Genomic DNA, 45,662 nt, shown 5'->3' with positions numbered 1-45,662 from the left:
GGCCAGAGGGTTGTCGCCTCGTCGAGTGTCTCGGCATCTTCGGCGGGGTGCTGTACGGAGACAAACAGCGTCGTGCCATCCGGGGAGAAGATTGGCCCGGTTGCCTCGGCGCCAGCGGGGCAGGTAAACAGCAACTTCGGCAGGCCGCGCGCCGGACCCTCGGTATCGATCCCGTAGATGCCATCCGGCAGGCCGAAATCATTGGCACCGTCGGTGGCAACCCAGAGCCGGCCCTGCGGATCGAAGGTGATGTTGTCGGGACAGACGAACCAGCCGCTGTCGGATGTTTCCGGGTGAAAGCTCGCCTTGATGGCGGGATCGGCAGGATTACCGGCCAGCACGAAGATATCCCAGTCGAAGACGTCGGCCGCATGATCGGCATCGCTTCCGCGTCCGCCCGGCGGGATCAGTTCGACAATGTGGCCCCAGAGATTTTCCGGCCGCGTGTTGGCGGGATTGATCTTGTCGGCGGCAAGCTTCTTGTTCTTCGTCATGACAGCATAGACGCGGCCAGTGACCGGGTTCGTCTCGAAGTCCTCGGGACGATCCATCGGCGTTGCGCCGAGGGCATCGGCCGCAAGTCGCGTCCGGATCAGGACGTCGGCCTGGGTTGCGAAACCGTTTTCAGCGGTCAGCGGCCCCTGCCCCTGCACAAGCGGCATCCAGGTGAGCTTGCCATCGGCTTCGAACTTGCCGACCGACAGGGTGCCTTCGTCCAGCAGGTCCTTGCCGGTTTCGGGTCTGGCCGGATCAAAGGTCCCGGCGGAAACGAAGCGGTAGACATATTCGAAATAGTCATCGTCGCCCATGTAGACCACCACGCGGCCGTCCTTGTTGAGCACAACGGTGGATGCCTCGTGCGACATGCGACCGAGCGCCGTGCGCTTGACCGGCACGGACTGCGGATCATAGGGGTCGATCTCGACGACCCAGTCGAAGCGGTTGGGTTCGTTGGGTTCCTTGCTGATATCGAAGCGGTCGTGGAAACGGGCCCGGCCGTAGAAATCGGAGCCGTCGAAGCCGTAGCGCTCGAGCACATTGGCAATGGACGAGGCCTCGATCTTGCCGCCGAAGGTATCTGATGCCCCCTCCTCGCAGGTTAGCACCGTGCCCCAGGGGGTGACGCCGCCGCCGCAGTTGTAGTTGGTGCCCTTGACCACAAGGCCCTCGGGATCGCCGCTGGTTTTCAGCAGGTCGTGGCCGGCGGCCGGACCGGACAGGCGCATCGGAGTTTCAAGCGTCAGGCGACGATTGAGCGGGCTGTCTGTGACAAGGCTCCAGCGTCCGTCGGCAAAGGCGATCTCGACGATGGAATGGCCCATGGCCGCCATGCCGAGATCGACCTGTTCACGGGTCATCTTCACGGCGGCTTCGTCCTCGGTCATGCCGGGGAACATAACATTCGGCGAGATGTATTCATTGTTGACGCAGAGCAGGCCGCGCGTCGATTCGGTAGAGCCCTTGGGCAGCGGCATGAAGGCTGTGTAGTCGCAATTGTAGCCGAAGCGGCTTTCCTGCTCGGCAGCGGTGATCGACGCGGCATCGAATTCGCCGAGACCGGCCTTCAGCGCATCACCCCACCGGGCCAGCACCTTGACACTGTAACCATCGGCAACAGCCGTGTCCTTCCCATAGGCGCGGGTCAGTTCGGTAAAGACGAGGCTGGATTGCGCAGCGGCGGCAAAGCTCTCGCCGGCAAAGAGCGAGCCGATGAAGCCGCTGCCTGCGGCGATGGCGCCGATCGAGGATGCGGCCTTGAGAAAGGTGCGCCGCGAGACGCGCTCGGCAATGACATCGCGAATGACGGGAGAAGAATTGGAAGGCAAGAGTGACATGGGATGCTCCGCTTCGGTTGAGACCGCCACCAGATATGGGGCGCGGAAGCGACGTTAGGGCGCAAGCATGACAGGCTGTTGACCGCCAGGTGCTGGCTTGCGCTGCGGCGGTACTGGCTTGCGCTGCGGCGGTACCTTTCGGTACATGTCCGCCCGCTATGCTCGGGCAAGCGCCTTCAGTGCCGCCTGGACGAAACCGTCGCGGGCAGATGACGGGGCCATGCCGCGCGGCTCGTAGACATGGCGATGCAGGAAATAGTCCGTGAGCCGGAAGGCCTGGGCCAAGGTTTCGAGGCTTGCCGCCTCGCTGCCGCCGGCAGCCAGGAAGGCAGGCAAAGCCAGCATCCTGTCGGCATAGGGGGCGCCGGCATCGCGGCTGACGGCCCGGCCGGATTTCGGCGAGACATAGACCAGGTCGTCCTTGGTGCCGGTCGCTGCACATTCGGCCAGATTGAGCCCGAAGCCGAGATCGTTGAGCACGGCAATCTCGAACCGCACGAACAATTCGCCGGCATCGCGGGGGTCGTGCAGGTTTTCGAGGATGACATCGAGCGATTCGTAGAGATGCGGATGCGGATCGCGCTCCGGCAGCAGCCGCAGCAAGGCACCCATCGCCTGGACGCCATAGACCGACGTCGCCGCCTCCATCAACCGCGCCGCACGCAGCCGCACCGGCTCGATCCGGAACTCCCCCAGATGCTCGTCGAGGCGCGCCCGCCACGTGACTTCGACCTCGTTTCCGGGCTGCAGCACCGGCTGCATCGCCCGCGAACGACCGGACCGCACAAGCCCCAGGTGCCGGCCGCGCAGGCGTGTCATGACCTCGACGACGACAGAGGTCTCGCCATGGCGCCGGACGCCGAGAATGATTGCCTGATCGGTCCACTGCATGTTCAGGTTCTACGCCGAGACGGCAAGCGGGGCAATCGCGCGCGGCTGGCGCATGGTGCCAGATCTGCGCGCCAACCTGACATATATTCACCAACGTCCGGATTCTTGGCTTTTGCCTGCACAGATTAGCGTCTAAGAGACATTCCCAGAAATTGGAGCGGTTTCAGACATGAAAATCACGATGATCGGTGCGGGCTATGTTGGCCTGGTTTCAGGCGTTTGTTTTGCTGATTTTGGCCATGACGTCATCTGCCTGGACAAGGACGAAAACAAGATCGAGGCGTTGCGCGCCGGGCGCATCCCGATCTTCGAGCCGGGCCTGCAACAGCTTGTCGCCGCCAATGCCGCCTCCGGCCGCCTGAGCTTCTCCACCGATCTTGCCAAATGTGTTCCGGACAGCGAAGTGATCTTCATCGCCGTCGGCACCCCGTCGCGACGCGGCGACGGCCATGCCGACCTCTCCTATGTCTATGACGCCGCTCGCGAGATTGCTGCCCATATCAGCGGCTTCACCGTCATTGTCACCAAGTCGACCGTTCCTGTCGGCACCGGCGACGAGGTCGAGCGGATCATGCGCGAAACCAATCCGGACGCCGATATCGCCGTCGTTTCCAATCCGGAATTTTTGCGCGAAGGCGCTGCCATCGACGACTTTAAGCGGCCCGACCGCATCGTCATCGGCATCGACGACGAGCGCGCCCGCGAGGTGATGACCGAGGTTTACCGCCCGCTCTATCTCAACCAGTCGCCGCTTCTGTTTACCACCCGCCGTACCTCCGAACTGATCAAATATGCCGGCAATGCCTTTCTTGCCATGAAGATCACCTTCATCAACGAGATGGCCGACCTTTGTGAAAAGGTGGGCGCCAATGTGCAAGAGGTCGCCCGCGGCATCGGTCTCGACGGCCGCATCGGCTCGAAATTCCTGCATGCAGGCCCCGGTTATGGCGGCTCCTGCTTCCCCAAGGATACGCTGGCGCTTGTCAAGACGGCGCAGGACCATGACAGCCCTGTCCGCCTGATCGAGACCGTGGTCTCCGTAAACGACAACCGCAAGCGCGCCATGGGCCGCAAGGTGATTGCGGCAGCCGGCGGCGACGTGCGCGGCAAGACGATCGCCGTGCTCGGACTGACCTTCAAGCCCAACACCGACGACATGCGCGACAGCCCGGCCATCGCCGTGATCCAGGCCCTGCAGGACGCCGGCGCGACGGTGAGGGGCTATGATCCAGAGGGCATGGACAATGCCGGGCACGTCATCGCCAACCTCATCTTTGCATCCGGCCCCTATGAGGCGGCGGATGGCGCCGACGCGCTTGTCATCGTCACCGAATGGAACCAGTTCCGGGCGCTCGACTTCGACCGCCTGAAGGCCGTCATGAAAAGCCCGGTGCTGGTCGACCTCAGAAACATCTACCGCAAGGACGATGTGACCAAACACGGGTTCACCTATACCAGCATCGGTCGGCCGGACTGATCCCGCCGCGCAGCCGCCACTATAAACGGCTGCGCGCGCCGGCCTATTTCCGCTTCATCGCCTCGGCCAGTGCCGCGCCAAAGGCGCCCTGCGAGGGGGCTTCAGGTTTTGGCTGGGGTACACGCCCCTGTCGCGGCTGATTGCTGACGCGGGGTTCGTTCCTTGACTCACGGGGAGCTGACTCTGCGCCACCGTCCTTGCGCATGGTGAGGGCGATGCGCTTGCGCGGCACGTCCACCTCTGTGACCCGCACCTTGACGACATCGCCGGCCTTGACCACCTCATGCGGATCCTTGACGAAACGGTCGGCCAGCTGCGAGACGTGCACGAGGCCATCCTGATGCACGCCGATATCGACGAATGCGCCGAAGGCAGCAACGTTTGTCACCGTGCCTTCGAGCAGCATGCCGGGTTTCAGGTCCTTGATGTCGTCAATGCCGTCGGCAAAGGTCGCGGTCTTGAAACTCGGGCGCGGGTCGCGGCCCGGCTTTTCCAGTTCGGCGAGGATGTCCTTGACGGTCGGCAGGCCGAAACGCTCGTCGACAAAGCTGCGCGGATCCAGCTGTTTCAAGGCGGCGCTGTCGCCCATGATGGCGCGCAGGTCCCGGCCGCAGGCGGCAACGATCTTCTTGGCGACACCATAGGCTTCCGGATGCACGGACGAGGCATCAAGCGGCTCCTTGCCACCGGTGATGCGCAGGAAGCCGGCGCATTGCTCGAAGGTGCGGGCACCGAGCCGCGGCACCTTCATCAGGTCCTTGCGGCTCTCGAAACGGCCCGTCGCATCGCGATGGGCAACGATCGCCTCCGCAGATGACTTGCCGAGGCCCGAGACACGCGCCAGAAGCGGCGCCGACGCGGTGTTCAGATCGACACCGACCGCATTCACCGCATCCTCGACCACGGCCTCGAGCGAGCGGCCGAGACGGGCTTGATCAACGTCATGCTGGTACTGTCCGACGCCGATCGATTTCGGCTCGATCTTGACGAGTTCCGCCAGCGGATCCTGCAGCCGGCGGGCGATCGAGACAGCGCCGCGCAGCGACACGTCGAGGCCGGGGAATTCGTCGGCCGCGGCCTGCGAAGCGGAATAGACCGAGGCTCCGGCTTCCGAGACGATGACCTTGGTGGGTTTCGGGCCGGCCGGCAATTGCGTGAGCATGTCGGCGACGAGCCGTTCGGTCTCGCGGCTGCCGGTGCCGTTGCCGATGGCAATCAGCTCGATCCGGTGTTTGCGCACCAGACTTGCCAGTTCGGCCTGCGTGCCGCGAATGTCGTTCTTCGGCGGGAAGGGATAGACCGTTGTCGTCTCCAGAAGCTTGCCGGTGCCATCGACGATCGCCACCTTGACGCCGGTGCGGATGCCCGGGTCCAGCCCCATCGTGGCGCGCGAACCGGCGGGGGCGGCAAGCAGCAGATCCTTGAGGTTGCGGGCAAAGACGTGGATTGCTTCTTCCTCGGCCCGCTCGCGCATTTCGCGCATCAGGTCGAGCGACAGCGACAGGGAAAGCTTGACGCGCCACGTCCAGCCGATCATCTCCATCAGCCACTTGTCGCCCGGCAGCGTACCGCCGACGTGGTAGGCGGCGGCGATGGTCCGCTCGACCGGTTTCATCGGCCCTGTGTCGTCGAGATCGACGGTGATGTCGACGGAGAGGAATTCCTCGTTCCAGCCGCGCAGCATGGCAAGCGCCCGGTGGCCCGGCACGGTCGACCATCGTTCGGTGTGGTCAAAATAGTCGGAGAACTTGGCGCCGGCTGCCTGTTTTCCGTCAACCACGCGCGCGCGCAACATGGCAACGCTGCGCATATGGGTGCGCAGGCGGCCAAGCAGATCGGCATTTTCGGTAAAACCTTCGGCAATGATATCGCGGGCGCCTTCCAGCGCCATCTTCACGTCCGTGACCTCACCCACCACATAGGCTGCGGCGCGGTCGGCAGGTGCAAGGGTGCGATCGGCCATGATGGCTTCGGCAAGCGGGCCCAGACCGCGTTCACGGGCGATTTCGGCCTTTGTCCGGCGCTTCGGCTTGTAGGGCAGATAGATGTCCTCAAGCTCGGCCTTGGTCGTCACCGCCGCGATCTTGCCCTCGAGTTCGGTCGTCAGCTTGTCCTGGCTGCGGATCGAATCGAGAATCGCAAGGCGGCGCGCCTCCAGTTCGCGCAGGTAGACCAGCCGCTCGGCGAGCGTGCGCAGCTGCGTGTCGTCCAGCCCGCCGGTGACTTCCTTGCGGTAGCGGGCGATGAAGGGCACGGTCGCGCCCTCGTCCAGAAGCTCGATCGCCGAGGTCGCCTGCGCAGGGGTCGCGTTGATCTCCCTGGCAATAAGAAGCGCTATCGATTTCGACGGGATGTGCTTGGACGGGTTGGACATGGCATTTCCGTGTGCTGATTCTGGTCGGGCGTGGACCATAGGTGCACATGCCATGAAGGCCAAGTAAAGGCGCATGCCCGCCCGTCCGGCATCCACAGGAGATCATTGCTGTCCTTTCGCGCGCGGCCCTCAGGCGATCGTCACGCCCTTGCCGGAAAGCCGCGCGCGGCCATGCGGCCGGTCGAAATCGAGCAACGGACCTGATGGCACGATGCCGGTGGGGTTGATGTGGGCGATCGAATAATAACCGCGCTTGATGTGTTCGATCCGCACCGTCTCGCGGATGCCGGGCCACTGGTAGATTTCCCGGGTATAGGCCGAGAGCGCCGGATAATCCTCCAGCCGGCGGAGATTGCACTTGAACGCGCCGTGATAGGCGGCATCGAAGCGGATCAACGTGACGAACAGCCGGATATCCGCCTCGGTGAAATGGCTGCCGGCGATATAGCGGTTGTCCTGCAGATGCGCCTCGACCGTATCGAGCGTTTCGAACAGATCGGCGACCGCGCTGTCATAGGCACCTTGCGTCCTGGCAAAGCCGGCCCGGTAGACACCGTTGTTGATCCGGTCGTAGATCGGCGCGTTCCAGCGATCGATTTCAGCGCGCAGGGCTGGCGGGGAGAAATCGAGGCGGTTGCCGGTCAGGTGGTTGAAGGCCGTGTTGAATATGCGCAGAATATCCGAGGATTCGTTGTTGACGATCCGTCCTTCCTTGCGATCCCACAGAGCCGGAACCGAAACCTTGCCGGTGTAGTGTCTATCGGAGGCTGTATAGAGTTCATGCTGATGGCGGATCGGCGCGATCGTCGGGCCGGCATCCTGCGGCTCGGCATAGGTCCAGCCGTCCTCGCCGAGTTCGGGCACCGACACCGAGAGCGAAATCACATTCTGGAGACCCTTGAGATTGCGCATCATCAGCGTGCGCGAGGCCCAGGGGCAGATATAGGCGACAAACAGCTGGTAGCGCCCGGCCTCGGCGGCAAGACCCGCCTGCCCGTCCGGGCCGGGCCCGCCATCGACCGTGATCCAGTTGCGGAAACTCGTCTGCTCGCGATGGAAGGCGCCCTGCTTCATTTCGCTCGCGGCAACATCGCCCTTTTCCCATTTCCCATCGACCAGTTGCGGCATCGTCATCTCTCCTGCGTCTGTGCAGTCCCAGACCCGGTCCTGCCCTGCCCTTGCATCCGAGTGGTCTCATGCGGGACGCGAGGCGGCAAGATTGCCAGGGCGCGACAGACTGTTCGAAAAAACACGACTGGAAACCAAACAAGAAACATCTTGATACGAGCAATATGTCGATATATACAGACATATGGACACAAAGACTATCGCCGTGGCTTTCTCGCGCGTGTTCCCTTTTTTGACCGGCAACTGTAAGTGCCGCTGGTGTGTGGAGAGCCCTCACCATCCGGCACGCCCGGACCATCGCCACCGGGGTACGATCCTGGCTATCCGCAGAGGATCCAACGGGGATCCGTGAAAATTCCACCTTTGGAGGACCATTGTTTTGCCTGACCTTCCCGCCGCTGATCTCAACCACCTTCAAGCGCCCGATCTCGACGCACTGCGCCCTGCCTTTTCGACACACAAGCCGCGCATTCTCGTTCTCTACGGCTCATTGCGAACGGTTTCCTACAGCCGGTTCCTGGCGCGGGAGGCTGCCCTTTTGCTCACGCATTTCGGCGCCGAGGTGCGTATTTTCGATCCGGACGGGCTGCCTCTGCCGGATGCAGCGCCGGCAAACCATCCGAAGGTGAAAGAGTTGCGCGACCTGTCCCAATGGTCCGAGGGGCAGGTCTGGGTGAGCCCGGAGCGTCACGGCGCCATGACCGGCGTCATGAAATCACAGATCGACTGGATCCCGCTCGCCGTCGGTTCGATCCGCCCGACGCAGGGACGAACGCTCGCCGTCATGCAGGTGTCCGGCGGTTCGCAAAGCTTCAATGCGGTCAACCAGATGCGCATTCTCGGGCGCTGGATGCGGATGATCACCATTCCCAACCAGTCCTCCGTCGCCAAGGCCTATCAGGAATTCGACGCAGATGGCCGCATGAAGCCCTCCGCCTATTATGATCGTGTGGTCGATGTGATGGAGGAACTGGTGAAATTCACGCTTCTGACCCGCGACGCCTCGGCCTATCTGAACGATCGTTACAGCGAGCGCCGCGAGGAAGCGGAAAAACTCGCGCAGCGGGTCGATATCAAGAACCTGTGAGCCTGACGAGGCCAAGCAGTGGACCGACTTCGGCCGATCCGAAGTCTGTTCCGCCCGCGATCCTTGAAGCACTGGGATTTCGAAACAGCAGCGTTGCCGCAAGTTTAGTTATCGAACATCGTGCACGGTCCGTTAGGGCAAAACCCGCAGATTGCCGGACGGTAAAACAGCTTGTACGATCATTGGCCAGGTTGAGAATTTTGCGACGGTCGATATCGGGACAAGCATCGCGCATGAGCAAAGTTGCCCCCCTTCTTCGTCTTGCCATTGAAGACAATATTGGCTGGTGCAGCGCGGTCTGCACCGCCCATGGATCGCGCGAGACAACATCAAGGGACGCGTGGGTCAATCGAGGTGCGTCGCCACCGTTTTATCCGAACATCATAAGCCGACAGATTGGTGTTCAAGACGAAATAGAAACGCTCATCGGCGAGGTTGCGATAGCCAACCAATCCAAACGCTGGGGCATCAAGGACAGTTTTTGCGAGCTTAACCTTTCCGACCTGGGATTTGAGCGGATTCAATCCGGCAGTTGGTACGGCGGAACGCTGGCAGCGAATGCCGAACCGACCGACTGGAACATCATCCGTTCGCCAGAGCATTTGCGATCATGGGAGAAGGCCTGGGGCGGTGGAGAGGATCGCATTTTCACCGAAAACCTGTTGTTGGACCACAGGATAAGCTTTTGGTTCAAAGGGGGAGACGACGCCATCGAAGCGGGCTTCATTTCCTTCGATTCGGGTCCGTCACTCGGGATTTCAAACTGGTTTTCTCAAGACGATCGTTCGCTTGTTCAAACAGGGGCCCTGCAGGCAGCGAATTCGGTTTCGCGGAGACGGCCAATCGTCTGCTGGTCGGCGGACGACGCCTTACGGGAAACCGGTTTGTCCGATCTTGGACCTCTCCAGGTCTGGATTTCCCCAACGGCGTAAACGCGGTAGGGAATTTCGCAAACAATCCCGAGATGCGCGCCGCTGCGTTTGATCTTGCGGACAAAAACCATTGCCACAAAAGGCAAGGCGCCCGTTCAGGGCGCCTCTTGATGGTTTGTAGCGATCGGGATCGCTCTTACTTCGGATATTCGAGGCCCATTTCGCGGAAGCGCTCGGGGTCGTCGCCCCAGTTCTCGCGGACCTTGATGAACAGGAAGAGATGCACGGGCTGCTCGAGGATTTCGGACAGTTCCTTGCGCGAGGCCATGGAGATCGCCTTGATCGCGTCGCCGTTCTTGCCGAGGGCGATCTTCTTCTGGCTGTCGCGTTCGACATAGATGACCTGCTCGATGCGCACCGAGCCGTCCTTGCGCTCTTCCCATTTTTCCGTCTCGACATGGGACGAGTAGGGAAGCTCCTGGTGCAGCCGCAGGAAGAGCTTTTCGCGGGTGATTTCGGCGGCGAGCTGGCGCATCGGCAGATCGGAAATCTGATCCTCCGGATAGTACCAGGGGCCTTCGGGCAATTCGGTCGAGAGGTAGTCGAGCACGTCCTCGCAGCCGGAGCCGGTGAGCGCGGAGATCATGAAGGTCTGCTCGAATTCGACATATTCATTGGCGGCGGCGGCGAGCTTCAGGAGATTTTCGCGTGACACTTGGTCGATCTTGTTGAGCACGAGGATCTTGCGCTGCGGCACTTCCTTCAGGCCTTCGAGGATGGTTTCGGCATCCCCCTTCAGGCCGCGCTCGCTGTCGATCAAAAGCATGATGATATCGGCATCCTTGGCGCCGCCCCAGGCGGTCGTGACCATGGCCCGGTCCAGCCGGCGGCGCGGCTTGAAGATGCCGGGCGTGTCCATGAAGACGATCTGGGCCTTGCCGTGAATGGCGATGCCGCGCACGATGGCGCGTGTCGTCTGCACCTTGTGGCTGACGATCGACACCTTGGCGCCGACGAGCTTGTTGACCAGCGTCGATTTGCCGGCATTGGTCGCACCGATCATCGCCACGAAGCCGGAGTGGGTTTCAGCACTTTCCGGTGCTGCTGCATCTATTTCGTTTTCGGTCATATGTTCCGTCAATTTCCGGCAGAGACTTTCTGCCACACACCTTCACGCTCCAGCATTTTCGTTGCGGCCACCTGCTCGGCGGCGCGCTTGGAGCGGTCCATTCCCGTTTCGGGCGCAACGCCCTTGATCTCGACTGTCACCGTAAAGCGCGGATCATGATCCGGGCCGGAGCGGTCATCGATGCGATAGTTCGGCGTGACGCCGTATTTCGAATGCGCCCATTCCTGCAATTCGGTCTTGGCATCGCGGCGGGCGCCATCGGCCCGGGTCGCGCGCGCCGACCAGTGGCGCAGGATAAAGCCGCGTGCCGCTTCGAGCCCGCCATCGATATAGACGGCGGCAATCAGCGACTCTACCACATCGGCTCGCACATTCATCATGTGTTTTCCGGTGAGTTTCTTGACGTCGGCGCCGGTGCGAATGAACAGGTGCAGCGCCATGTCGTCGGCGACGACAGCACAGCTTTCGGCGCTGACAAGCTGGTTCAGCCGCACCGACAGTTCGCCCTCGTCGGCATCCCTGAAGGTCTGGAACAGGAGTTCGGCAATGCACAGGCCGAGCACGCGGTCGCCGAGAAATTCCAGCCGCTCGTAGTTCGAGCCCTTGGCATTGCGGGCGCTGGAATGGGTCAGCGCCCGGTCGAGCCGTTCCTTCTGGACAAAGGTGTAGCCGATCGCAGCCTCGAGCCGTTCCCGGTCCTCTGCGCTCAGCAAACGTCCCTTGCTCATTCGACCCCCTTGAGCAGGCGATCATAGCGCAGGTTGGACGGCCATTTCCAGATTTCGCGGAACGAGGTGTCGTTGCCGAGCGAGAAGAAGATCATCGATGCGCGCCCGACGAGATTTTCCGCAGGCACGAAGCCGACATCGAACCGGCTATCGGCCGAATTATCGCGGTTGTCGCCCATCATGAAATAATGGCCTTCCGGGACGATAAATTCGCGGGTGTTGTCGCCACGCGAATCCGGGAACTGGTCGAGCGTGTCGAAGCTGACGCCGTTCTCCAGCGTCTCGCGATACACAGGCACATCGGCGCCGGTATCGTACTGGTCGTCGGCGCGGAAGACGCCATCGGCAACGCGCTGAACTTCCTTGTCGTTGATGTAAAGAACGCTGTTGCGCACCTGCACCTTGTCGCCGGGCAAGCCGACCAGGCGCTTGATGTAATCGATGTCGGGGTTCGGCGGGAAGCGGAAGACCACGATATCGCCACGCTCAGGCTCGCTTGCGAAGATGCGCCCGCTGAACAGATCCGGCGAAAACGGCAGCGAATACTTCGAATAACCGTAGGAGAACTTGTTGACGAAGATGTAGTCGCCAACGAGCAGCGTTGGCATCATCGAACCCGACGGGATGGTAAAGGGCTGGAAGAAGACAGTGCGGATGACGACCGCAAGCAAGAGCGCCTGAATGATGACTTTAACATTTTCCCAAAGGCCGCTCTGGGTCGTTTCACTCTTTTCAGCCACGCTGCATACTTCCTTTTGTGGACACCGTCGGCGCCATCAGGGGCGCATACCGGAACATTCATCGTTGGTTTCTGTTCCGTCCGGAATTTTCCCTGCAATAAAGCCGGAGACGGCAAAGAACAACTCTTCCGGCCCCGTATTTTCAAGGAAACACGGTACGCTTCAGTGAAACATGCTCTAAACGCTTCCTCCATCCGGGGCAACGGGCAGCGCTTCGATAATGACAAAGGCCTGGGCCAGCGGAAAATCATCGGTGATCGTCAGGTGAATGATCGTCTGATGACCGGCCGGGGTCATGGCCTGAAGCCGTTCCAGCGCGCCACCGGTCAATTCCATGGTCGGCTTGCCGCCGGGCAGATTGACCACGCCCATATCCTTCCAGAAGACGCCCTGAGCAAGACCGGTGCCCAGCGCCTTCGAACAGGCTTCCTTGGCGGCAAAGCGCTTGGCGTAGGATTCCGCCCGGTTTTTTCGCCCTTCCGACTTTCGGATCTCGATGTCGGTAAAACAGCGATGACTGAAGCGCTCGCCGAAACGATCGAGCGAACTTGCAATCCGCCTGATGTCGATGAGGTCGCTGCCGATACCGATGATCATGGGGTCTCGTCTCTCACATCGGTCTTCCGGCAGGCTCTGGGCTCTGGGTGATCGCAGGACCAGACCAGAACATGGCGGCTTGGCAAATTTCAAACGGGCCCAGGTGACAAATCGGTAGGGATGCCGGATCTTTCAAGGTGCCAGGTCTTTCAGACCGGACGCACCATCGGTTGCAAGCGCCGAACGGACTGCGCTTGCCCCGAGCCTGATCCTGCGCCGGCTCTGGAAAAGCCGCGCCGCAAAAAGTGACACCGCGTAAAACACGATGGCCGCGATGCCCGCAGCCGGTACGGAACCGATCAACACAGGCTTCAGGACAGGCCCCCAGAGATGGGAAAATTCGAGGTTTTTCAGCATATGGAGGATTTCATGGCCAACCATCGCGTCGGCAGGCTGCCCGGTTATCACCATGCCAAGCTCATAGGTCGCTGCAAGGATGAACGGAATGGTCAGCGGATTGGCAAGCGCCGTGGCGATGCCGGCTGCGATCAGGTTTCCCGAGAGCAGATAGGCGACGGCGAGGGCAATGAGAATGTGAAAACCGATAAACGGGGTCGCTGACGAAGCCGCGCCGGCCGCAACGCCGACCGCGATCGAATGCGGCGACGATGAAAGGCGCAGGACCCGCATCGTCATATAGCGCAACCCGCGGGAAAACCCCTTCCGGGGCCACAGGAATTCGCGGATCTTCTGCGCGAGCGTCGCAGGCTTTGTGCGTCTGAACAACATGGTGTTTGATAAACGATCCTGGCAGCGCCATTCAATGGAAAAGCTGCACGTGTCGGCATTTTAGCCGCAAGACCTGCTTTGCCGCAACACTTACGTTCCGGCAGACGGCATCCCGCCATCGGAAACGCTATACACCCCGGGATCGCTGGGCCTGCGCATCATGCACAGGCGCGGCATCTGGCATACGTTTTCTGCATAGGTCCCGGCTGCCTGCGCACAGGCGGCCGGACAGGTATAGGACGGATTAGAAGCCCTTGCGGAACAGGCCGCGATCGACCTGGCGCTGACGGTATTCGAGATCGATGCGATCAAGCGAGCCGTTCAGATAGTTCATTTCCCGATCTTCGACCGAAGGAATCCGGAGAGCGCGGGTCATTTTCTTCAACTGCGTAAACATGGTAAACCTCTTTCGTTTACCTCCCGAGACAGAAGATAGTTTAGAAGCGGCTTTTCCACCAGAGCTACAAATCACGGGCAGCCATGCACAGCATGCATGGCCTACACAATTTCGCCATCACACCTGCCTATTTTCGATGCAGATGCCGGGACACGGCGCAGCATTCTGGTGCTTTGTGACGAAAACAAGGCGGCGCCGTTTTGGCGCCGCAGGTGTAAACGGCGCCAAAACGCATCAGGCATAGACACGCGTGACGGTGGAAACGCTCGGCAATTCGCGGATCTGCGTGATCATATGGTTGAGCTGCCTAAGGTCCCAGACTTCGAGATCCAGCTGGAACTCGCTGAAATCGGCCGCCACCCGCCCCATGGTCAACGTTCGGATGTTGATATCGCTGGTGGCGATAGCCTGGGCGATTTCCGCCAGCGTGCCCGGTTCGTTCAACGCGTTGATCAAAACGCGGGCCATGAAACGCGTATTGTTGGCTTCGTCGAGATCCCAGCGAATATCGATCCACCGCTCTGGCTCATCGTCGAACTTCTGCAAGGTCGACGACTGGATCGGATAAATGGTAATCCCCTTGTCCTGTTCCATGATGCCGACGATCCGGTCGCCGGGAACGGCCCCGGACGGGCTGAAATGGACCTGGGCATTGCCGGAGAGGCCGCGGATCGGCAGCGCTTCCGGCCCCTCTCCTTCCAGGAGGTCCGTGGTCGGCCCGGGCTTGCCCGGCAACTTGAACACCACGCCGGCGGCACTCGTCATGTTGAACCAGCCCTCGTCATAGCTGGGCTTGACGGTGACGCGATCATCCTGATGATCGGGAAAGACGGCACGCAGCACATCGAGTGACGACAATTCACCGCGACCGACCGCGGCAATCGCGTCCTCGATATCCTTCTGCCCCAGACGGTGCAGGACCGGCTTCATCGCATCGCGGGAAAACTGCTTTCCGGCGCGCTCGAAGGTGCGCTCGAGAATGCGATAGCCAAGGCCGGAATATTGCTTGCGGATGGCAGCCCGGGTGGCGCGGCGGATGGCCGAGCGCGCCTTGCCGGTGACGACGATTTCCTCCCAGGCCGGCGGCGGCACCTGGATGCCCGAACGGACGATCTCGACCTCGTCGCCATTGTTGAGACGGGTGACGAGCGGCATGATGCGGCCGTTGATCTTGGCGCCGACGCAGGTATCGCCGATATTGGTGTGGACCGCATAGGCAAAGTCGATGGGGGTCGCGCCCCGAGGCAGGGCGATCAACTGCCCCTTCGGCGTGAAGCAGAAAACCTGGTCCTGAAACAGCTCGAGCTTGGTGTGCTCCAGGAACTCTTCCGGATTGTCGCCTTCGGCCAGCGATTCGATCGTGCGCCGCAGCCAGGAATAGGCATTCGACTTCGGCGAGAGCTTGACCTCGCCGGAGACCTCCTCGCCGTCCTTGTAGAGCGTGTGCGCAGCAATGCCATATTCGGCAACGTCATGCATGCTCCGGGTGCGGATCTGCAGTTCGATGCGCTGGCGCGAGGGGCCAACGATCGTCGTATGGATCGACTGGTAGTCGTTCTGTTTCGGCGTCGAGATGTAATCCTTGAACCGGCCCGGGACCACCCGCCAGCGCGTGTGGACAATGCCGAGCGCGCGGTAGCAGGCCGGGATATCCTCGACCAGGATGCGAAAGCCCCAGACGTCCGAAAGCTGCTCGAAGGACAGGGACTTCGACTGCATCTTCTTGAAGACCGAATAGGGCTTCTTCTGCCGCCCCTTGACCACAGGATCGGGCAGACCATTGGCCTTCAGCAGTTCGACCAGTTCGTCCTCGATCTTGGTGATCAGACCTTCGTTGCGCGTGGAAAGCTCATCGAGACGCTGGGTAACGGTCTCGAAAGCCTCCGGATTGGTGTGGCGAAAGGAGAGGTTCTCGAGTTCCTCGCGCATGTCCTGCATACCCATGCGGCCGGCCAGCGGCGCATAGATATCCATTGTTTCCTCGGAAATGCGGGCCCGCTTTTCCGCCGACATATGATCCAGCGTGCGCATATTGTGCAGGCGGTCGGCGAGCTTCACCAGAAGCACGCGCACATCATCGGAAATGGCTAGCAACAGCTTGCGCAGGTTCTCGGCCTGCTTGGCCTTCTTGGACACAAGATCGAGTTTCTTGATCTTGGTCAGGCCCTCGACCAGCGCACCGATGTCCTCGCCGAAGAGATCGTCGATCTCGGCGCGCGTTGCCGTCGTGTCCTCGATCGTATCGTGCAGCAGCGCGACCGCGATCGTCGATTCGTCGAGGTGCATTTCCGTGAGAATGGCCGCGACTTCGAGGGGATGGGAAATATACGGATCGCCGCTTGCCCGCTTCTGCTGACCATGCTTCTGCATGGCGTAAACATAGGCCTTGTTCAGGAGGGCCTCGTTCACATCGGGCTTGTATTTTTGAACCCGCTCAACGAGTTCGTACTGGCGCATCATCCGTGAGCGGCTCCTGGGCACAACAACCGTAAAAATGAAAAGGTGCGCCAATCATAGGAGTGGCGCACCGCGTTGCAAACACTATCGGAAACCGGCCGGGCCCGAAAGCCCGTCAGTCTCAATAATCGTCGCTTTTTTCCGGCGGAACCAGGCCTTCGATACCGGCCAACAGCTCTTCTTCCGACATGCGATCGAAGGTGACAGGTTCCGGCTGATCGTCGTCGTCATTGCCGGTGTCCGAAAAGACCGAGGCGCTGCCACCGGTGGCCAGCGATGCCGGATCGTGTTCCGGTTCGTCGACTTCGACATGCTTCTGCAGCGAATGGATCAGGTCTTCTTTCAGATCGCCCGGCGACAAGGTCTCGTCGGCAATCTCGCGCAGCGCAACGACCGGGTTCTTGTCGTTGTCGCGATCGATGGTGATCGCAGCGCCCTGCGAGATCAGCCGCGCACGATGGCTTGCAAGCAGCACGAGTTCGAAACGGTTATCGACCTTGTCGATGCAATCTTCAACGGTGACGCGGGCCATTGCCTGTCCTTTGCGGCTCAAGAGCGCAGCAGCATGGATCGTTCTGAAACGCCCATCGCTGCGCTGATTATAAAATCGAAGCCGGCTCCAGCCGTCTGCAGACGGTATGCGCGGCTCCCATTTCCGGAATTAAACTGCGCGATACAATCAAAAGCAAAGAAATTCAAGTTTTTCCTGCATTGCACCGAAAGTTATCCGCAGTCCGCTGTTGTTTCCGTAGAATCAACGCAAGCGCGGCGAGGTTTTCACGACACGGTTTCGTTGCAATGCACAATGGAATGTCGAGGACAGCAGACTTCGTCTCGATCAAAGGCGCGTTGTATAAAAATCAAGGAAAAGACAGAAAATTGACCTTTTGAAGATTTTTTGACTACGGACTGCTAAAAATAGCTCTATCAACAGTTATTCGCTTCGACTAGAGCAGACAGAGGCTCGCTTAAACCGCTATATGAAGAACTCTTAATGTAATCGAATTGCTTATGTGCCTTCACTCCAGATGCACGTTAGGATTGAGTGAGAAAACATTGAGATAAGAAAAAGGATAGAGCAATGTTTGACCCTCGCGAAAAGATCGCGCTCTTTATTGACGGTGCCAATCTCTATGCCGCGTCCAAAAGCCTTGGTTTCGACATCGATTATCGCAAGCTGCTCAAGGCCTTCCAGAAGCGTGGCTATCTACTGCGCGCCTATTATTACACGGCGCTGATCGAAGACCAGGAATACTCGTCCATTCGGCCGCTGATCGACTGGCTCGATTACAATGGCTACAAGGTCGTGACGAAACCGGCCAAGGAATTTACGGATTCCCTCGGCCGCCGGAAAATCAAAGGAAACATGGATATCGAACTGGCCATCGATGCGATGGAGCAGTCAGAAACAGTCGATCATCTGGTCATCTTTTCCGGCGACGGCGACTTCACGACACTGGTCGAGGCGCTGCAACGGCGCGGACGCAAGGTCTCCGTGGTATCCACCATGGCCACACAGCCGCCGATGATCGCAGACGATCTACGGCGCCAGGCCGATCACTTTATCGACTTGATCAGCCTGAAGGCAGAGGTCGGTCGCGACCCATCGGAACGCGCACCTCGCATGGCAGATCCCGCCCAGACAGACAACGACGTCTGAAGGCGATATGCAAGGCCGGTTGTAGAAACAACCAAAAATGGCGCCGTGGCGATGAGCCCGGCGCCATTTTTGGTCATGGCAGACATCGATCTTATGATCAGCGATTATCTTTCATGATTCGGCTTTTCTGCCTGTTCCAGTCGCGTTCCTTCTCGGACTCACGCTTGTCATGCAGTTTCTTGCCCTTGCCAAGCGCCAGCTCGAGCTTTGCCCTGCCCTGATCATTGAAATAGATCTTCAGCGGGATGAGCGTCATGCCGTCGCGATTGATCGCACTCTGGAGCCGGTGCGCCTCCCGCTTCGACAGGAGCAATTTTCGGCGACGCCGCGGCTCGTGGTTGAAGCGGTTTGCCTGCAGATATTCGGGCAGATAGGAATTGATCAGCCACATCTCGCCGCCCTCATCGGTCGCATAGGACTCAGCGATATTGGCCTTGCCTTCGCGCAGCGATTTGACCTCGGTGCCGGTCAACACCAGACCGGCCTCGTAGGTATCCATGATCTCGTAGTTGAAGCGGGCCTTCCGGTTTTCCGCGACAATCTTTTTGACCACACGCTGGCTGCCTTTGGGTGCCATCAGTTCATCAGCCCCGCATGGCGCAGCGCCGCGTCGATGGCCGATTCGGTTGCCGGCTCCAGCGTCGGCAACAGCGGCGAGCGCACGGCGCGGCTCATCTGGCGCAGGCGGCTGAGCGCGAACTTTGCCCCGCACAGCCCCGGCTCCATGAAGATCGCCTTGTGCAGGGGCATCAGTTTATCCTGATACTCCAGTGCCTTGGCATAATCACCCGCCAGCGTCGCCGCCTGGAATTCGGCGCACAGCCGGGGCGCGACATTGGCCGTGACCGAGATGCAACCGACGCCGCCATGGGCATTGAAGCCAAGCGCCGTCGCATCTTCACCGGAGAGCTGGACGAAATCAGGCCCGCAGGCCATGCGCTGTTCGGAGACACGTTCGATCCTGCCGGTCGCATCCTTGACGCCGAGGATCGACGGAAACGCCTTGTGCAGTGCCGCCATGGTTTCGACGCTCATATCGACGACGGAACGGCCTGGAATATTGTAGATCACGATCGGCAGTTTGACGCTTTCGGCGATCGCCGCATAATGCGCAAAAAGACCCTTCTGCGTCGGCTTGTTGTAATAGGGCGTGACGACGAGAATCGCATCCGCGCCTGCCTTTTCGGCATGCTGCGCCAGCTCGATCGCTTCGCGCGTATTGTTGGAGCCTGCACCGGCAATGACCGGAACACGCCCAGCCGCCGTTTCGATGCACAGTTCCACGACCCGTTTGTGTTCGACATGCGACAAGGTTGGCGATTCACCTGTGGTGCCGACCGGCACGAGGCCGTGGCTGCCCTCGGCGATCTGCCACTCGACATGCGAAACGAAGGCGGCCTCGTCCACAGCGCCGGTCGCAGTGAACGGGGTAACGAGGGCGGGAATGGACCCCTTGAACATGCACGACTCCTGATAGCCCGCGGGAAGCTTGAACCAACCCACGCTTTGGCCGCATTATATGGTTAGAAAACTGGCGCACCATAATCGCGTGATGTGGCGGCGGCAAGCACTGTATCGCGGCATCTGATGACGCGCCCCTCACAAAAAAGCATTTCGCGACTATATGGGGGACAATCATGGCGACAACCGGAACCTGACCTGCAGTCCGGACGTATTTTGATAAAATTAACCGGTTCTGGTCATGTTTGGTTCGGAAGTCCGGCGGCAAATGAGATGGATCAAGGACGATCATAGGGCACGTCATGCGTCAAAAAAGGTCTCTCAACGTCCCCCTATTGCTGGGGCTGACGGCTTTGGTCCTGCCGGTTCTGGCGGCATGGGCGCTTGAACCGGCGAAGTCGCGGGCTAAGCCCGACCTACGTGTCGCACAATCGCAGAGTGTCGCTCCTTCGCAGACCACGCCAACGTCAAACCGCGTCGCATCCGCCGAGGTCACGGGCTCGATCCCGTCGGCAACGGCGCCGATGGCCGGCCCTGTCACCACCCGTCTCAGGGCCGGACTGGATGCGCTCTCCAACCGGCAGGCGCCGCTGGCGATCGAGATTCGCAACAGCATGGCAGCCGATACGCTCGACCGGCACATTCTGACCTGGGCGATTGCCGTTTCCGGGCAGAAAGGCATTCCGTCCCGCGAGATTGCCGGAGCGCAGACAGAATTGAAGGGGTGGCCCGGTCTCGGCGCGCTGCGCGGCCATTCGGAACGGGCATTGGCCCGCGAAAATCCATCGGCAACCACGACACTGTCCGTTTTTGGGGCAAGCCAGCCGGAAACGACGGAAGGGACGATTCTTCTTGCTCACGCCCTGCTTGCCACCGGAAGAAGCGGCGAGGCCACAACGCTGATTGCCAATCTCTGGTCGAAAGAGACGCTGGACACGGCGCGCGAAGACAAGATCCTTTCGGATTTCTCCGCGCTCCTCTCAGCAACAGAGCACAAACGGCGCATGGACATGCTTCTCTATCGCGGTCGCGGCGCGCAGGCCGAGCGGTTCAGTGGTCTTGGCAAGGCACAATCGCTCTATCGCGCCTGGACCGCCGTTGCCAAGGGCGCAAAAAATGCAGGCGCGCTGATCGCAGCCGTTGATCCGTCTTGGAAAAACGATCCAGCCTTTCTGTTCATCCGCATCGAGAACCTGCGCAAACAGGACAGATACGAGGACGCCGCCCGGCTTTTGGCTACGTTGCCGTCCGACAGAGCCGCCCTGATCGACACGGGCGAATGGTGGGTCGAACAGCGAGTCGTCAGCCGCGGCCTTGCCGATCGGGGCGACTATCGCACGGCCTACCGGATCGTTGCCAATCATGTGGCAACCGATGCTGCAGACATTGTCGATGCGGAATTCCATGCCGGCTGGTATGCGCTTCGCGGCTTGAAGGATCCGAAAACTGCTGCTGCGCATTTCCAGCGCATCCTCAAGGCCTCCAACCGGCCGATCTCCGTGTCACGCGCCTGGTACTGGCTCGGCCGTGCCGCCGAAGGGGGTGGCCCGGGAAAAAGCGCGGATTTCTTCACAAAGGCTGCGGCCTTTTCCGGCACCTATTATGGCCAGCTCGCGGCTGCTAGGCTGGGACAGACGGCGCTCAACGTCGCCTATCCGTCGCCGAGCGCCAGTGACCGCACAAATTTCGACAACCGCGAAGCTGTTCGGGCGATTGCAAGGCTTGAGGCAGCGGGCCATGGCTGGCGTGCCGACAGCCTTTACCGGGCGCTGGCCGAAGACCTGACCAGTCCGGGCGAACTTGCGATACTGGCCTCGCGGGCGGAAAAGAGCCGCGGACATCAGTTGTCGCTGCAGATCGGCAAGCTCGCCTTCGGCCGCGGCATCGATGTGGCGGCACTGGCCTTTCCGGTCGGCGTCATTCCCGCCAGCGCGGACATTGCCGGCGCTGGCAAGGCCCTTGCCTACGCGATCGCGCGACAGGAAAGCGCGTTCAATCCGGCGGCTATCTCGCCGGCAAACGCCCGTGGGCTGCTGCAGATCCTGCCGGGAACGGCAAAAGGTGTCGCGGGACGGCATGGTCTTGCCTATTCGCAGGAGCGCCTGACAACAGATAGCGCTTATAACGCGACGCTCGGCGCGCATTATCTCGGTGAACAGATCGATACATTCGGCGGATCCTATATTCTGACCTTCATCGCCTACAATGCCGGTCCGCGCCGCGTTCCCGACTGGATCGGTCGGTACGGCGACCCTCGCGGCAAATCGATCGACGAGGTCGTCGACTGGATCGAGCGCATTCCCTTTGTCGAGACGCGCAATTATGTCCAGCGGGTGATGGAAAACTACCAGGTCTACAAGTCACGCCTGGGCCAGAAGACCGATATCGTGCACGACCTGCGCCTCGGCCGTTAAGGCTTGATCGGCATCAAGCCACCTGCCCCGCTGCAAAATCATCGCGCTTGCCGATGAAATCGCTATGCTCGTCCGGGAAGACAAGGGAGCGATGGATGCGGAACGACGAGACGGGCTTTACCGAACATTATATCCAGAGTGCGGACGGATTGACGCTCTACATGCGCGAATATGGCAAAGAGCTATCGCGCACCAGCGACCTTTTGCCAGTGTTTTGCCTGCCCGGCCTGAGCCGCAACAGTCGGGATTTTCACAGTCTGGCCTTGGCGCTTTCGTCGGATGACACACCGGAGCACCCGCCCCGCAGGGTGATCTGTCTCGATTATCGCGGCCGGGGCCAGTCAGACTGGGACAGTGACAAGAGCCGCTACCAGTTGCCGATCGAAGCCGGCGACGTGCTCGCCGTCTGCGCCACCCTCGAAATAGAACGGGCGATCTTCATCGGGACGTCGCGCGGCGGGCTCATCCTGCATCTCCTGTCGGCGATGAAGCCGTATATTCTGGCGGCCGTCATTCTCAACGATATCGGTCCCGTTGTGGAGATGGAGGGATTGCTTCATATCCGGACATATCTGGCTGCGGCGCCGGCCCTGCCGTCCTTTGCGGCGGCATCGGAGCGGCTGAAGACTGTGCACGCGGCAGCGTTCCCGGCCCTCACCGATGCGGACTGGTTGGACATGGCCAAGGCGTTGTATCGGGAAAGAGACGGTCAGTTCGTGCCTGATTTCGATCCAGCCCTGGTCGAGCCGCTGAATGCGCTGGATGAAAACAATCCTGTCCCGGATCTCTGGGCGTTGTTCGACGGGCTGAAAACAATACCGGCGATGGTGATCCGCGGCGAGCACTCCAATATCCTGTCCCGCGCGACATTCGAAGAGATGCAGCGGCGACACCCCACGATGACCGGCGTGACGGCGCCTGGCCAGGGTCACGCACCGATCCTGCATCTGCAACCGCTTTGCGACCAGATTGCACGCTTCATCGCGACAATAAAATAAGGTCTTTAGGCTTGATTACACATCCGCGTTTCGCCAGTTCCCCAGCCGGCAAACCATCAACCAGCATGATTTTCGCAAGCAGTCAGCCAAACGGAAAAAGCCCGGCTCAAAAGCCGGGCTTTCCTTCACTGACAGATGTCAGATCAGATTAGAAGTCGCGCTGCAGACGGACGAAGCCGGTCCATTCGCCATCAGCAACGTTATCAACGTCGAGATAGTTAACGGTGGCGAGCGTACGCAGGCCTTCTGTGATCTGGTAGCCGGCAGTTACGCCAACCTTCCAAGCATCGTTGCCGTCAACGAATGCGAAGTCACCGAAGTACTGTGCAGCCGGGGTGATGAAGAACTTCTCTGTTGCCTGAATCTTGTATTCAGCAGCAACCGACCACTCCGAAACGTCCCAGAAGAAGTTTGCGCCATCGGCGTAAACGCCGAGGATGCCGAGAGCGCCCGGGCCGATTTCAGCAACGAGACGACCCTTAACAGCGAACTGTTCAACGTCGAAGTCGTAGGAAGCAACCAGGTCAGCAGTTACGCCACCGATGCTGCCAGCAACGTAGCCGGATACACCGACGTCGTCGTTTGTGCCGTTACCGGCCAGCTCTTCAGCTGCAACACCAACCTTGAACGTGCCACCATCGTAGGTGTAACGGATCGCGTTGGACAGGTTACCGGCCGAAACGTCAGTCTCGCCCGAGAGACCCATGTCGTCCCACCAGTTGTAGAAGTAACCAACGTCGAAGCCAGCGATGTTGATCCAAGCACCATCAAGGAAGGTGTCATTGGTGTCGTCAGCCTGAAGGTTGATATAGCCCGAGAGCGTGCCGTATTCGGTATCGTTCTTGGCAGCGAACGTCAGGTAACCACGTGTACGTGCATCCCAGTCAGCGCCGTTTACTGTCAGGTCTTCATCGTAGTTGATCTGCGTACGAACGTAGCCGCCGATCTTCAGGCAGGTTTCCGTGCCCGGGATGTAGAAGTAGCCAGTGCCGAAAGCGTCGCAAACGCGAACGTATTCCATTGGTTCCGGCTCAGCAGCTACGATTGCGTCAGCTGCGTTTGCGCCGGATACTGCTGCGAGAGCTGCAGCGGAGCCGAGAAGAAGGCTCTTAATGTTCATTTCTGACCTCCAGTCAAAAGTTTCAAACGGGTCTGGGTATTTTGCTGAAGGACAGCATTCCCTGCCCCATCCCCAACACTTAAGAAGTCGGACGATCAACCGCCCTTGCTTCTGGATTTGAAAATACAAGACCAGCCCCGTGGCGCAATCACCAACTTGCGAGTTGGTCCGGTTTCGGCAGACCTTCCCCAGGGGCTGTTGCTGAAACGACACAAAATCGCCTTGCGGGGCCTCCAGTTCTTAACAAGTCCTTAAGAAAAGCCTTTATTCCCGGCATCTTAGCAAAAGCTGGCATTGCCACGACCGCGCCATAACATGGCAAAACCACGGCAATACCGGGCTTCTGCAGGGGATTCGCGGGGAGGAAAATGCACTGCAGCATTTTGGCCATTGCCTGAGTTCCAAGCCGGCCAGCAGAATCACGCAATGCCGTTGCCGATCGATTGCAGAATCACCGCCATGGAATCACGCAGCTTCAACGGCCTGTGCCGAAGTGGATCATCGCCTCCCTCCGGCACGAGATCTGCGATCGCCTCGGTTGATGCGCAATTGCGCGCCGGCCCTGTATTCTTTCGATGGCTGGGCAGCACCGCATCATCCAGCGGCCACGCGAGATCGTCACCGGTGTCGTTATGTCGTGCGTCTTCATCACGGGGAGCGACATCCGCTTACCGCCTCGATCATCGCATTCTGCATTTCGTCGAATTTAGGATTGCAGATCGGTTCATCCCCGCTGCCACGAGGCCCCCCTGCTGCAGGATGCGCCTCGGTGGCGACGTGTGCAGGGTTGCTTCTTGTCTGCGCAACGGCACGATCAGCTCTATCAGCCCAGGCTGAGACGGGCCGCTCCCCCGCATGGCCAGCCCTCGGTGCGAGGCAACAGGATGCAGCGGAAAGCGCCAATCGATTGAAAAATGTGAAGGACCGATAGAGGTTTGACCAGCTGGGCGCTGCGCACCGGCTCTGTCCAGCGATGTCGCTCACGCCAAGCGCCACCATCGGCCTGCACGCCACGGGGCATCGGCCGCTTCAGGACGGGACCCCAGTATTTCTGCTGGCGACAACGTCACATAAGTATTTGAGGGGCTGTCATCACGCCGAAGGACGGCTGGCCTCCGGCCATGCCGTCCTCCTTACGTGCATTCTATTGGCAATTGACAGCAGCGAGCAGCGGCGACGGATCGTTGACACTTAGGCTGGCAATGGCCGCCGGGCCGCTGCTGAATGCTCTTATAGGGCATCATAGATACCTTAGGGCGTGGCGGATGGCGCGGCGCCCTGCCCGCCTGTGCCCGTTTCCGGTGTCGGATCGCGATCCACCGGGGCCGTCTGCTGGCTTTCGCCTGCGGGCTGAGTGTTGTCGACCACTGGCTGGTTGTCCGGCGTGGCCGGCGTGCTTGTGCCTGTTGTTGGTTGCGTCACTTCGGTCGCCGCATCATTGTCAACGGCCTCTCCAAAAAATTCGGCGGCACCCCAGGCAATCATCGCCAGAAACAGGCCACCGACCAGAACATAGAGCACGGGACGCCCAAGCCGCCCCTGACGCGCCTCAACAGCGGTCGCCTCCACCTTGCGGTTGGTCTCCTCCGTTCGCACGGTATCGCCACGTTCGTCGGTATAGGTCGCCATGGTGCTGCTCCTTGAATGCTTCAGAACAACAACTCACAGGGGTGCGTAAAGTTCCGCACACAGGGCACGGCGATGGTCGCAAGCGTTGGGAGACGGCCGCTTCTGGCGAAGCAGAGAGCAGGCGCGGACTGCTGGGACGGATAGGCGCGTAACGCTTTTCGATGCCCGCGATCGGTAAATCGCCATGAAGCCGAGATGTGGGTGGTATTTGGGTGAAATGGCGGAGGGAACGCGACTGCCGTCGAACCTTCTCTGGGCCGTAAGGCATTGTATTTATTGTAACGCCTGAAACTTCGAATCCCATCTGGTGCAAGCGCGACTGATATCCAAACAGGGTCCATTTGCCTATGATCGCCATCGGGATCCACAACCAGCCAACGGCCCGACCCGCATCCCGGCTATCATCCGCTTTCGGATCTCTGCCGCAAACATTGGCCCGAACCGGTGCCACCAGAACCGCACCGTCTCGTGGCAGATGTCGATCCCCCGTTCGTGTAACAGGTCCTCCACGTTCCGAAGCGAAAGTTGGAACCGGATGTACATCATCACGGAGAGCCGGATGATCTCAGGCGACGTTTTGAAATAACGGAAGGGGCTGGGTTTTGTCAATTTGGAAAGCTACGCCACGGCCACGCCAGCCTCAAGATAAGTTCCTCTGACACCGCCCTCGTTGCGTTCGGGTGTTCCCGCCATGTCCTGACGCAGGCGGTTGAACCATGCTGGTTTGGAAATGCGTGCGTTCGGATCGCCGCTGGCGTTCACGCGGCGACCGAGTTCCGTCAGCTGCTTTTCCAGGATCGCCATCGGAATGCCGGTCGCAGCCTTGATCCTTGTGAGGATCTGGCGCGCAGGCAGCGGGTCCAGCCGCGCCAGCGCAATGCGGCCGAGCAGTTGGCCGAGGGAAGAAATGTCGGGCGGGTTGGTCAGCGCCTCGGCGGCCATGACAAGACCTGCAATGTCGTCGTCGACGGCGGGGAGAGTTTCTGCCCCGGCAGGCTCACTTGAGGCGGTCAGGTCTCGCCCGTCGCGATAATCCTCGGCGCACGCTCCGCGCATCAGGTCATCGTTGAAATCATCGCCGTGTAGCGGAAGGACGATTTCGTTCGGAATGTCGGCCCGGTTCAACCGGTCTGACAGGGTTGATCGCCCCGCGGACCTTCTGCACCCGCGAAAACTATTCAGTTTGGTTGTCATTTAGGGAGAAACTGCGTAAAGTTTCGCCATGGAGCCTTTCGTGCATTGCGGCTAGGCGGTGTCGGAAGTTGTGGAAGGACCTTTCCTTGAGATCCGATGCAAGCTCGAAGGTTGTGCGTGAGTATGGCGGATGAACCGCAAGGAAGAGGCAATCGCTCCGGGCGCAAATCAACGGCGAAGCCGACCCGGAACACAAATGCGAGCGGCAGCGACGCTGCCATCCGGCCGGGTGGGAATGAGCGGCCCCTGACCTCGACCGACGGTGCCACGCGCGAAGTTCCGGTTGTCGGCATCGGTGCGTCGGCGGGCGGCATCGAGGCGCTGAGCCTCTTCTTCGACGTGATGCCGACTGACAGCGGCTGTGCATTCGTTATTGTGCTGCATCTCGATCCGAAGCGCGAAAGCGAACTGGCCCATATCCTGAGCACCCACACGACGATGCCCGTCGTTCAGGTCAAGGACGGCATGCGGCTGGCGGCGAACCATGTCTATGTGATTGCGCCCGACACCGATCTGAAGGTCAGTGACGGCGGGCTGCGCGTGTCCAAGCCGACGGACCCGCGCGGCCAGCGTCACCCCGTCGATGTGCTGTTCTCGTCGCTCGCTGCGGATCAGCACGAGCGGGCGATCGCCATCGTGCTGTCCGGTACGGGGCGCAACGGTACCGAGGGGCTGAGGGATATCAGGGCGGAAGGCGGCATGAGCCTGGTGCAGTCGCCCGAGTCCGCAAAATTTGACGGCATGCCGAGAAGCGCGATTTCGGCGGACATGGCCGATCACGTGCTTGCCATCGAAAAGATGCCCAAAACCCTGATGGCCTTCAGGCGCCATGGCTACGTCACAGGGTCCGGCGAAATCGAGGCCAAGTCTCCGGACGGTCAGGCGACGCTCGGCCAACTTCTGGAACTCTTGCGTGCTCGGGGCGGGCACGATTTTCGCGGCTACAAACAATCGACGCTGAAGCGGCGCGTTCACCGTCGTCTCGGTCTGAGGAACATCGAAACAATGGATGATTATATCGACGAGCTGCGCACCAGCTCGGATGAAGTTGCCGCGCTTGCCGGCGACCTGCTGATCAGCGTCACCGGCTTTTTCCGCGATGCCGACGCGTGGAAGACACTGGCCGAACGGGTGATCGCGCCAATGGTCGCGGAGCGCGTGACGGGCGCAACAATCCGGGTCTGGACGACGGCCTGCTCCACGGGCGAGGAAGCCTATTCCCTTGGCATGCTGGTGACCGAGCATGCCGAGGCAGCGGGAAAACACTTTGATCTGAAAGTGTTCGCGACCGATGCCCAAGAGATCAATTTGCGCAAGGCGCGCGAAGGCATTTACCCGGCCGCCGCCATGGCCGGCCTTCCGGGGTCGCGTCTGACGCGCTTCTTCGAAAAGGTCGACGGCTCTTATCAGGTCAGCAAGGAGCTGCGCGACATGGTAGTGTTCGCGCCGCACAACCTGTTGCGCGATCCGCCGTTTTCGCGGCTGGACCTCGTATCGTGCCGCAATTTCCTGATCTATCTGGAACCGGACGCGCAGCAGAGGATCATCGCGCTTTGTCATTTCGCGCTGCGACAGGGCGGACATCTGTTTCTCGGCAACGCAGAGACGATCGGGAAGCACGAGGATCTGTTCGAAACGGTGTCGAAGAAATGGCGCCTCTTTCGCCGGTTGGGATCGACCCGGCATGACCTGATCGCGCATCCACCGTCGCGCGACCGATCGGAACCGCGCACCAACGAAAGCCCATCGTCCCCGCGCCTTGAGCCACCCACTTCGGCTGCCGAAGTGGCCCGTCGCGCTTTGTTGGAGTGCTATGCCCCGGCATCGGTGCTGATCGACCAGAGCGGCCGCGTCCTCTATTTCCACGGCGCTACAAGGGATTATATTGAGAATCCTTCCGGCGAGCCGACCAGGGACCTGTTGACGATGGTCCGTGGCGGGTTGGCGGCCAGATTGCGGGCTGCGATACGCGAAGCGTCGAAAGAGAACAGAAGCGTGACGGTCAACGCCCGCATCCGCGAGAGCGAGACCGCCCGATCCGTCGCGATGACAGTCATGCCGCTGCCCGCGTCACCGCAGGGAGGCGTCCTGTTGGTGAGTTTCGTGCCGGCCGTGCCGCAGTCCGATCCCACCCCGTCGCCCCCTCGTGAGGATCCGGGCGACGCATCGTCTGGCGAACGTGCCCTTCAGGAGGAACTGAGGGAGACCCGAGCCGAACTGCAAAACACCATAGAATATCAGGAGACAACCAACGAGGAACTGAAGGCGTCGAACGAGGAAGCAATCTCGATGAACGAGGAGCTTCAATCCACCAACGAGGAACTCGAGACCTCGAAAGAGGAATTGCAGTCGTTCAACGAGGAACTGAACACCGTCAACAGCCAGCTCCAGCACAAGATCGGCGAACTGGAACACAAGACCGACGACCTCAACAATCTGCTGGCCGGGTCGGAGACGGCGACGCTGTTCCTTGACGAAAAATCTCGTATCAAGTGGTTTGCCCCCGCGACAAGGGAACTTTTCGCTTTTGTCGGGGCGGACATCGGCCGGCCAATTTCCCATTTTTCGCAGAAGTTTGCCGACGAGAACCTGTTGCAGGATGTGGAAAAGGTACTGAAGACGCTGTCCCCGATCGAGGCAGAGGTCCGAAGCAATGCGGGCCGCTGGTATGTGCGCCGCGTGCTTCCCTATCGTACGCAGGACAACCGGATTGCAGGCGTCGTCGTCGCGTTCAGCGACATCACCGAGCGCAAACGCGCCGCCGATTCGATCAATGATGCCCGCGCCTATTCCGAAACCATAGTGCGGACGGTTCAGCATCCCTTGCTGGTTCTGGACAGCAACTTGCGCGTCCAGAGCGCCAACAAGGCCTTCCGCGAACTGTTTGCTGTTTTCGACGAAGAACCCAAAGGGCAGATTATCTTTGAGCTTGGAAGCGGCGAGTGGAATGACCCGCCGCTGCGGGCCCTTCTGGACAAGGTACATTCGGCGGATGAAGACATCCACAATTTCGAGGTCGAGCAGGATTTCAGTCACACCGGGCGACGATCGATGCTGCTCACTGCATGCAAGTTGCGGCAAGAAGGCAACCTTGACGACCTGATCCTGATTTCCATCGAGGACGTCACCGAGCGCAAGCGTTTCGATGAACATCGGGAAATCCTGGTTGGCGAGCTGAATCACCGCATCAAGAACGTCATGGCGACGGTGCAGGCCATCGCGTCGCAGACGCTCAAAAACGCCACGTCTATGGAAGAAGCACGCGCAACTTTCAACTCACGTCTGATCGCGCTTGGTAAATCGCACGACGTGCTGACCCGTGAAAACTGGGGCGGTGCGGATTTGCGGAACATTGTGACGGATACGGTCGAACCTCTTTCGGGAGGAACGAACCGCTTCCTGATCGAAGGTCCACACCTGTGGCTGACGCCGAGTGCCGCGCTCTCGATTGCAATGGCGTTGCACGAACTGGCAACAAACGCCGCGAAATACGGCGCGCTTGCAACTGAGGATGGCCAGATCGACATCCGCTGGCAACTTGTCGGTGATGGCAAGGATCGACGGCTCTTCTTGAAGTGGTCGGAAAGCGGCGGTCCGCCTGTCATCCCGCCCACACGCAAGGGATTTGGCTCGGTACTCGTCCAGAAGGTGCTGGCGGCGGAACTGGGCGGCAAGGTGAACGTTGTCTATAAAACGTCTGGCGCCGTCTGCACGATAGATGCTCCAATGCCCGACAGTCACGAAAAGGGCGAAACGAATTGACCGGACAGACAGGGAAACGGGTTCTGATCGTTGAGGATGAAGCATTGATTGCGATGAATCTGGAGGAAATGCTCAGCGACCTCGGGCACGAGGTCGTGGGCCAAGCCATGCGTATCGACACTGCGATGGAGCTTGCCCGCGAAAGCGAGATCGATTTCGCAATTCTCGATATCAACCTGGCCGGGAAGCAATCATTTCCCGTCGCCGACATTCTCAGCGAGCGCGGCATTCCCTTCGCCTTTGCAACGGGAAACGGGCCCGAGGGCCTGGTGGACGGATATCGTGATTTTCCGGCGTTGCAGAAGCCATACGCGCAAGAGGATCTGGAACGTACCATCGCACGGGTATTTCGCGGATCGCCTTGACGATGCGATCCTGCCGAACTTGAGCGGGATAGGGCGATTTATCCGCGAAACCCGGTCTGGTCAGGGCCGTCATGGGCCGAGGCAAGCTGGCGAGAGATCTCTGGCGTGAGCCAGTCCTGTTCCACGAGATCACGGAGTTTGTAGGCCCGATCCAGCGCCTGTCTGCTGGCCGCATGCCATTCATTGGAAGCATCGGGCTTTCCGTCATCGCCGTGTTCGGCCATCTGGAGGCAGAATTCGGCGCGCTCGTTGAGAAACCGGACCGCAGCCCGCATGACTTTCTCCATCTCCTCGAACTGCGCCGCAGCCATGTTCTCTGCGGTATAGCTGTGGCCGGTGTGGCAGGTGAATTTGACAATCGAACCGACCTTGAAGTTCTTCAGTGCGCCGCCGCAGTCCGGGCAGGTAACCGTCAGCGGCCGCTCGAAAGTCTGGCTGTTGATGATTTCGGGCGCTTGTCTGTCCCGTTGAGACGAGGTTTTAGGCATGGGCAATTCCTTTCCGCACTTTTGGTCGACCAGCTCAATGAGCAGATCGGGTATCTCCGCGAGTGGCAGGCAGTAATCCAGCGCGACATGCTCGGCCGCACTCCTCGGCATTTCTGGGTGGGCGGCATCGTTTGGGTCTTGGCTGATGGCAACACCACCGCGTCGCTTGATTTCCAACATGCCCAGCGTGCCGTCGTTCAGGTTGCCTGTCAGGATCACGCCCACGGCGTCCGAACCATAGCTTTCAGCCACGCTCCGGAATAACGGGTCGATGGCCGGCCGCGCGCAGTTTTCCTTCGGGCCACGAATAAGGCGCAACCGTTCGTCCGCGACGATCAGGTGGCGATCCGGCGGCGCTACATAGATGTGACCGGGAAGGATGGTTTCGCCGTCCTCGGCATGTTTGGCCGGTACCGGGCCAGCCGCGTTCAAAAGTGCCGGCAACTCGCTGCAATACGCGCCGATATGAAGGACGACGAGAACAGGGGTGGAAAATGTACCCGGCAGCGCGGCAACCAAGGACCGCAACGCAGCCACTCCGCCCGCCGAAGCACCTATAGCGATGATCGAGGAAGGAGCCATAACGACCTGTGGGTTGGGGACTGATCTCGGGGATCAAGTATTAACGCGGTATGGCGAAAAAGGTTCCAGTTGCGATCGTTCGGCCGCGGGTGGTGCGGCTCGACCCCTTCCGTCGGGCAATTTGGTCGACCGCGGCAAGTAGACGGGGCTCCGTCTCGAACGCACGAAGCAAGGCAACCCTTGCATGTCCGTCGATGCCAGTGCTGAACATCGCCGCTTTGACCAGTGGACGTGACTGAGCCACGGCAATAGCGGCAAGGCAAAAGAGTCTCACGTCGGGTCGGGGGCTTTGAAGGGCAAACGCCGAATCCGCGCGAACAGATTTGAGCGCTTTGGCAAAGGTGACCGCCCGCATGGCGCGTCGGAGCCGCACGGCACAGTTGGACAGCACCGCGCTTTCGAGCAACCCTGCCCCGCGTCGGGCACGACGCAACAACTTTTCGGAGATATGGTTGCCATCAGGCTTGATGAGGATTGAATTGAGCTGCGTGCCGCAAATCTGGCAGTCGAATGGCGTTGTTGCGTAAGTCACGCCTGAGGCATGACAGCCCCTTTCCCCGTTGGCGTCATGCCACGCGGACGATTTCGGCGGTGCCGAGTGCGTTGAAGCGGTTGATGAGGGCGACGCGGATCTGGATTTCAGCGGTTTGGCTGTCGGGGTGTCTTGCGGCGATGCGTTCACCGAAGGCTTTGAGGCACCGCATCTTGGCCTCGATCCGGCTTCGCGCATGGTATCCGGTCCAGCGCTTCCAGAATGCCCTGCCGTAGTGCCGGGTGGCGCGCAGGGTTTCGTTTCTGGCGATCGCGGCTGGGCAGTCCTCTTTCCACGGCCGCCCATTCTTACGAATTGGGATGATCGCAGTGCCCTGCCGGTCGATGATGGCGGTGTGGCAGCGGCGCGTGTCGTACGCGCCGTCCGCAGTCACGGTGCCGATCTCTTCGCCTGCGGGGATCTGGTCCAGCAGTTCTGGCAGGACGGGACTGTCACCGTCGCTGCTGGGGGTGAATTCCACCGCCCGGATGTCTGAAGTGGCGGTGTCCATGGCCAGATGGACCTTGCGCCATTGACGCCGGCCCTGAACTCCGTGCTTGCGCGCCTGCCACTCGCCATCACCGAGGAACTTGATCCCGGTGCTATCCACCAGCAGGTTCAGCGGCCCATCGGCGCGCCGATACGGGATCTGAACAGCCAGTGTCTTCTGCCGTCGGCACAGGGTCGTATAGTCCGGCACGGTCCACTCCAAGTTCGCCATCGTCAAGAGGCTGGCCACCATCCCGGTCGTTTGCCTGAGCGGCAGCTTGAACAGGACCTTGATCGTCAGACAAAACTGGATTGCCGCATCCGAGAACACCGCAGGCCGACCGGGTTTGCCTTCAGGCGGCGCGAGCCAAACCATCTCCTTGTCCAGCCAAATCAGCAAAGACCCACGCTTGCGCAGCGCCGCAGTGTAGCTTGACCAGTTTGTCGTGCGGTAGCGGGCGGGTGTTGGCTTGCTCATGCGGAATGTCTAACCGCATGGATTCACGATGTGAATCCTCAACAGTCAGAGTTCTGCAACAACGCCCATATACGATGACAGCTATGGCACCGATCAAGAAAAGCATTTCATCCGCTTTATCCACGATAACGAGGCGGCGCTCAGGGCGATCTATCAGGATTTTCACCTGATCCGGAACGAGAAGCTATTTCAATTGTTTGATTTTAAAGAGGGACGCCCGTTCGAGCCGGACTTCGTCCTGTTCCTTCGTCGTGCCGACAACGGCCAAACCTCCATCATGCAGATATTCATCGAGCCGAAGGGCGATCACTTGCGCCAGCAAGACCAATGGAAGGAGGATTTCCTTCTGCAAATCGGACAAGTGGCGCGCTTGGAGACCGTGTTCCAAGGGCGAGACTATACCGTCTATGGGCTCCCGTTCTTCAACGAAGGGACGTCCATGCGAAAACCATTTGCGGCGGCCTTCGAACATCTCCGAAAGATGTAGCGTCGCTCTGCTTTCCGACGCCAGTCGTGCGCGCGATGGGAATGGTTTTGCGAACGCCATCATTCCAGACAAGGAGGATTTTATTTGTTTTCCAGTGTGTTGCCGCTCTGAACCGGAATGGGTGCGGTTAACAGGTCCGGAGAATATCGGACCGAAGAGACCGCTTCCGGGCCTCTTGGCACCGACGCCGGTTAACAGCCCAACCCGCATAACCTTCGAAAACAACGAGAAATTTTGTCCGCAGCCGGATGAAGAGAAACGTTTCTCTAGGGCAAGTGGCGGAGGGAACGCGACTGCGGGCGAACCTTCTCTGAAAAAAAATCAATAAATTCAATGATGCATCGTTTGTGCCAAGGTCTCATCTGGCCAATTAACAATAATGATTACCAGAACCGTCTGCCGGACGCATTCGCCGTATGATACCGATCAACTCGTTCGCCGCTCATGATGCTAACTTTTCCCATGGATCCCCTCTCCTTCAATTTGTGTTTCGACACCACAAGTATGGCACGTCGCGTTGCCGTCAGGGTGAGCGGCATCCACCCCATCCTTGGCGGATGCTGCTCCCGCTTCGCCGACAGCAGCCGCCGATACTCCAAGATCGAACACGCAAGTCCCGCCGCATAGCTCTACCGCCACACTTTGCCGCTGGAAGAAGTGGAGGAAGGGAAAAACGACCGTCTTCTTGAACTGACCGAGGCCAGGAACTGCTGGAATTTTGGGCTGATCGTTTTGCTCCTGAGAAACGCCAAAACCGACTGCGCTTTCAGAAAATGGGCATCACTCCGAACGTCAGAATGAACGTCATACCAATGGGTGACGACACTGGCATGCGAAAGCCGTAGCTCGCATCCGTGCCGAACCTTCCGCGTGACAGTTCAGGCCGCTGATCGGTGACCGGGTGTTCGCCTCGTGGCAGAACCTAAAAGGACAAGACCCATGACCCGAAGCGACTTTCGAGAAGCCGCTGTCTTCTACATCCTTGCCTTGGCGCTGGCGGCGCTCGTGGTGCTGGCCGTGCCAGTCATAGGCGAGGCAAGCCCCATTTTGACCATGCTGACCCCAGCAGTAGCCATAGCGGTCATGATTTGTCTATCGCGCAAGCGCCGGGCGGACCTCGCAGGCCTCGGGCTGCAACGTTTCGGCTTTCGCGCGTGGCCCCTTGCTGCCGGCCTCCCCCTCGCGATACATGGCGCGAGCATCCTGCTCCTCGCCGCCCTCGGTCTCACCACTCTCCTGATGTTGCCCGTGGCCTCGCTGCCCGACCTCCTTGCGAATTACGCGATCGAGATAGTCGTGGTCACCCTGCTCGCCCTCTGCGAGGAGGTGGGTTGGCGCGGCTATCTGCTGCCGCGCCTCATGTCCCTCGGCGCGGTCCCGGCCTTGCTTCTTTCAGGCCTCATGCACGGAGCCTGGCATCTCCCTTTGCTTTTGTTTACCGACTTTTACCACCCTACCGGCAATCCTTGGCTGGTGGTGCCACTGTTTCTCGTCACGCTGACGCTGGCGGGGGTGTTCTATGGCTTCCTTCGCCTGCGAAACGGCAGCGTGTGGGTCGTCGCCTTCGCACATGCGATGGTGAACATCGGCTGGGACATAGGCTCGAACATGTCGTCCTCGAATTCGCCGTTGGCGACCGAGTACCTCGGCGGCGAGAGCGGACTTTTTGTCATCGGCGCACTGTTGGTCATCGACACTTTGCTGATTCGGAGCCTGCGCCGGTCCTCCCGAGTCCGCTCCGGTGCGTCTGTCCAAATCTCGTAGGGCCCGGCAGTGGCAGCGCGCGCCCTTCTGATCCCGGCGCCAGAGCGGCGAGTGCATGTATTTTCACGACGTTGGCAGTGCTTGCCCGACCCGCATTAACCAAAGCCGTGCGGATCCCGGGGCCAGATGTCGATCTTCAGGCGATGGCAAGTTCTGGTGACAGGCTCTCCCGATAATTATCGGCTGTGAGGCCGACCACTCAACACCGAATCCCGCCCGATGGTGTCACGATGCCGCCCATGAAGAACGCTGAAACAATTGAAACGCAGAACGCAGATTGGCGACATACGAATGAAACAGGGCCGGGCTATTGGGCGGCAACTTCAATTGAAAGAGAAGCTCTCATGTCCGCGAACATCACCACCAAACAGACAACCACACTGAACGTAAATCAATCCAACGACAACTGGGTGGTCAACATCGGAGGATCGATTGTCGTCGCCGACGGCCACGGCATCACCAACAGCGGGCCGTTTCACGACAGTGTCATTGGCATCTCAGGCGCTGTCGTCGCCAATGCCAAGTACAAGGCGGGGATTTTTTCCAACGGCGTCGATGCAATTCTTCAGGTCGACACGATGGGGTCCATTCATGGCTATAACGGTATCGTCAGCTATGGCGAAAATACCAATATTAAAAACTTTGGGCAGATCACCGCCGCCAATATTGGCATCTATAGCAATGCAGTTGAAAGCGATATCCAGAATGGTGGAACAATAACTGCCAAAACTGGCATATATGTTGAAACTGCTTCCAGCCCGCTGACCTCCGTCTATAATACTGGAACAATCAAGGCCGATATTGGAATATTGGGGGCTGCCGGTAGTGTTAACATTGCCAATGGCTTTACTGGCTTCATTGAGGCGCAAACTGTAGCGATCAAATTTAGTGAGAATCCACAGAACCAGAATTTTCTTTCCAACTATGGTTCGATTGAGTCGCAAGATGTTGCCATTCAAGGCAGTGCAGGAATGGATTACGTTTCCAATTACCACTCGATCAAAGGCGGTATCTTCCTCGGTGCAGGCGACGACGTCTTCATCAACGACGGCGGAACGGTTGACCACGCCGTAGATGGCGGTCTTGGAAATGACCTCTATGGCTTTTTTAACGGAAAGTTCGATATCATTGATGCCGGCGGCATCGACACGATCACATCCGACAGCACCCTCAGCCTGAACAGTTATTCAACTATCGAGAATCTGACGCTCGCGGGAGTCGCGAACATAAACGGCACCGGCAACGCTCTTGCCAACATCATCACCGGCAATTCAGGCAACAACATCCTTGATGGCGGACAGGACAATGTGATTGATACGCTGACCGGCGGGAACGGTAATGATACCTACGTGCTCGGTGCCGGATCCGACATCGTCAGCGATAGCGGCGGCATCGACAGAATAACGTCGAGCATTTCTCGCAGCCTCGCAAACTATTCTACGATCGAGAACTTGACCCTGACTGGCAGCGGCAATATCAACGCCACCGGCAACGGATTGAACAACGTTCTGACCGGAAATTCCGGCGTGAACACGCTCGACGGCGGTTCCGGAAACGACACCTACGTGCTCGGTTCCGGTTTCGATAAGGTAATCGACAGTTCGGGGATCGACACGATCACCTCGAGCATCAGCCGCAGCCTGATGTCGTACGCCACGATCGAGAATCTGACTCTGACAGGCACCGGCAACATCAATGCCACCGGGAACGCGCTGAATAATGTGTTGACCGGCAACTCTGGCATGAACACGCTCAACGGCGGTGCTGGCAACGACACCTACGTGCTCGGCTCCGGTTTCGATAAGGTCATCGACAGTTCGGGAACGGATACGATTACGTCCCTGATCTCCCGCAATCTCGCAACTTTTTCGACGATCGAGAACCTGAAACTCCTTGGCGCTGCAGATATCAATGGCACGGGCAATGCGCTCGCGAATACATTGACCGGGAATTCCGGCATCAACACGCTCTCGGGAGAGACCGGCAATGACGTGCTGATCGGTGGTGCAGGGGCCGACAAACTGTATGGAGGTGCCGGTACCGACACGGCGTCGTATGCCGGAGCGAAGTTCGGTGTCGTCGCCAATCTTGCGAATGCATCGGTCAATACCGGCGACGCCAAGGGTGATACGTATTACTCGATCGAGAACCTGACAGGTTCCAACCACAGTGACACGCTGACGGGCAACTCGGGTGCCAACGTGTTGACGGGTGGAACCGGTGGCGATCTTATGACTGGCGGCGCGGGTGCCGACACGTTCCTGTTCAGATCGGTCGGTGACAGCTGGCTGGCACCAGTGGGTCGGGACACAATCCTTGACTTCAGCCAAAGCCAAGGCGACAAGATCAGCCTGGTCGAGATTGACGCCGATCAATGGACCAGCGGCAACCAGGCCTTCGTCTTTATTGGAAATGCCGCATTCAGCGGAGGCATGGGCGAGCTTCGTTTTGAATCGGCGGCCACCGGCACCTATGTCTATGCCGACGTCAACGGCGACAAGGTGGTCGACTTCGAATTGTATTTCGACGACGCCATCAACTTCCAAGCCAGCGATTTCTTTTTATGAGGATTGAAAATGCTCAAGCCCGGTGATCCGGGCTTGAGCGATTCGGTGGCCAGTCCGTTCGTTGTCTTGTGGGCCCGAAGTATCAATCTGCGCATAGGCTCCAGCTATCGCGATGAATTCTCGATAGAATCCGTTTTCGGGATTTGTGCATTTCTATGATGGACGCGATCAATGCTAGCGGCCAAGGTTACCATCATAGGGTTTGAATCCGCCCAATGGGACGGCGACCGCCGGGGTCGACTCGCCGCTGCCCCTTCCCTCGGTCAAGGCCGCAATCAGGCCGCTCACCATTAAAACCCCAACCACTGTTGCGATTACTTTGGCCCATTTCCGCCACGAGGGAGCGGTTGTGATGTCAGGTGCAGCACGACCCGGGGTCGCCGCCGCTGAACATTGGGAAGCCTCCTCCAGACCTTGGTCGATTTGGTTGAGCGGAGCAGTCGGAAGCGGGCCCCCGACATTTTGAACGTTGAGTATCTGATATGTTCCCTCAGCCAGATTGAGCAAGACCGTCAATCCACCTCCTACATGGTGGCGCCGACAGCGCAGCAGCACTTGGTGAGGGCCCGGAAAACCCACGCCGGCATCCCAATCGGTATGCCAGAGGTCGAGTACGATCTCACCCGAAATCATGTCGATGACGCGGGGCGGATTAACCCAGTGCGTATTTGTCCATTCGATCGGATCAAGAATGACCTGGACGCGGCCATCTGGCGAAGTATGGCACAGCCCATCCACGATACCCGGTTCCGATTGCGGTTCAGGCCCGGCAACATGAGAGGGGAGCGCCTCGACTGGCTCTACTATGGTTCCTGCGACGGGCACTGGCGCGGAACGTCGGAACATCAATCGCATGCCGACAGCGAGGGACAGAACCACTGCCGAAATAAGCAACCAAGGAAGGATGATAATTGCACTGATCAGTGAAAAGCCGAGAAAAGCAGTTCTCGCAAGATCGGGAACTGGCGCGCGCGTGAAGGTTTCCCAGACAATGGTGCAAAAAAATATCAAGGCGGGCCAGCATAGCCATAATACTGCAGCCTGCCAAAATCGGGAGAATCGAACGCCCAACAAGAACGCTGCGGGAATCAGAAGGGAGGCAGTCATCAAGCCCCACGGCGCGTTCATATCTCTACCTCAAATTAAAATACGCACCGATTTCGGCGTGGATCGGAACAGGGTCGTCCCTACTCAACTCTAAATCAAAAGTGCATTCAGGCAATTTTACCCATACGAGTGACAACTCTGTCGTGCCATCTACGATATATTTTGCCTGCCGGCGAGTCGCTCAATCTGGTGCTGATCATAATTACACGGCGTGCGCTATCTTTGCAGATCACGAGTTGAAATTCTTTTGTAGCCACTTTTTGCGTCCTGCACACGGTGCTGCGGCATGAGAGGTGAGCCGATGGTGGCGATCAGCTTTACAATATCGGCTTGGCGGGTAGTGTCGGTTTTGGCAAAAATCCTGCTCAAATGTGTTTTCAAGGTGTTTTCGGTGATGTTCAGAACGGCAGCACACCGCGAGCCTGTCAGACCGCGACCAATTTGCAGGATAACACGGGCCTCGGCGGGGGTAAGATCATAGAGCGTGATCAGCACGTCTTCCGGCGGCGGTGCCGCAGAAGTTGTAGTCGAGATAAAGATGGCAGCGCAGGCTGGCCGAAAGATAGCGCGGGCTGTGCCCTCGCACAGGGGCAAGACATAGGCGACGGCCGCAGGTTGCCCCGGAATCGAGATCGGCAGGCCGATGCCGCGGGAACCCATGAAGTTCTCCGAACGTGCCCCCGCTGAGATTGCTTCAAGCAGTGCGTTTGCGATCAGCGGCGTCTGGGCCTGAACTATGCCGTTGCGCGATCGGAGTGGCATCTGCGCCGCAAGAATATCGTTGGCTTGGGCATTGGCGTGCAGAATGACCCCATCTGCACCGGTCAGGATGACAGGTACGGCCAGACTGTCGAGCGCGTCGCGGTAAAGGCTGGCGGTGACACGCGACTGATCAAGCAGGTCGCCGATCAGCGACGCGCGGCGCAGGTGCGGCGATAGCAACGCCAGAAACTGTTGCTCTTCATCGGTGATGCGTGGCCGGTCGGCCCATGTCGTGCAGCTGAAAAGACCGATACGGTCCGGGGTATGTACAAATTTTGTCGTGCAGCCTTCCCGTAAACCTTGCGGCTTTGCCCAGTCCTGAAAAAAAGCTGACCGCTCAAGCTCGGTTTCGGTGACAACCGACAAGGTCGGGACCGGCTGGTCGATATCACCGACCACGGCGGCCTTCAGTCCCGGAATTTCTTCGAGATCGTAGTCCTGAAGCGTTTGCAACCGCGCGACGTCCCAAGGGGAATGCGCCGCGAACCTGCCACGACTGTCTGAGAGACTGGTCAAAGCGATGGTTGTGTACGCAGCGTCGATCGTCTCCGCCACACGGGTCATGACACCGCTCCAACCTTCCGGGCTCAACGCGCAGTCGTAGATATCGCCGATGATGGATGAGAGTGTTTGTTCGCCAAGTATTTTCATGCTGCCAAGTCTCCGCACCCGCTTTGTCTGTCTTGCTGGATGATAAAGCCCAACAGCGCTTTCAGAAAGCGAACCTTGCGCTGAATGTTCGATTGAGCGTCATACCATTGGGTGACGACACCTGCACGCGCAGACCTTAGCTAAGATGCACGCGAACGGAGACCGTGGCAATTCAAGCTGCGGGCCGAAGATCGCGCATCATTGCCTTGCCTGGACTCTGGAGAACCACCCATGACCGAAGATGCCTTGCAACCGCGCCTGATCGTCGTCGATGACGAAGAGGACCTTCGGGATATGGTCGCAGAATACATGGAACGCGACAACTGCCTGGTGCGCACCGCGTCCCGCGGCACAGAACTTGATCGGTTGCTGACCGAGCAGGCGGCGGACCTGATCGTTCTCGACGTAAACATGCCAGGCGAAGACGGCCTGTCGATCTTGCAACGCATCCGACGCTGGAATGACACGCCGGTGATTATGTTGACTGCCGCCAGCAACATTTCCGACAAGATTGCCGCCTTGGACGTCGGGGCAGACGACTACATGACCAAGCCGTTCGACTTGCGCGAGTTGAAGGCCCGCATCTGGGCGGTTCTGCGCCGGAACCATCTGGCGGCGGCAGTCACCCCGTCCAGTGATAAAGCCGCTCGGGTGGCACGCCGAAATGTCCGGCCTTTCGGCAAGATGTTCGTTGATCTCGATGCGCGTTGCCTCGTTCAGGCTGATGGGACTTTTCAGCCGGTGACAGCCATGGAATTCGACTTGCTCGAGGTTTTCATGCAAAATCCTGATCGGGTCCTGACCCGGGACCGGTTACTGGATCTTGCCCATAATCGCGACCATGACCCGTTCGACAGAAGTATCGACGTGCGGGTAACCCGCATCCGGAAAAAGATCGAACACAATCCTTCCAAGCCGCAAACGTTGAAGACCGTCCGGGGGGCTGGCTACATATACACCCCATCAAAGCGGATGTGATGATCGAGTCCTTGCTGCCCTTGTCCCCTGACCCGGATCCAAGTGACGAATGTGGCCTTGATAATGCGCCCGTGGGCGAACCTCAGTTTGTCGGCGCACTCCTCAACGGCATTCTCGGCTGTGCCGCCATCATCGATCCGGCCGGTCGCTACATTTACGCAAACCGGGAGTATCTTGCTTTCGTCGAGACCTCTGCGGTCGATCTTGTGGGCAGCACCGTTTCGGCGGTGCTGGGCGATGCAATACACAACGCATATCAGGCGGTCATGCGTAGCCTTCGTGTCGGCGAAACGATCCACCGCGAGGGCTGGACCGACTATGGTCGGCTGGGGCGGCGATACGTCGAACAGACGATTACCGCTTACCGGCTGGGACATGAGCCGGTATCGGGTTATATCGCGCTTTCCCGCGATCTCACGGACCTGCAACTGAAGCGGCAGGAACTCGTCGAACGGATCGAGGCGCAGAACGCCGCTGACGCCTATCATGCTGTGATCGTCAACAACGCGCTCGACGCAATCGTTGTCATCGACGAAACCGGAGTCGTGGTGGATTTCAATCCCGCTGCCGTGTCGATCTTCGGATACAGTCGCGACGATGCGATGGGGCGGCAAATTGCAGAACTGATCATACCACCAGCGCTTCGATCCGCTCATGATCGGGGCATGTCGGCCTATATGAGCAGCGGTATCTCACGAATTCTGGGACGGCGTCACGAACTGGAGGCGCTGCGGGCCACGGGCGAGCAAATTCCTGTCGAGCTGACGATTACCGAAGTGAAGTTCGGTGCCAAACGTCTGTTCGCCGCGCATTTGCGAGATCTCAGCGCCGTGCGTCAGGCACAGGCGAAAATCGAACGCCAGCGCGAGGAACTGCACCAGAAAGACAAGCTGGCCGCACTGGGATCGCTGCTTGCTGGCGTTGCACATGAGTTGAACAATCCATTGTCGATCGTCATCGGTCAGGCGATGATGCTTCGTGAAAGGCTCGTCGATGCGCCAATGGCCGACGATCTGGCTCAACGCAGCGTCAAGATCGAAATTGCCGCCAATCGATGCGCGCGGATCGTCCGCAGTTTTCTCGACATGGCACGACAGCGCAAGCGCGAGCGCAAGGCCGTACTGATCCATGACATTGTTGCAGCAGGACTCGAACTTCTCAGCTATAATCTGAAAAGTTCCGGCGTCGTGGTGGAAACGGACCTGCCGCCGGACCTGCCACCACTTTGGATCGACGGCGATCAGATTCATCAGGTAATCATCAATCTCGTCGTCAACGCCTATCAGTCGCTTGAGGAAAAAACGGATGGTGAGCGCCGCATCAGGATCGCCGCCGAGCTTAGGCCAGAGACGCGGCAAATGGCGTTGCACATATCCGACAATGGTGCAGGCATTCCGCCCGGCATTCGTTCCCGCGTATTCGACCCCTATTTCACCACCAAGCAGCACGGAACCGGCATCGGTCTTGCTGTCTCACGCGGTCTGATCCTATCTCATGACGGCACGCTGGATATCGATCCCACACCCTCCCTCGGCGGCGCCGGTTTCATCCTTCTTCTGCCGGTTGGCACTGCCGAAAACAGCCCCGTTATCAATACCCCTCTCACCATAGAACCGGCACACAACAAAGCCGATCGCTGCATCCTCATCATTGACGACGAGATCGAGATCGCTGAGCTTCTGGCGGAAATCGTTCAGAAGCTCGGCTTCCGCGCCATACTTGCCCACAGCGGCGCGGCGGCCAAAATACGGTTGGAACCGACCGATCATTCGATTGATGCGATTCTTTGTGATATTCGCATGCCCGATGGCGATGGGCCTGCTTTTTTCGATTGGCTCAGCCAGGCGCGCCCGGGCCTGACAGACCACATCGGCTTCATCACCGGCGATACGCTGGGACCGGCGGCCGGTCGGTTTCTGGCGCGGTCCGGCTGCCCGGTGATTGAAAAGCCGTTCACGCCAGACGATATTCAGCGGATCCTCGCATCCTTGATAAAGGCCCGCATGCCGGCATGACTTCCGGTCGCCTTGCCATTGCGAGCTGGCAGGATGCAATAATTGAAACAGGTAACGCTTGTCAACGACATCCGACAGAAACATTGCATTGCTAGGTCAAGCCCAGAAAACACATGTTGGAGATAGGATCATGCAGGAAACCGATATTGTCATGCTGGAAGAGAGTTTTGCAGAAGTTACCGCAGCCCGTGAAGACGCAGCCGAATTGTTCTACGAGCGGCTGTTCGTGCATGATCCTTCTCTTCGCGCGATGTTTGCAAGCGCGGACATGAAAGAACAGGGGCGAAAGCTGATGGCGGCACTTTTCCTTGTTGTGTCTTCACTCAGGAAACTCGACGCTACTGTTCCTGCCCTGGAACTTCTGGCCATCAAACATGTAAGTTACGGTGTGCGCGACGAGCATTATGCCACGGTCGGAAAGGCCCTGATCGAAACCTTGTCACTGTTCTTCGCCCAACGTTTCACGCTCGAGTATCGCAGGGTCTGGATACTGGCTTACGAAACGGTCGCCACCGTCATGAAGGCCGCCGCCAATGCTGACAGAGTTCAGGAGCTCCAGCACCATTCGTCGTCAGGTTAAGACTGCAACATGTTTGACCGCCCGAAGGACCGAGTTTGGCGTGAAGGTTTCCGGAAGCCAGGAGTTAATCAAATCTCGACGATAGAAGCCACAGGATGATCGCTTTTCCGCCGAAACTGTCGCACCGACGCGGGACCCTCGTTGCGGTCTGTGCTGCCTTCGCGTTGATTCTGGTGCCAGTCTGGACAGCCGAAAGCCAAGCGCTGATGGCGAACTCGTATGACTGGCAATTGGCGGATATCCATGCTGACGTCCCCGGTCACGCAGGAATTTCATTTTTCAATCTACTGAAGCAGGTGGTCCCGGATCTCGCAGAGAACGAAAACAGCGCGACAGGCCGGAGCCGCGAGCCTTTCCGACACATCGTCGATGGCTACGGTGGCGATCTGCCTGACCGCATTGCGATCAGTTCTCTGCAAGTTACGACCTTCATGGTGGCCGGCGAGGCGCGGATCGCCATCCTCGCCGATATTGGTCAACTCGAAACGACTATCGAGCAACCCGCCCTGCTGGCCGTGTTCGACGGCGGGGAGAGCCCGAAATTGATAGACGCCGTCGATGTGGGCATGGATCGTGATACGTCTTTCGCCCTGCCGGCGCTGGTAAATATCGGTCGTAGCGATCAGGCGCTGGTCATTCGCAGCTATCATTTCAATTCGAGCGAGAGTTTCGAGACAACAGCAATGATCTTTTTACAAGGGCGCGAGCTGGAACTGGTCGACACATTTTCCACCTATGCTATCCGCACCTGTAGCGAGCAAATGACGCAGGTAGTGAAATTTGCAGAGCAGTCAGCCGATGACGTTAGCGCGTATTCCGAAATCTTGGCGACAATCGAAGAAAGACGCAGTGGCTTCCAGGGAAACTGCAACGACGAAATTGTGGCCAAGCCCATCTCAGAAATCGCGTCGGTTGTCTATCGTTGGAATGCTGAACTCGACAACTTCATTGCCGTTTCAGACACGCTGGAACGGTTTGAAACCCAAGCGGCCGAGCGTATGAGTGCTCCCTTGTCAACGCCGGAGTAAAAACCGGCCAGGCGGCGGAGTAAAACCAGGCCACTTGCGGCGCACGCATGAGACCTCCGGGAGGGCGTAGCCCGAGCGGGGGTCTCATGCGTGCGCGTCGATGTTCTGAA

Annotated in this window: 37 protein-coding genes and 1 pseudogene; 15 read left to right on the top strand and 23 right to left on the bottom strand. The window is 59.3% G+C overall.

Translation table 11 applies throughout. The annotated features are described in order from the left end of the window. Together AX760_RS17020 and recO are read right to left on the bottom strand one after the other, a co-directional pair. Positions 1–1,835 (bottom strand): PhoX family protein (locus AX760_RS17020; protein ID WP_071834185.1); only part of this gene is annotated, 1,835 nt, incomplete at its 3' end. Between the two features lie 156 nt (positions 1,836–1,991). Beyond that, positions 1,992–2,726, bottom strand: a complete 735-nt coding sequence (gene recO / locus AX760_RS17015) for a DNA repair protein RecO (protein WP_071834184.1) — start codon at positions 2,724–2,726, stop codon at positions 1,992–1,994. A gap of 169 nt (positions 2,727–2,895) precedes the next feature. Between recO and AX760_RS17010 the strand changes: the two genes are divergently transcribed. Next, positions 2,896–4,203, top strand: a complete 1,308-nt coding sequence (locus tag AX760_RS17010; RefSeq protein WP_071834183.1) for a UDP-glucose dehydrogenase family protein — start codon at positions 2,896–2,898, stop codon at positions 4,201–4,203. Positions 4,204–4,246: 43 nt separating this feature from the next. Here the strand turns inward: AX760_RS17010 and AX760_RS17005 are convergent, their stop codons facing one another. After that, positions 4,247–6,577, bottom strand: a complete 2,331-nt coding sequence (locus tag AX760_RS17005; RefSeq protein WP_071834182.1) for a Tex family protein — start codon at positions 6,575–6,577, stop codon at positions 4,247–4,249. 129 nt (positions 6,578–6,706) lie between these two features. Further along, positions 6,707–7,705 carry a glutathione S-transferase family protein gene (locus AX760_RS17000; RefSeq protein WP_071834186.1) on the bottom strand — a complete coding sequence of 333 codons (999 nt, stop codon included), beginning with the start codon at positions 7,703–7,705 and terminating at the stop codon, positions 6,707–6,709. Between the two features lie 379 nt (positions 7,706–8,084). On the opposite strand from AX760_RS17000, the gene arsH reads away from it, so the two are divergent. Together arsH and AX760_RS16990 are read left to right on the top strand one after the other, a co-directional pair. Continuing rightward, positions 8,085–8,792: an arsenical resistance protein ArsH gene (gene arsH / locus AX760_RS16995; protein WP_071834180.1), complete on the top strand. Its 708-nt coding sequence runs from the start codon at positions 8,085–8,087 to the stop codon at positions 8,790–8,792. A gap of 233 nt (positions 8,793–9,025) precedes the next feature. After that, on the top strand, positions 9,026–9,724 hold the full coding sequence (locus tag AX760_RS16990) for a hypothetical protein (RefSeq protein WP_071834179.1): 699 nt from the start codon (positions 9,026–9,028) through the stop codon (positions 9,722–9,724). Positions 9,725–9,860: 136 nt separating this feature from the next. Here AX760_RS16990 and era read toward each other — a convergent pair whose 3' ends face one another. The 8 genes from era to rpoZ form a co-directional block, all read right to left on the bottom strand. After that, positions 9,861–10,793 (bottom strand): GTPase Era, encoded by a 933-nt coding sequence (gene era, locus AX760_RS16985; protein ID WP_071834178.1) that lies wholly within the window; start codon positions 10,791–10,793, stop codon positions 9,861–9,863. A gap of 8 nt (positions 10,794–10,801) precedes the next feature. After that, a complete protein-coding gene (rnc, locus tag AX760_RS16980; protein ID WP_071834173.1) occupies positions 10,802–11,521 on the bottom strand; it encodes a ribonuclease III in 720 nt (239 codons plus the stop codon). Continuing rightward, positions 11,518–12,261, bottom strand: coding sequence for a signal peptidase I (gene lepB / locus AX760_RS16975; RefSeq protein ID WP_071834170.1), 744 nt, complete (start codon positions 12,259–12,261; stop codon positions 11,518–11,520). The genes rnc and lepB overlap by 4 nt, the downstream gene beginning before the upstream one ends. Before the next feature lie 177 nt (positions 12,262–12,438). After that, on the bottom strand, positions 12,439–12,858 hold the full coding sequence (acpS, locus tag AX760_RS16970) for a holo-ACP synthase (protein ID WP_071834166.1): 420 nt from the start codon (positions 12,856–12,858) through the stop codon (positions 12,439–12,441). Between the two features lie 132 nt (positions 12,859–12,990). Further along, on the bottom strand, positions 12,991–13,587 hold the full coding sequence (locus tag AX760_RS16965; RefSeq protein ID WP_071834164.1) for a DUF2062 domain-containing protein: 597 nt from the start codon (positions 13,585–13,587) through the stop codon (positions 12,991–12,993). Positions 13,588–13,831: 244 nt separating this feature from the next. Then, complete coding sequence (locus AX760_RS16960) at positions 13,832–13,984, bottom strand: DUF3563 domain-containing protein (RefSeq protein ID WP_071834161.1); 153 nt, start codon at positions 13,982–13,984, stop codon at positions 13,832–13,834. 234 nt (positions 13,985–14,218) lie between these two features. Next, positions 14,219–16,444, bottom strand: coding sequence for a RelA/SpoT family protein (locus AX760_RS16955; RefSeq protein ID WP_071834157.1), 2,226 nt, complete (start codon positions 16,442–16,444; stop codon positions 14,219–14,221). A 118-nt stretch (positions 16,445–16,562) separates the two neighbouring features. Then, the gene (gene rpoZ / locus AX760_RS16950) at positions 16,563–16,973 is read right to left on the bottom strand and encodes a DNA-directed RNA polymerase subunit omega (protein ID WP_071834156.1); all 411 of its coding nucleotides are present in this window, start codon (positions 16,971–16,973) and stop codon (positions 16,563–16,565) included. Between the two features lie 549 nt (positions 16,974–17,522). Here rpoZ and AX760_RS16945 point away from each other — a divergent pair. Continuing rightward, positions 17,523–18,101 carry a LabA-like NYN domain-containing protein gene (locus tag AX760_RS16945; protein WP_071834152.1) on the top strand — a complete coding sequence of 193 codons (579 nt, stop codon included), beginning with the start codon at positions 17,523–17,525 and terminating at the stop codon, positions 18,099–18,101. A gap of 97 nt (positions 18,102–18,198) precedes the next feature. On the opposite strand, the gene smpB is transcribed toward AX760_RS16945, so the two are convergent. Both smpB and dapA read right to left on the bottom strand, forming a co-directional pair. Continuing rightward, positions 18,199–18,678 carry an SsrA-binding protein SmpB gene (gene smpB, locus AX760_RS16940; RefSeq protein WP_071834148.1) on the bottom strand — a complete coding sequence of 160 codons (480 nt, stop codon included), beginning with the start codon at positions 18,676–18,678 and terminating at the stop codon, positions 18,199–18,201. Next, positions 18,678–19,562 carry a 4-hydroxy-tetrahydrodipicolinate synthase gene (gene dapA, locus AX760_RS16935; RefSeq protein ID WP_071834144.1) on the bottom strand — a complete coding sequence of 295 codons (885 nt, stop codon included), beginning with the start codon at positions 19,560–19,562 and terminating at the stop codon, positions 18,678–18,680. The genes smpB and dapA overlap by 1 nt, the downstream gene beginning before the upstream one ends. Before the next feature lie 302 nt (positions 19,563–19,864). Between dapA and AX760_RS16930 the strand changes: the two genes are divergently transcribed. Together AX760_RS16930 and AX760_RS16925 are read left to right on the top strand one after the other, a co-directional pair. Beyond that, a complete protein-coding gene (locus AX760_RS16930) occupies positions 19,865–21,976 on the top strand; it encodes a lytic transglycosylase domain-containing protein (protein WP_071834141.1) in 2,112 nt (703 codons plus the stop codon). Between the two features lie 95 nt (positions 21,977–22,071). Further along, complete coding sequence (locus AX760_RS16925; RefSeq protein ID WP_071834139.1) at positions 22,072–22,974, top strand: alpha/beta fold hydrolase; 903 nt, start codon at positions 22,072–22,074, stop codon at positions 22,972–22,974. A 148-nt stretch (positions 22,975–23,122) separates the two neighbouring features. On the opposite strand, the gene AX760_RS16920 is transcribed toward AX760_RS16925, so the two are convergent. The 4 genes and pseudogenes from AX760_RS16920 to AX760_RS16905 all read right to left on the bottom strand — a co-directional run bounded on the left by AX760_RS16920 (position 23,123) and on the right by AX760_RS16905 (position 26,779). Next, entirely contained in the window at positions 23,123–24,094 is a 972-nt protein-coding gene (locus AX760_RS16920) for a porin (RefSeq protein WP_071834132.1), read from the bottom strand. Between the two features lie 1,251 nt (positions 24,095–25,345). Beyond that, on the bottom strand, positions 25,346–25,723 hold the full coding sequence (locus AX760_RS16915; protein WP_071834125.1) for a hypothetical protein: 378 nt from the start codon (positions 25,721–25,723) through the stop codon (positions 25,346–25,348). 411 nt (positions 25,724–26,134) lie between these two features. Further along, positions 26,135–26,269 (bottom strand): annotated as a pseudogene (locus tag AX760_RS28220) (IS6 family transposase); the annotation flags it as partial. A 72-nt stretch (positions 26,270–26,341) separates the two neighbouring features. Beyond that, the gene (locus AX760_RS16905; RefSeq protein WP_175552086.1) at positions 26,342–26,779 is read right to left on the bottom strand and encodes a hypothetical protein; all 438 of its coding nucleotides are present in this window, start codon (positions 26,777–26,779) and stop codon (positions 26,342–26,344) included. 234 nt (positions 26,780–27,013) lie between these two features. On the opposite strand from AX760_RS16905, the gene AX760_RS16900 reads away from it, so the two are divergent. Together AX760_RS16900 and AX760_RS16895 are read left to right on the top strand one after the other, a co-directional pair. Continuing rightward, the gene (locus tag AX760_RS16900; RefSeq protein WP_083531218.1) at positions 27,014–30,679 is read left to right on the top strand and encodes a chemotaxis protein CheB; all 3,666 of its coding nucleotides are present in this window, start codon (positions 27,014–27,016) and stop codon (positions 30,677–30,679) included. Next, complete coding sequence (locus AX760_RS16895; protein WP_071834116.1) at positions 30,676–31,044, top strand: response regulator; 369 nt, start codon at positions 30,676–30,678, stop codon at positions 31,042–31,044. Before AX760_RS16900 ends, AX760_RS16895 begins: the two co-directional genes overlap by 4 nt. Before the next feature lie 38 nt (positions 31,045–31,082). Here AX760_RS16895 and AX760_RS16890 read toward each other — a convergent pair whose 3' ends face one another. From AX760_RS16890 to AX760_RS16880, 3 genes are read right to left on the bottom strand one after another with little or no spacing between them, the layout of a single operon-like run. Continuing rightward, positions 31,083–32,114 carry a chemotaxis protein CheB gene (locus AX760_RS16890; protein ID WP_071834114.1) on the bottom strand — a complete coding sequence of 344 codons (1,032 nt, stop codon included), beginning with the start codon at positions 32,112–32,114 and terminating at the stop codon, positions 31,083–31,085. Positions 32,115–32,154: 40 nt separating this feature from the next. Further along, positions 32,155–32,646, bottom strand: coding sequence for a hypothetical protein (locus AX760_RS16885; protein ID WP_071834113.1), 492 nt, complete (start codon positions 32,644–32,646; stop codon positions 32,155–32,157). Between the two features lie 34 nt (positions 32,647–32,680). Further along, positions 32,681–33,613 (bottom strand): IS5 family transposase, encoded by a 933-nt coding sequence (locus tag AX760_RS16880; protein WP_071834112.1) that lies wholly within the window; start codon positions 33,611–33,613, stop codon positions 32,681–32,683. A 193-nt stretch (positions 33,614–33,806) separates the two neighbouring features. Between AX760_RS16880 and AX760_RS16875 the strand changes: the two genes are divergently transcribed. The 3 genes from AX760_RS16875 to AX760_RS16865 all read left to right on the top strand — a co-directional run bounded on the left by AX760_RS16875 (position 33,807) and on the right by AX760_RS16865 (position 38,431). Beyond that, positions 33,807–34,100: a hypothetical protein gene (locus AX760_RS16875; protein ID WP_071834111.1), complete on the top strand. Its 294-nt coding sequence runs from the start codon at positions 33,807–33,809 to the stop codon at positions 34,098–34,100. Between the two features lie 939 nt (positions 34,101–35,039). After that, positions 35,040–35,864: a CPBP family intramembrane glutamic endopeptidase gene (locus AX760_RS16870; RefSeq protein WP_071834110.1), complete on the top strand. Its 825-nt coding sequence runs from the start codon at positions 35,040–35,042 to the stop codon at positions 35,862–35,864. A 239-nt stretch (positions 35,865–36,103) separates the two neighbouring features. Further along, a complete protein-coding gene (locus AX760_RS16865; protein ID WP_175552083.1) occupies positions 36,104–38,431 on the top strand; it encodes a beta strand repeat-containing protein in 2,328 nt (775 codons plus the stop codon). A 174-nt stretch (positions 38,432–38,605) separates the two neighbouring features. Here AX760_RS16865 and AX760_RS26790 read toward each other — a convergent pair whose 3' ends face one another. Together AX760_RS26790 and AX760_RS16855 are read right to left on the bottom strand one after the other, a co-directional pair. After that, positions 38,606–39,559: a hypothetical protein gene (locus tag AX760_RS26790; protein WP_139276060.1), complete on the bottom strand. Its 954-nt coding sequence runs from the start codon at positions 39,557–39,559 to the stop codon at positions 38,606–38,608. Between the two features lie 195 nt (positions 39,560–39,754). After that, a complete protein-coding gene (locus AX760_RS16855; RefSeq protein ID WP_071834104.1) occupies positions 39,755–40,951 on the bottom strand; it encodes a helix-turn-helix transcriptional regulator in 1,197 nt (398 codons plus the stop codon). A gap of 231 nt (positions 40,952–41,182) precedes the next feature. On the opposite strand from AX760_RS16855, the gene AX760_RS16850 reads away from it, so the two are divergent. From AX760_RS16850 to AX760_RS16835, 4 genes are all read left to right on the top strand, one after another. Then, complete coding sequence (locus tag AX760_RS16850; RefSeq protein ID WP_071834102.1) at positions 41,183–41,929, top strand: response regulator; 747 nt, start codon at positions 41,183–41,185, stop codon at positions 41,927–41,929. Between the two features lie 71 nt (positions 41,930–42,000). Then, positions 42,001–43,944 (top strand): PAS domain S-box protein, encoded by a 1,944-nt coding sequence (locus AX760_RS16845; protein ID WP_245295043.1) that lies wholly within the window; start codon positions 42,001–42,003, stop codon positions 43,942–43,944. A 130-nt stretch (positions 43,945–44,074) separates the two neighbouring features. Further along, positions 44,075–44,524 (top strand): globin domain-containing protein, encoded by a 450-nt coding sequence (locus AX760_RS16840; RefSeq protein ID WP_071834099.1) that lies wholly within the window; start codon positions 44,075–44,077, stop codon positions 44,522–44,524. A gap of 95 nt (positions 44,525–44,619) precedes the next feature. Then, positions 44,620–45,552, top strand: coding sequence for a hypothetical protein (locus AX760_RS16835; RefSeq protein WP_071834098.1), 933 nt, complete (start codon positions 44,620–44,622; stop codon positions 45,550–45,552). The last annotated feature ends 110 nt before the right edge of the window (positions 45,553–45,662 follow it).

Source organism: Pararhizobium antarcticum (assembly GCF_001885585.1).
GTDB classification, from domain to species: Bacteria; Pseudomonadota; Alphaproteobacteria; order Rhizobiales; family Rhizobiaceae; genus Pararhizobium; species Pararhizobium antarcticum.
This window is presented reverse-complemented; position numbering and strand designations above follow the sequence as displayed.

Bases quoted from the DNA above. Each gene is read 5' to 3' on its own strand.
- acpS (WP_071834166.1), bottom strand. From the start codon at position 12,858: ATGATCATCGGTATCGGCAGCGACCTCATCGACATCAGGCGGATTGCA.
- AX760_RS16920 (WP_071834132.1), bottom strand. From the start codon at position 24,094: ATGAACATTAAGAGCCTTCTTCTCGGCTCCGCTGCAGCTCTCGCAGCA.
- rnc (WP_071834173.1), bottom strand. From the start codon at position 11,521: ATGAGCAAGGGACGTTTGCTGAGCGCAGAGGACCGGGAACGGCTCGAG.
- dapA (WP_071834144.1), bottom strand. From the start codon at position 19,562: ATGTTCAAGGGGTCCATTCCCGCCCTCGTTACCCCGTTCACTGCGACC.
- AX760_RS16880 (WP_071834112.1), bottom strand. From the start codon at position 33,613: ATGAGCAAGCCAACACCCGCCCGCTACCGCACGACAAACTGGTCAAGC.
- AX760_RS17010 (WP_071834183.1), top strand. From the start codon at position 2,896: ATGAAAATCACGATGATCGGTGCGGGCTATGTTGGCCTGGTTTCAGGC.
- rpoZ (WP_071834156.1), bottom strand. From the start codon at position 16,973: ATGGCCCGCGTCACCGTTGAAGATTGCATCGACAAGGTCGATAACCGT.
- AX760_RS17005 (WP_071834182.1), bottom strand. From the start codon at position 6,577: ATGTCCAACCCGTCCAAGCACATCCCGTCGAAATCGATAGCGCTTCTT.
- AX760_RS16840 (WP_071834099.1), top strand. From the start codon at position 44,075: ATGCAGGAAACCGATATTGTCATGCTGGAAGAGAGTTTTGCAGAAGTT.
- AX760_RS16990 (WP_071834179.1), top strand. From the start codon at position 9,026: ATGAGCAAAGTTGCCCCCCTTCTTCGTCTTGCCATTGAAGACAATATT.
- AX760_RS16855 (WP_071834104.1), bottom strand. From the start codon at position 40,951: ATGAAAATACTTGGCGAACAAACACTCTCATCCATCATCGGCGATATC.
- AX760_RS16930 (WP_071834141.1), top strand. From the start codon at position 19,865: ATGCGTCAAAAAAGGTCTCTCAACGTCCCCCTATTGCTGGGGCTGACG.
- AX760_RS16955 (WP_071834157.1), bottom strand. From the start codon at position 16,444: ATGATGCGCCAGTACGAACTCGTTGAGCGGGTTCAAAAATACAAGCCC.
- AX760_RS16925 (WP_071834139.1), top strand. From the start codon at position 22,072: ATGCGGAACGACGAGACGGGCTTTACCGAACATTATATCCAGAGTGCG.
- AX760_RS16835 (WP_071834098.1), top strand. From the start codon at position 44,620: ATGATCGCTTTTCCGCCGAAACTGTCGCACCGACGCGGGACCCTCGTT.
- era (WP_071834178.1), bottom strand. From the start codon at position 10,793: ATGACCGAAAACGAAATAGATGCAGCAGCACCGGAAAGTGCTGAAACC.
- AX760_RS16890 (WP_071834114.1), bottom strand. From the start codon at position 32,114: ATGGCTCCTTCCTCGATCATCGCTATAGGTGCTTCGGCGGGCGGAGTG.
- smpB (WP_071834148.1), bottom strand. From the start codon at position 18,678: ATGGCACCCAAAGGCAGCCAGCGTGTGGTCAAAAAGATTGTCGCGGAA.
- AX760_RS26790 (WP_139276060.1), bottom strand. From the start codon at position 39,559: ATGAACGCGCCGTGGGGCTTGATGACTGCCTCCCTTCTGATTCCCGCA.
- AX760_RS17000 (WP_071834186.1), bottom strand. From the start codon at position 7,705: ATGCCGCAACTGGTCGATGGGAAATGGGAAAAGGGCGATGTTGCCGCG.
- recO (WP_071834184.1), bottom strand. From the start codon at position 2,726: ATGCAGTGGACCGATCAGGCAATCATTCTCGGCGTCCGGCGCCATGGC.
- AX760_RS16865 (WP_175552083.1), top strand. From the start codon at position 36,104: ATGAAGAACGCTGAAACAATTGAAACGCAGAACGCAGATTGGCGACAT.
- AX760_RS16850 (WP_071834102.1), top strand. From the start codon at position 41,183: ATGACCGAAGATGCCTTGCAACCGCGCCTGATCGTCGTCGATGACGAA.
- AX760_RS16965 (WP_071834164.1), bottom strand. From the start codon at position 13,587: ATGTTGTTCAGACGCACAAAGCCTGCGACGCTCGCGCAGAAGATCCGC.
- AX760_RS16905 (WP_175552086.1), bottom strand. From the start codon at position 26,779: ATGCGCGGAGCGTGCGCCGAGGATTATCGCGACGGGCGAGACCTGACC.
- AX760_RS16900 (WP_083531218.1), top strand. From the start codon at position 27,014: ATGCAAGCTCGAAGGTTGTGCGTGAGTATGGCGGATGAACCGCAAGGA.
- AX760_RS16915 (WP_071834125.1), bottom strand. From the start codon at position 25,723: ATGGCGACCTATACCGACGAACGTGGCGATACCGTGCGAACGGAGGAG.
- AX760_RS16870 (WP_071834110.1), top strand. From the start codon at position 35,040: ATGACCCGAAGCGACTTTCGAGAAGCCGCTGTCTTCTACATCCTTGCC.
- AX760_RS16960 (WP_071834161.1), bottom strand. From the start codon at position 13,984: ATGTTTACGCAGTTGAAGAAAATGACCCGCGCTCTCCGGATTCCTTCG.
- AX760_RS16945 (WP_071834152.1), top strand. From the start codon at position 17,523: ATGTTTGACCCTCGCGAAAAGATCGCGCTCTTTATTGACGGTGCCAAT.